General features: G+C 61.2%; 62 protein-coding genes (1 of these 62 cut by a window edge). 12 read left to right on the plus strand and 50 right to left on the minus strand.

The genetic code is table 11. The features are described from left to right. The 6 genes from C4N04_RS00005 to C4N04_RS00030 all read right to left on the minus strand — a co-directional run. A partial coding sequence (locus C4N04_RS00005; RefSeq protein WP_106795221.1) for a sugar ABC transporter permease occupies positions 1 to 844 on the minus strand: 844 nt, incomplete at its 3' end. 103 nt (positions 845 to 947) lie between these two features. Next, entirely contained in the window at positions 948 to 2210 is a 1263-nt protein-coding gene (locus C4N04_RS00010) for an ABC transporter substrate-binding protein (protein ID WP_086156203.1), read from the minus strand. 89 nt (positions 2211 to 2299) lie between these two features. After that, positions 2300 to 3820 (minus strand): aldehyde dehydrogenase family protein, encoded by a 1521-nt coding sequence (locus C4N04_RS00015; RefSeq protein ID WP_077991485.1) that lies wholly within the window; start codon positions 3818 to 3820, stop codon positions 2300 to 2302. Continuing rightward, on the minus strand, positions 3820 to 4599 hold the full coding sequence (locus tag C4N04_RS00020) for an enoyl-CoA hydratase/isomerase family protein (RefSeq protein WP_039619229.1): 780 nt from the start codon (positions 4597 to 4599) through the stop codon (positions 3820 to 3822). Before C4N04_RS00020 ends, C4N04_RS00015 begins: the two co-directional genes overlap by 1 nt. Continuing rightward, positions 4592 to 6205, minus strand: coding sequence for an acyl CoA:acetate/3-ketoacid CoA transferase (locus C4N04_RS00025; protein WP_096764922.1), 1614 nt, complete (start codon positions 6203 to 6205; stop codon positions 4592 to 4594). Before C4N04_RS00025 ends, C4N04_RS00020 begins: the two co-directional genes overlap by 8 nt. A gap of 28 nt (positions 6206 to 6233) precedes the next feature. After that, positions 6234 to 7259, minus strand: coding sequence for a LacI family DNA-binding transcriptional regulator (locus tag C4N04_RS00030; RefSeq protein WP_077991482.1), 1026 nt, complete (start codon positions 7257 to 7259; stop codon positions 6234 to 6236). 298 nt (positions 7260 to 7557) lie between these two features. Between C4N04_RS00030 and C4N04_RS00035 the strand changes: the two genes are divergently transcribed. The 3 genes from C4N04_RS00035 to C4N04_RS00045 all read left to right on the plus strand — a co-directional run bounded on the left by C4N04_RS00035 (position 7558) and on the right by C4N04_RS00045 (position 10347). Continuing rightward, a complete protein-coding gene (locus C4N04_RS00035; protein WP_245425517.1) occupies positions 7558 to 7971 on the plus strand; it encodes a hypothetical protein in 414 nt (137 codons plus the stop codon). Between the two features lie 109 nt (positions 7972 to 8080). After that, positions 8081 to 9631 carry a PAS-domain containing protein gene (locus tag C4N04_RS00040; RefSeq protein ID WP_086156202.1) on the plus strand — a complete coding sequence of 517 codons (1551 nt, stop codon included), beginning with the start codon at positions 8081 to 8083 and terminating at the stop codon, positions 9629 to 9631. Between the two features lie 92 nt (positions 9632 to 9723). Continuing rightward, positions 9724 to 10347: a peroxidase gene (locus C4N04_RS00045; protein WP_106795222.1), complete on the plus strand. Its 624-nt coding sequence runs from the start codon at positions 9724 to 9726 to the stop codon at positions 10345 to 10347. A gap of 12 nt (positions 10348 to 10359) precedes the next feature. On the opposite strand, the gene C4N04_RS00050 is transcribed toward C4N04_RS00045, so the two are convergent. Then, a complete protein-coding gene (locus tag C4N04_RS00050) occupies positions 10360 to 11334 on the minus strand; it encodes an alpha/beta hydrolase (RefSeq protein WP_179363939.1) in 975 nt (324 codons plus the stop codon). Positions 11335 to 11628: 294 nt separating this feature from the next. Here C4N04_RS00050 and C4N04_RS00055 point away from each other — a divergent pair, with 294 nt between their 5' ends. Further along, a complete protein-coding gene (locus tag C4N04_RS00055; RefSeq protein WP_009995885.1) occupies positions 11629 to 12192 on the plus strand; it encodes a nucleoside 2-deoxyribosyltransferase in 564 nt (187 codons plus the stop codon). Positions 12193 to 12205: 13 nt separating this feature from the next. Here the strand turns inward: C4N04_RS00055 and C4N04_RS00060 are convergent, their stop codons facing one another. After that, entirely contained in the window at positions 12206 to 13093 is an 888-nt protein-coding gene (locus C4N04_RS00060; RefSeq protein WP_077991479.1) for a LysR family transcriptional regulator, read from the minus strand. A gap of 128 nt (positions 13094 to 13221) precedes the next feature. Between C4N04_RS00060 and C4N04_RS00065 the strand changes: the two genes are divergently transcribed. Then, positions 13222 to 14073, plus strand: coding sequence for an oxidoreductase (locus C4N04_RS00065; RefSeq protein ID WP_106795223.1), 852 nt, complete (start codon positions 13222 to 13224; stop codon positions 14071 to 14073). A gap of 99 nt (positions 14074 to 14172) precedes the next feature. On the opposite strand, the gene C4N04_RS00070 is transcribed toward C4N04_RS00065, so the two are convergent. After that, positions 14173 to 15111, minus strand: a complete 939-nt coding sequence (locus C4N04_RS00070; RefSeq protein WP_096764927.1) for an alpha/beta fold hydrolase — start codon at positions 15109 to 15111, stop codon at positions 14173 to 14175. A 184-nt stretch (positions 15112 to 15295) separates the two neighbouring features. Here C4N04_RS00070 and C4N04_RS31500 point away from each other — a divergent pair, with 184 nt between their 5' ends. Together C4N04_RS31500 and C4N04_RS00075 are read left to right on the plus strand one after the other, a co-directional pair. After that, positions 15296 to 15454, plus strand: coding sequence for a hypothetical protein (locus C4N04_RS31500; protein WP_158775522.1), 159 nt, complete (start codon positions 15296 to 15298; stop codon positions 15452 to 15454). Between the two features lie 120 nt (positions 15455 to 15574). Further along, positions 15575 to 15886: a DUF1883 domain-containing protein gene (locus tag C4N04_RS00075; protein ID WP_038688313.1), complete on the plus strand. Its 312-nt coding sequence runs from the start codon at positions 15575 to 15577 to the stop codon at positions 15884 to 15886. A 12-nt stretch (positions 15887 to 15898) separates the two neighbouring features. On the opposite strand, the gene C4N04_RS00080 is transcribed toward C4N04_RS00075, so the two are convergent. Both C4N04_RS00080 and C4N04_RS00085 read right to left on the minus strand, forming a co-directional pair. Next, positions 15899 to 17215, minus strand: a complete 1317-nt coding sequence (locus C4N04_RS00080) for a replication-associated recombination protein A (RefSeq protein ID WP_106795224.1) — start codon at positions 17213 to 17215, stop codon at positions 15899 to 15901. Beyond that, complete coding sequence (locus C4N04_RS00085; protein ID WP_077991476.1) at positions 17212 to 18615, minus strand: DegQ family serine endoprotease; 1404 nt, start codon at positions 18613 to 18615, stop codon at positions 17212 to 17214. Before C4N04_RS00085 ends, C4N04_RS00080 begins: the two co-directional genes overlap by 4 nt. 259 nt (positions 18616 to 18874) lie before the next feature. Between C4N04_RS00085 and C4N04_RS00090 the strand changes: the two genes are divergently transcribed. Then, positions 18875 to 19255 (plus strand): DUF1232 domain-containing protein, encoded by a 381-nt coding sequence (locus C4N04_RS00090; protein WP_009996076.1) that lies wholly within the window; start codon positions 18875 to 18877, stop codon positions 19253 to 19255. A 23-nt stretch (positions 19256 to 19278) separates the two neighbouring features. Then, positions 19279 to 19632 (plus strand): lysozyme inhibitor LprI family protein, encoded by a 354-nt coding sequence (locus tag C4N04_RS00095; RefSeq protein WP_077991475.1) that lies wholly within the window; start codon positions 19279 to 19281, stop codon positions 19630 to 19632. Positions 19633 to 19660: 28 nt separating this feature from the next. On the opposite strand, the gene ilvD is transcribed toward C4N04_RS00095, so the two are convergent. Further along, positions 19661 to 21499, minus strand: coding sequence for a dihydroxy-acid dehydratase (ilvD, locus tag C4N04_RS00100; RefSeq protein ID WP_106795225.1), 1839 nt, complete (start codon positions 21497 to 21499; stop codon positions 19661 to 19663). A 334-nt stretch (positions 21500 to 21833) separates the two neighbouring features. Here ilvD and msrP point away from each other — a divergent pair, with 334 nt between their 5' ends. Beyond that, positions 21834 to 22781, plus strand: a complete 948-nt coding sequence (gene msrP, locus C4N04_RS00105) for a protein-methionine-sulfoxide reductase catalytic subunit MsrP (RefSeq protein ID WP_096764929.1) — start codon at positions 21834 to 21836, stop codon at positions 22779 to 22781. Continuing rightward, on the plus strand, positions 22781 to 23437 hold the full coding sequence (gene msrQ, locus C4N04_RS00110) for a protein-methionine-sulfoxide reductase heme-binding subunit MsrQ (RefSeq protein ID WP_106795226.1): 657 nt from the start codon (positions 22781 to 22783) through the stop codon (positions 23435 to 23437). The genes msrP and msrQ overlap by 1 nt, the downstream gene beginning before the upstream one ends. A 4-nt stretch (positions 23438 to 23441) precedes the next feature. Here msrQ and C4N04_RS00115 read toward each other — a convergent pair whose 3' ends face one another. The 32 genes from C4N04_RS00115 to rpsL form a co-directional block, all read right to left on the minus strand. Further along, complete coding sequence (locus C4N04_RS00115; protein ID WP_096764931.1) at positions 23442 to 23843, minus strand: DUF2809 domain-containing protein; 402 nt, start codon at positions 23841 to 23843, stop codon at positions 23442 to 23444. A gap of 172 nt (positions 23844 to 24015) precedes the next feature. Continuing rightward, a complete protein-coding gene (gene rplQ, locus C4N04_RS00120) occupies positions 24016 to 24438 on the minus strand; it encodes a 50S ribosomal protein L17 (protein WP_009995243.1) in 423 nt (140 codons plus the stop codon). A 124-nt stretch (positions 24439 to 24562) separates the two neighbouring features. Continuing rightward, positions 24563 to 25573: a DNA-directed RNA polymerase subunit alpha gene (locus tag C4N04_RS00125; protein WP_003547579.1), complete on the minus strand. Its 1011-nt coding sequence runs from the start codon at positions 25571 to 25573 to the stop codon at positions 24563 to 24565. Between the two features lie 97 nt (positions 25574 to 25670). Further along, a complete protein-coding gene (gene rpsK, locus C4N04_RS00130; protein WP_003547577.1) occupies positions 25671 to 26060 on the minus strand; it encodes a 30S ribosomal protein S11 in 390 nt (129 codons plus the stop codon). Positions 26061 to 26193: 133 nt separating this feature from the next. Continuing rightward, a complete protein-coding gene (gene rpsM, locus C4N04_RS00135) occupies positions 26194 to 26562 on the minus strand; it encodes a 30S ribosomal protein S13 (RefSeq protein ID WP_003573772.1) in 369 nt (122 codons plus the stop codon). Between the two features lie 222 nt (positions 26563 to 26784). Beyond that, positions 26785 to 27435 carry an adenylate kinase gene (locus C4N04_RS00140; RefSeq protein ID WP_038688295.1) on the minus strand — a complete coding sequence of 217 codons (651 nt, stop codon included), beginning with the start codon at positions 27433 to 27435 and terminating at the stop codon, positions 26785 to 26787. Beyond that, a complete protein-coding gene (gene secY, locus C4N04_RS00145; protein WP_038688293.1) occupies positions 27432 to 28772 on the minus strand; it encodes a preprotein translocase subunit SecY in 1341 nt (446 codons plus the stop codon). Before secY ends, C4N04_RS00140 begins: the two co-directional genes overlap by 4 nt. Positions 28773 to 29007: 235 nt before the next feature. Further along, the gene (rplO, locus tag C4N04_RS00150; RefSeq protein ID WP_038688291.1) at positions 29008 to 29484 is read right to left on the minus strand and encodes a 50S ribosomal protein L15; all 477 of its coding nucleotides are present in this window, start codon (positions 29482 to 29484) and stop codon (positions 29008 to 29010) included. Between the two features lie 16 nt (positions 29485 to 29500). Continuing rightward, entirely contained in the window at positions 29501 to 29710 is a 210-nt protein-coding gene (gene rpmD / locus C4N04_RS00155) for a 50S ribosomal protein L30 (protein ID WP_003547566.1), read from the minus strand. Between the two features lie 13 nt (positions 29711 to 29723). Next, a complete protein-coding gene (gene rpsE / locus C4N04_RS00160; RefSeq protein ID WP_003573784.1) occupies positions 29724 to 30293 on the minus strand; it encodes a 30S ribosomal protein S5 in 570 nt (189 codons plus the stop codon). A 130-nt stretch (positions 30294 to 30423) separates the two neighbouring features. Next, entirely contained in the window at positions 30424 to 30786 is a 363-nt protein-coding gene (rplR, locus tag C4N04_RS00165; RefSeq protein ID WP_038688288.1) for a 50S ribosomal protein L18, read from the minus strand. Between the two features lie 12 nt (positions 30787 to 30798). Then, positions 30799 to 31332, minus strand: a complete 534-nt coding sequence (gene rplF / locus C4N04_RS00170) for a 50S ribosomal protein L6 (protein ID WP_038688286.1) — start codon at positions 31330 to 31332, stop codon at positions 30799 to 30801. A gap of 42 nt (positions 31333 to 31374) precedes the next feature. After that, positions 31375 to 31773, minus strand: coding sequence for a 30S ribosomal protein S8 (gene rpsH / locus C4N04_RS00175; protein ID WP_003547562.1), 399 nt, complete (start codon positions 31771 to 31773; stop codon positions 31375 to 31377). 12 nt (positions 31774 to 31785) lie between these two features. After that, positions 31786 to 32091: a 30S ribosomal protein S14 gene (rpsN, locus tag C4N04_RS00180; protein ID WP_003573787.1), complete on the minus strand. Its 306-nt coding sequence runs from the start codon at positions 32089 to 32091 to the stop codon at positions 31786 to 31788. A gap of 32 nt (positions 32092 to 32123) precedes the next feature. Further along, positions 32124 to 32681 carry a 50S ribosomal protein L5 gene (rplE, locus tag C4N04_RS00185; RefSeq protein WP_003573788.1) on the minus strand — a complete coding sequence of 186 codons (558 nt, stop codon included), beginning with the start codon at positions 32679 to 32681 and terminating at the stop codon, positions 32124 to 32126. Then, the gene (gene rplX, locus C4N04_RS00190) at positions 32674 to 32982 is read right to left on the minus strand and encodes a 50S ribosomal protein L24 (protein WP_004674929.1); all 309 of its coding nucleotides are present in this window, start codon (positions 32980 to 32982) and stop codon (positions 32674 to 32676) included. The genes rplE and rplX overlap by 8 nt, the downstream gene beginning before the upstream one ends. 12 nt (positions 32983 to 32994) lie before the next feature. Continuing rightward, positions 32995 to 33363, minus strand: a complete 369-nt coding sequence (gene rplN / locus C4N04_RS00195) for a 50S ribosomal protein L14 (RefSeq protein WP_003573790.1) — start codon at positions 33361 to 33363, stop codon at positions 32995 to 32997. Between the two features lie 263 nt (positions 33364 to 33626). Further along, on the minus strand, positions 33627 to 33866 hold the full coding sequence (gene rpsQ, locus C4N04_RS00200; protein ID WP_096771963.1) for a 30S ribosomal protein S17: 240 nt from the start codon (positions 33864 to 33866) through the stop codon (positions 33627 to 33629). Positions 33867 to 33878: 12 nt separating this feature from the next. After that, on the minus strand, positions 33879 to 34079 hold the full coding sequence (gene rpmC, locus C4N04_RS00205; RefSeq protein ID WP_004674925.1) for a 50S ribosomal protein L29: 201 nt from the start codon (positions 34077 to 34079) through the stop codon (positions 33879 to 33881). Between the two features lie 11 nt (positions 34080 to 34090). Then, positions 34091 to 34504: a 50S ribosomal protein L16 gene (gene rplP / locus C4N04_RS00210; protein WP_003573792.1), complete on the minus strand. Its 414-nt coding sequence runs from the start codon at positions 34502 to 34504 to the stop codon at positions 34091 to 34093. 38 nt (positions 34505 to 34542) lie between these two features. Continuing rightward, complete coding sequence (rpsC, locus tag C4N04_RS00215; protein ID WP_003573793.1) at positions 34543 to 35277, minus strand: 30S ribosomal protein S3; 735 nt, start codon at positions 35275 to 35277, stop codon at positions 34543 to 34545. Further along, positions 35277 to 35666 carry a 50S ribosomal protein L22 gene (rplV, locus tag C4N04_RS00220; protein WP_004674922.1) on the minus strand — a complete coding sequence of 130 codons (390 nt, stop codon included), beginning with the start codon at positions 35664 to 35666 and terminating at the stop codon, positions 35277 to 35279. The genes rpsC and rplV overlap by 1 nt, the downstream gene beginning before the upstream one ends. Positions 35667 to 35668: 2 nt before the next feature. Further along, positions 35669 to 35947, minus strand: a complete 279-nt coding sequence (gene rpsS, locus C4N04_RS00225; RefSeq protein WP_003573797.1) for a 30S ribosomal protein S19 — start codon at positions 35945 to 35947, stop codon at positions 35669 to 35671. Between the two features lie 15 nt (positions 35948 to 35962). Next, positions 35963 to 36799, minus strand: coding sequence for a 50S ribosomal protein L2 (gene rplB, locus C4N04_RS00230; RefSeq protein ID WP_009986456.1), 837 nt, complete (start codon positions 36797 to 36799; stop codon positions 35963 to 35965). Positions 36800 to 36810: 11 nt separating this feature from the next. Continuing rightward, on the minus strand, positions 36811 to 37104 hold the full coding sequence (locus C4N04_RS00235; RefSeq protein WP_106795227.1) for a 50S ribosomal protein L23: 294 nt from the start codon (positions 37102 to 37104) through the stop codon (positions 36811 to 36813). Beyond that, positions 37101 to 37721 carry a 50S ribosomal protein L4 gene (rplD, locus tag C4N04_RS00240; protein WP_004674918.1) on the minus strand — a complete coding sequence of 207 codons (621 nt, stop codon included), beginning with the start codon at positions 37719 to 37721 and terminating at the stop codon, positions 37101 to 37103. Before rplD ends, C4N04_RS00235 begins: the two co-directional genes overlap by 4 nt. A gap of 13 nt (positions 37722 to 37734) precedes the next feature. After that, a complete protein-coding gene (gene rplC / locus C4N04_RS00245; protein ID WP_016734008.1) occupies positions 37735 to 38376 on the minus strand; it encodes a 50S ribosomal protein L3 in 642 nt (213 codons plus the stop codon). A gap of 33 nt (positions 38377 to 38409) precedes the next feature. Continuing rightward, complete coding sequence (gene rpsJ / locus C4N04_RS00250; protein WP_003547547.1) at positions 38410 to 38718, minus strand: 30S ribosomal protein S10; 309 nt, start codon at positions 38716 to 38718, stop codon at positions 38410 to 38412. Between the two features lie 304 nt (positions 38719 to 39022). Further along, positions 39023 to 40198, minus strand: coding sequence for an elongation factor Tu (tuf, locus tag C4N04_RS00255; RefSeq protein ID WP_009996414.1), 1176 nt, complete (start codon positions 40196 to 40198; stop codon positions 39023 to 39025). A 68-nt stretch (positions 40199 to 40266) separates the two neighbouring features. Continuing rightward, complete coding sequence (gene fusA / locus C4N04_RS00260) at positions 40267 to 42366, minus strand: elongation factor G (protein WP_038688280.1); 2100 nt, start codon at positions 42364 to 42366, stop codon at positions 40267 to 40269. A 29-nt stretch (positions 42367 to 42395) separates the two neighbouring features. Continuing rightward, positions 42396 to 42866 (minus strand): 30S ribosomal protein S7, encoded by a 471-nt coding sequence (rpsG, locus tag C4N04_RS00265; protein ID WP_004669085.1) that lies wholly within the window; start codon positions 42864 to 42866, stop codon positions 42396 to 42398. Between the two features lie 77 nt (positions 42867 to 42943). Beyond that, entirely contained in the window at positions 42944 to 43315 is a 372-nt protein-coding gene (gene rpsL, locus C4N04_RS00270) for a 30S ribosomal protein S12 (protein WP_003547537.1), read from the minus strand. Positions 43316 to 43814: 499 nt separating this feature from the next. Here rpsL and C4N04_RS00275 point away from each other — a divergent pair, with 499 nt between their 5' ends. After that, positions 43815 to 44108, plus strand: coding sequence for a hypothetical protein (locus tag C4N04_RS00275; RefSeq protein ID WP_009992164.1), 294 nt, complete (start codon positions 43815 to 43817; stop codon positions 44106 to 44108). 177 nt (positions 44109 to 44285) lie between these two features. Here C4N04_RS00275 and rpoC read toward each other — a convergent pair whose 3' ends face one another. The 6 genes from rpoC to rplK all read right to left on the minus strand — a co-directional run. Continuing rightward, a complete protein-coding gene (gene rpoC / locus C4N04_RS00280; RefSeq protein ID WP_097609140.1) occupies positions 44286 to 48494 on the minus strand; it encodes a DNA-directed RNA polymerase subunit beta' in 4209 nt (1402 codons plus the stop codon). Between the two features lie 188 nt (positions 48495 to 48682). Then, the gene (rpoB, locus tag C4N04_RS00285) at positions 48683 to 52822 is read right to left on the minus strand and encodes a DNA-directed RNA polymerase subunit beta (RefSeq protein WP_039619182.1); all 4140 of its coding nucleotides are present in this window, start codon (positions 52820 to 52822) and stop codon (positions 48683 to 48685) included. Between the two features lie 261 nt (positions 52823 to 53083). Then, positions 53084 to 53464 carry a 50S ribosomal protein L7/L12 gene (rplL, locus tag C4N04_RS00290; protein ID WP_009994538.1) on the minus strand — a complete coding sequence of 127 codons (381 nt, stop codon included), beginning with the start codon at positions 53462 to 53464 and terminating at the stop codon, positions 53084 to 53086. 58 nt (positions 53465 to 53522) lie between these two features. Then, complete coding sequence (gene rplJ, locus C4N04_RS00295) at positions 53523 to 54041, minus strand: 50S ribosomal protein L10 (RefSeq protein ID WP_009994537.1); 519 nt, start codon at positions 54039 to 54041, stop codon at positions 53523 to 53525. Between the two features lie 328 nt (positions 54042 to 54369). Then, positions 54370 to 55068: a 50S ribosomal protein L1 gene (gene rplA / locus C4N04_RS00300; protein WP_038688272.1), complete on the minus strand. Its 699-nt coding sequence runs from the start codon at positions 55066 to 55068 to the stop codon at positions 54370 to 54372. Between the two features lie 4 nt (positions 55069 to 55072). Then, positions 55073 to 55189, minus strand: the final stretch of a protein-coding gene (rplK, locus tag C4N04_RS00305) for a 50S ribosomal protein L11 (RefSeq protein WP_009985507.1). It continues 315 nt past the right edge of the window; the window shows 117 of its 432 coding nt (coding positions 316–432); its start codon lies beyond the right edge, outside the window; the stop codon is at positions 55073 to 55075.

Raw genomic sequence — 55189 nt, forward strand, 5'->3', positions numbered from 1 at the left:
TGAAGGTATATTCATACATGAAGTTCGACGGCAGCCAGGCCGAGCCGCCCGGCCCGCCCGAGGTCAGCGCCACCACCAGGTCGTAGGACTTGATCGCCATATGAGCGAGCACGATGAAGGCGGAGAGAAAGATCGGCCGCAGCAGCGGGATGACGATGCGGCGATAAAGCTGGAAGGGCGAGGCGCCGTCGATCTGCGCCGCCTTCATGATCTCGCCGTCTATGCCGCGAAGCCCGGCCAGAAACATCGCCATGACGAAGCCCGAGGCCTGCCAGACGCCGGCGATGACGACGGTGTAGATGACGAAGTCCTTGTTCTTGATCCAGTCGAAGTGGAAGCTCGTCCAGCCGAAGTGATGCAGCGTCTGCTCAAGCCCGAGGCCGGGATCGAGGAACCATTTCCAGGCCACCCCTGTCACAATGAAGGACAGCGCCATCGGATAGAGGAAGATGGGGCGCAATATGCCCTCGCCGCGGATCTTCTGGTCGAGCAGGATGGCAAGCAGCAGGCCGAGTGCCAGACAGATGCCGACATAGAGGAAGCCGAAGATCGCCATGTTGGTGATCGAGGTGTACCAGGAGGACGGCGGATCGCTCTCGAAGGTCCAGCGCCACAGCCGCTGATAGGCGCGTGGTCCCGTCAGGGCATAGGATGGGAAGGTCTTGGAATTGGTGAAGGAGAGATAGGCCGTCCAGACGATGAAGCCGTAGACGAAGACCAGGGTGATGACGAAGCTCGGCGCCAGCACGATCTTCGGCAGCGCATCCTGCAGCCGGCCCCTGAGCGAGATCGGCGTCGTCTGCCCGGGGGTCAGAACCGGATCGGTGGTGGCAACTGTGCTCATGGATATCATCTCCCTTCCCGCAGGATCGGCTCGGCATTTTTTCGCTGCGGAGCCTGAAGCTTCCCCGCGAGATCACGCGGGGAAGCATATTCATCGACGATCCTCAGCGGGCGTCGTCGATCGCCTGGACGAGCTGGGTGACGGCTTCGTCGGAGCTCTTGATCTGGCCGTGGACGAACTTCGAGACGACGTCCTTATAGGCATTGGCGATCGCCGGCGGCGCGCCATAACCCTGGGCCAGCGAACCGAACAGCGTGCCGCCCTCATTGGCGGCCTTCAGGTCGGCGATGCCCTTCTTGCCGCAGGCGTCGAAGTCGGTGTCGGGAACGTCGGTACGGGCCGGCACCGAACCCTTGACGACGTTGAAGGCCGACTGGAAGCTCTTCGACAGCGTTGCCGTCGCCAGCGCCACCTGCGCCGCCTTGCGGTCGTCGGGGACGTTGAACATGCCGAACATGTCGGAGTTGTAGATGACGCTGCCGTCGGTGCCGGGGAAGCGGTAGCAGAGGAAGTCGGTGTCCGGGGTCTTCTTGGCGGCGACGAATTCGCCCTTCGCCCAGTCACCCATCACCTGCACCAGCGCATCGCCCTTGATGACCATGGCGGTCGCCAGGTTCCAGTCGCGGCCGGAGAAGTTCGGATCGACATATTTGACGATCTTCGCCAGGTTGTCGAAGGACTTCTTCATCGTCTCCGACTTCAGCGATTCCTCGTCGAGGTCGTTCATCGCCTTCTTGTAGAACTCCGGGCCGCCGGTCGACAGCACGATGGAATCGAACATCGTCGCTTCCTGCCAGTTCTGGCCGCCGAGCGCCAAGGGGATCACACCTGCGGCCTTGGCCTTGTCGAGCAGCGCGATCAGGTCGTCGAAGGTCTTCGGCTCCGTGCCGCCGATCTTGTCCATCACTGCCTTGTTGATCCACAGCCAGTTGACCGAGTGGACGTTGACGGGGGCTGCCACCCACTTGCCGTCATAGACGGAGAACTTCTGCAGCGCCGCCGGCACCGACTTGTCCCAGCCTTCCTTCTTCGCCGTCTCGGTCAGATCGCCCATGACGCCGGCCTCGGCATAATCGAGCACGGTATAACCAAGCATCTGCGAGGCGGTCGGATAGGTGCCTGCCGCAACCATCGCCTTCAGCGCCGTCATCGCCGCATCACCGCCGCCGCCGGCAACCGGCACGTCCTTCCAGGCAAAACCTTCCTTCGACAGATCCTCCTTCAACACGTTCAAGGCAGCCGCCTCGCCGCCTGATGTCCACCAGTGCAGCATCTGCACTTCCTTTACGTCGGCGGCCTGGGCGGAGACATGAGCGCTGGCGAGAGCCAATGCGATCACCGCAGTCGTGGTCAGAAACCTATTCATCGAAGAACCTCCCAGTTCCCTCTTTAGAAGATGCGGGACTATTCCCACATCCGATCACCCGCCCTCCTCGGGCGCAGTTTGCTTGCCGGCTAAACCAGCTTTTCCGTCTGCGGCATCCACCAGTTGGTGCGCTTGCCGATGTGCATGTTGAGCGTCTTGGTCTCCGTGTAATCTTCGACCGCATGGCGGCCGAGCTCGCGGCCGAGGCCGCTCTGCTTGTAGCCGCCGAAGGGCAGCTCCGAGGCACCGTCCATGAAGGTGTTCATCCACACCGTGCCTGCCCTCACCGACCGGCCGATCGTCAGGCAGGTGTCGAAATCGCGGCTCCAGACACCGGCCGACAGGCCGTAGTCGATGGAATTGGCAATGCTCACCGCTTCGGCTGTTGTTTCGAACGTCAGAACCGACAGAACAGGACCAAACACTTCCTCGCGCGCCACCGCCATATCTGGGGTGACCGCTTCGAGGATCGTCGGCGACATGAACTGACCCATGCCGAGGTCGAGCGTCTCGCCGCCATGCGCGATGCGGGCGCCGCTGCTTCTGGCGCCGGCGACATAGCCCGAGATCTTCTCCAGATGCTGCGGCGTGATGATCGCGCCGACCTGCGTCGAGGGATCAAGGGGATCGCCGACCCGTACCCCCTTCGCCAGTTCGGCGACACGCCTGACGACGTCGGAAGCGATCGACTTGTGAAGGATCAACCGCGAGCCGGCATTGCAGCACTCGCCGGCATTGAAATAGGCGCCGAAGACCGCCGCATCGACGAAGGCATCGAGATCGGCATCCGGGAAGACGATCTGCGGGTTCTTGCCGCCGAGCTCCAGCGAGACCTTCTTCAGCGTCTGCGCCGCATTCGACATCGTCAGCTTACCGACACCGGTCGAGCCGGTGAAGGAGACCATGTCGACGTCTGGATGGGACGTCATGACCGCGCCGACCTCAGGTCCCGTGCCGGTGACAATGTTGACGACACCATCGGGAACGCCCGCCTGCTGCAGGATCTCGCCGAGCACGAGCGTCGATCCCGATGTCAGCTCCGAGGGCTTGACGACGGTGGTGCAGCCTGCGGCGAGCGCGAAGGGCAGCTTCTGGCCGACGATCAGGAACGGAAAGTTCCACGGCGTGATGATCGACACCACGCCGATCGCTTCGCGCAGGACGACGCCGAGCGTGCCGTCGCCGAGCGTGTTGTAGCTTTCACCATGGAGATCGCGAGCCAGAGCCGCCGCATAACGCCAGATGTCGACCGAGCCGGCAATTTCTCCCCGCACCTGGGTGATCGGCTTACCCGCCTCGATGGCGTCGAGAAACGCCAGTTCTTCCGCCCGCGCGGCGATCAGATCGGCCGCTCTGAGCAGGATGGCGGACCGTTCGGACGCGGTCATGCGCGGCCACGGCCCCTCGTCGAAGGCCTTGCGCGCGGCAGCGATGGCGCGCTCGGCTTCGGTCCGGCTGCCGGCTGGGAAGCGACTGACCACGACACCATGGCTTGGCGCGACGCGCTCGATCGGATCGGAGGCGCCCGCCTCCCATTTGCCGTCGATCAGCATCTTGAAATCGCGTGCCCTGTGGTCGCTGAGCGCAGTCGGGTTGACGAGGACCGTCATTACCATTCTCCCTTGAACGTTGCCGGGCGCTTCTCGCTGAATGATGCGACGCCCTCTTTCAGATCGCCGGTCTTGGCCGCGAGGATCGAGCCCAGGGCTTCGACCGCCGTTCCGTTGTCTTCGCCGTTCGCCGATGCGATCATCAGCTTGGCGATCTCGACCGCTGCCGGTCCCCTTGCGGCAATCCGCTGCGCATAGTCCCGGGCGGCAGTCAGCGAGTTTCCTGTCGAAACAACCGCGTCGACGATGCCGAGCAGGCGCGCCTCCTCGGCGGTGAAGATCTCCCCACCCAAGGCCATGCGGCGAACGGCCTGGGCGCCGAACCGGCGTACGAGACGCTGGGTGCCGGACCAGCCCGGCACCATTCCGAGGCCGGTCTCCGGCAGGCCGATCTTGATGTGTTCCTCGGCGATGCGAATGTCGGCAACGCCCGCCAGTTCGAGCCCGCCTCCGAGAGCGTGGCCGTTCAGCGCCGCGACCAGCGGCACCCGGAGCGTCGCCATTCTTTCGAAGATACGGTGACCGTGCCGAACCCAGGCATGGCCGAACTCCTGCGGCAGCATTCCGCCCCAGGCTTTGATATCGCCTCCGGCCGAAAAGCCCTTTCCTTCACCCGTCAGAACGGCAGCGCGCACATCCGGGACCGCCTCCACCGCATCGGCCGCCTCGGCCAAGGCTTTCAGCATATCGAGATCGAGCGCGTTCAACTTCTCCGGACGAGAAATCGTCAAGGTCGCGACATGTCCGTCGATATCGATTCTGACTGTTCCGCTAGCCATGGATGGCGCCCTCCAGTGTCCGTGCCCGTTTGGCAGGAAGCGACAAGCCGATGCCTGCTTCGCGGAAGAGTGCCGCATCCATGACCTTCAGGTCGGGCGCGACCATCAGCGGGAATTCAGACTGATCGAGGATCTGAGACTGAAGATCGACGCCAGGCGCGATCTCGGTGAGGACGATGCCTTCAGGCGTCAGCTTCATCACGCACCGCTCGGTGACATAGATGATCTCCTGCCCCTGCTCGATCGCCCGCCTGCCGCTGAAGGTGACGTGTTCGACCTCGTTCACCAGTTTCTTCAGTTTGCCTTCCCTCTCGATGACGAGAGCCCCACCGGCGATCGAAAGCTTCGCCCCGGCGTTGAACATCCCGGAGAAGACGATCTTCTTTGCCCGCGCCGTGATGTCGACGAAGCCGCCGGCGCCGGCCGTCACATGCGGCCGGAAGGAAAGCTTGGAAACGTTGACCGACCCGTCCTTGCCGATCTCGAGGAAGGACAGCAGCGACGCGTCGAAGCCCGCGCCCTGGAAATAGGTGAACTGATAGGGAGACGGCATGTAGGCGTCGGCATTGGAGGCGCAGCCGAAGGCGAAGTCGAGTAGCGGCACCCCACCGACCGCGCCTTGCTCGATCACCCAGGTGACGGCGCCGTGGAGCCCTTCTTCCAGCAGAATGCGCGGCACGTTGGCCGAGATGCCGAAGCCGAGATTAACGCAGCTTCCCGCCTGCAGTTCCTGGGCGACGCGGCGCGCGATGACCTTCTGAACATTGAATTCCGGAACGCTGAAGCTATCGAGCGGGCGGAAAATCTCACCGGATATCGCCGGATCGTACAACGTCTGCGTCGTCTGCCTCTGATCGGGATCGACGACGATATAGTCGACCAGCATTCCCGGCACCCGGACGTCATGCGGCTTCAGCGAGCCTTCCTTGGTGATCCGCTTGACCTGGGCGATGACGATGCCGCCATTGTTGCGCGCGGCAAGCGCCTGATCGAGGCCGCCGAGATAGGCGCCTTCATGTTCGTATGTCAGGTTGCCGCGCTCATCGGCCGTGGTGGCACGGATGATGGCGACCTGAGGGACGATCGAGGGGAAGAACAGCCAGTCGTCGCCCTCGAAGCTGACGCGCTTGACCACCTGTTGTTCCGAAGCCAGCTCATTCATCGCACAGCCCTGACGCCGAGGATCGACGAAAGTGTCGACGCCGACCTTGGTCAGAACGCCCGGCCGCTTGGCGGCGGCTTCGCGATGGATGTCGAACAGAATGCCGGAGGGAATGTTATAGGCCGGGATCTCGTTGTTGGTGATCATCTGCCAGATCAGCGGCGGCTCGGACGATGACGGCCCGGATGGATAGGAGCCACCGATGATGCACTTGAGCAGGCCTTTCCTGGCGATGTAATCGACGCCCTTGATGCCGCTCATATCGCCGGCAGCGATCGGATGCAGGGTCGTGATGCCTTGGGGGTGGCCGGTCGTCTCGAAACGCTCGCCAATCGCCTTCAGCATGAGGTCCGGGCAACCGAGACCGCTCGAAGACGATACCGTGACGACGGCGCCGTCCGGGATGAGCGCGGCCGCTTCGGCTGGGGTGAGATGCTTCTTCATGGGCGTCACTCGGTATCCTGTCTGGTTTTCACGCTCTTGCGGCGCCGCAGCTTTCGCGGACGACCAGCCGAACGGCCGTTGTCACCGTCTCCGCCTCGGCCTTGCCCGCATTGATCTGCTTGAGAAGCATTTGCGCTCCGCGCCGCCCTATGCCCTGCGGATCGACCGAGACGGTCGTCAGTGCCGGAACCGCCGCCTGCGCCTCGATAACATCGTCGAAACCGACGACGGCGAAATCGGCGCCGGGCTCCAGACGGCGCGCGCGCAGTCCGTCGCAAACACCGAAGGCGACGGCGTCGTTGAAGCAGACGGCCGCCGTCGGCCTGTCGGCAAGAGCAATCGCCTTTGCGATCGCCTCAACCCCACCGGCCCGCGAAGGCGCGGACGAGACGACGAGCTCCCCCCGATAGCCGAGCCCGGCCGCTTCTATGCCACTTCGGTAGCCGGCAAGGCGGTCGTCGAAGACTGCTGTGTCGGGAAAGCCGCCGAGAAAGGCGATGCGCCTGTGACCCAGCCCCGCCAGGTGTTGGACCGCCGACATCATGCCAGCCTGATTGTCCGAGACGATGGAAGAGACCTTCGCCCCGGGCAGGTTTCGAACGACGACCACAACCGGTATGCCCGCCGCAACGAGCGGCTTGAAATCTGCGGCATCGGTAGCGCGCGCCGGTGATACGATAAGCCCCGAAATGCCGTGCTCGCGCATCGATGCGACAACCTCGCGCTGCCGGTCGATGCTCTCGCCGGTATTCGACAGGAACTGCACGAAGCCGGCCGACTGGACGACCATGTCGACGCCTACCGCTAGCTCGGCAAAGAAGCTGTTCGTCAGATCGTTGACGACGACGCCGATGATCCTCGATTTAGCCCCGGCCTGGCGCAGGTTCGCCGCGCCGCGATTATAGACATAGCCGAGCTCCCGCATCACGGCATTGACCTTCGAGCGCGTCCCCTCGTTGACCAGAGAAGAACCCTGAAGCACCAGCGACACCGTCGACTTCGAAACGCCGGCGGCCTTCGCAATGTCGATGACGGTTACCCGCGTCTTTGTCATGCCTCTCTCCGGTGGCGCCGTTTAACTCCTAATATTTGGAACGTTCCAATTATGTCAAGAGGAATTTAATGAATTCACCATTTTCGGCGGTACTTCACGCTATTCGTGGTGATGATTCCAAAGCAGCACGTTTGGATCGATCTAAATTTCCGCCCATCCGGACCTGAAATTCCGCCTTCCACAGGCGAGCGGATCGATCCAAATTGTCGGAGAGGCGGGCCCTTCTGCGCCGCCATCGAAGTCAGGAAGGCCGTCAATATGTTGGTGGCTTTGTTGCACCCCGTTGGAGATCGAAGACATGAACCTGCGTACCGAACTCACCGCCCTGCCGCCCCGCAAACAGGCCCGGCGCTTGGCGGCCGTCGCGGCGTTTCTTCTCGCGCACATCGCAAAGAGCGAGATCGATGCGACGGAAGCGGAGGCCGCCTTGGCGGCAATCCGCGGCTGGGGCGATGGCGCGGATCTGACCGGCCGCTATTTCTCCGATCTGATCTACAGCGAGGATGAGCGCGGGACGCTTCGCCGGCTCTCCGAGGCCGCCGGAAAACCAGCGAAGACGGCTGGAATGCGCTCACCACGACAACAATGTACGTCGCCTGGCTTGTCTTTCAGGAAACCGGCGAACCGATGCCAAGCGATGTCAACGAGGTCGGAGAGGACAGCCTTGATCTTCTGGACGAGCAACTGGCCGAACTCGGCTGAACCGCGGTAAAGGGCCTGATCTTCGTCGAGGAGCACCCATCGACGGACATTAGCGAAACTTTATTGTTTCTGGCCAATGCTACGGATGCGCGCAACGCGCCAGATCTGAGCAGGGCCGGATGATGCCGCATTCGTTCGAATCCATTCTGGAAAACCTGCCGCAGGGCATTGTTCTGCTTGATTCTGCCAATACGGTCACGGCTTTCAATTCCCGCGCGCTGGAAGTTCTCGGCCTTGCGGAGGGCGTCCTCCGTAAGGGAATGAGCATCGACGGATTGCCGGGCACCTCGGCCTGTCATGCTGCGGCATGTTCGCGTTCGCCGACCGGCAAGCCGCACGCCTCGCAGTTTGCATTGCCTGACGGACGGATGATCTCGCTGACCTGCGCGCCCTCGAGCGAGGGAAGCTGGATCCTGAGCTATGAAGATATCTCGACGCTCATTCGCGTCGAAGACAGTCTGGCCGAGCAACATCACCGGTTCGACGCAGCCCTTAGCAATATGCCGCATGGGTTGTGCATGTTCGATTCAGCCAAGAACCTGATATTGTGCAATGCATCATACGCGCGGATGTACAATCTGCCGGATCGACTGACACAACCGGGAACACCGCTCGCAGATATCCTGGCCTATCGAGCCGAGGAGAGAAACGGTCCGGCCGACACCGCCACCTATTTCGACGTCGTCTTCGAAGCGACGGCGCTCGGCGCGCCGGCCAGCCAGAACATCGCGCTCACCGACGGCCGCATCGTCAAGATCACTCACAATCCGATGCAGAACGGTGGATATGTGGCGACCCATGAGGACGTCACCAAGACCGTGCGGCTCGCCGAAGAGCTGCGCCGCCACCACGATCAGCTCGAGGTGACGGTGCGGAACCGCACGGCTGAGGTCGAGCGGCAGGCGCGTGAACTGGAGCGAATGCTCGCGCAGGAAAGAAACATCAACGAATTGCAGCGGCAGTTCGTGGCGATGGCATCGCATGAGTTCCGCACTCCGCTCGCAATCATCGACGCTGCCGCCCAGCGGCTGCTGCGAAAAGCAGGCGCGGTCGAGCCCGAATTTCTGAGCGACAAAGTCGAACAGATCCGTGCATCGGTAAGCCGCATCGTCGATCTCATGGAGAGTATCCTGTCAGCCGGACGCCTCGATACCGGCACGATCGATATCAGCTACGGCGCCTGCGCGCTCAGATCATTGATCCGAAGCTGCTGCGAGCGGCAGTCGTCGATCTCGAAGACGCATAGCTTCGTGCTTGACGTAGACGGGCTGCCTGAGTTCATCGATGCCGATCCCCCCAGCTTGGCCCAGGTCTTCACCAACCTGCTCTCCAATGCCGTCAAATACGCGCCGGGAACGTCCGAAATTCGCATTGCGGCCTGGGAGGAGACCGGCAACGTCAAGATCTCGGTCAGCGACGACGGGGTGGGGATCGATGCCGAAGACGTGCCCCGGCTGTTTCAGCGCTATTTCCGCGCTCGCACTTCGACCGGGATTGCCGGAACCGGTATCGGCCTCAACCTGGTGAAGCAGATCGTCGAGCTGCACCAGGGCTCGATAGAGGTGCAAAGCGCAAGAGGGTGTGGATCGACATTCACCGTTACCCTTCCGGTCAAAAGACATGGTGACGTTCCGGCAAACAATGATTGCGCGATCACTCAGGCCTCTTAAGCAGGGCTGACGGCTCGCGCTCGAACCGACGGCGCAGGATTGCTGTCCGGCATATCTACCCTATCCTTCTCGCAATAGAGGAGGACCATGCCATGGCTTTCATTCACACCCCCAATGCATTCGCCAGCGAGAAGACGACCTCGATGTATGCCTCGGCCGAGGCCAATTATGGTTATCTGCCGAACATGTATCGTGCCTTCGGCCACCGGCCGGAGGTAATGGAGTGCTGGGCAGCACTGCTTGCGAGCATTCGCGGCCATATGAGCCTCAGGCGCTACGAACTGGCGACACTGGCGGCGGCCAAGGAACTGAAATCCTCTTATTGCATGCTCGCGCACGGCTCCGTGCTGCTGCGCGAGGGTTTTACCAGCGACGGGCTGACGGCTGTCGTCAACGAGACCGAGAAGGCGCCGATCGACGCCGGCGAACGGGCGATCATGGCCTTTGCCGCCAAGGTGGCGCGCGACGCCACGTTGGTGACGCAGCAGGATATAGACGGGCTGAAGAAACATGGGCTGAGCGATGCCGAGGTCTTCGACGTCACGGCCGCGGCGGCGGCCCGGTGCTTCTTCTCGAAAATGCTGGATGCGTTGGGTGCCGCACCCGACCACGCCTATATCGAGCGGCTGGAGCCGAATGTGCGCAAGGCGCTCAGCGTCGGCCGGGAGGTCGAGAGGCCTCTTGCGCCTTCCCCATCGCGCGGCACAGCGCAATGATGGCGTAGCCCCCTACTCCTGCGGCTTGTCGGCAAAATGCCGGATTGCAAACTCGGCGATATTCTGGCTCGACCGATCAGCATCGTCGAGCAGCGAAGGAAACAACTGCCACTGGTGCGGCATGCCCGGCCAGACCTCGGTCGTGACGTCGACGCCCGCCTGGCGCGCCTTGTCGGCGAGCCGCAGCGTATCATCAAGCAGGACTTCGCCGGAACCGACCTGCAGCAGCAGCGGCGGAAAGCCCGTCAGGTCGGCATAAAGCGGCGATGCCTGGGGATCGGTCGGAGACTTTCGGCCGAGATAGGCCTTGCGTAAAGTCTCGATCCAGTCTTTGCCGACCAGCGGATCGTTTTCGGCATTCGATGTCATCGATCCGCCCGTCGCGGCAAGATCGGTGATGGGGCTGAGCGCAATGACGGCGGCCGGCAGCGCCTTTCCGGCCTGCATCTGCCGCAGCACGGTCTCGATCGCGATGTTGCCGCCGGCACCGTCGCCTGCCACCACGACATTGTCGTTGCGATAGCCGTTGTCGAGAAGCCAGCGGTAGGCCGTCAGCGCATCGTTGATCTGGGCGGGATAGCCATGTTCCGGCATCAGCCGATAATTGATCAGCAGCACGTCGCTGGATGCGGCCTTAGCGAGCGAGCCGGCGAACAGGCTGTGCGTGCGGATGGAGCCGCCGGAAAAGCCGCCGCCATGAATAAAGAGGATCACCCTCTCACCGATCGGGTGATGAAGCCGGGCCGGCCACATCAGTTCGGCATCGACGCCATCGGCATCGACCTGCCGGACCTGGATGCGCGTCGGTCCCGGCATTGTCTGCATCAGCCGCTCGAACGCTGTCCGCCGCTGCTGCAGGCTGTCGGCGCCGGCAAAATGCTCCTTCCAGAGACCGAGGAGTTTTTCGACTTGCACGCGCGAGCCCTCGCTTTGCGGCCCGATTTCCTGTCCCGGCGCTGCCGACACCGATAGCAGCAGCGCCGCGATGGCGGGAAACAGATATCCGAGCCGCTTGGACGCTCTTCGATTTGGCAAAGTCCCACCCTTCATCAACCTCTCCCGATGCTGGCGATGCGGTATCTTTGGCCGCTTCGCCCACCGGAGTCAAAAGGGTGTTGGGCAAGAACCTCGCGCTTTGTCATGCGCCCGCCTTAACCGAAGGCCGAAAAGAAAAAACGATAATCCGTCCCGGCGCAGCTTGCCAATTGCCGCGCTTCCGTCGGAAATAGGCTGCCTGCCCCAACCCCGGCGCTTCGGCTCGCGCTGGCATGAAGGATACCGATGACCACGATTTATCTTGCCGGCCCGGAAGTCTTTCTTCCCGATGCCATGCCCATCATGGCCGAAAAACGCCGATTGGCGCGCCAGTTCGGTTTCGAACCGACCGGTCCCGGCAGCGACGAAAATCAGACGCCAGTGAAGCGAACGGCCGCAGAGATCTACGCACGCAACGACGACGCGATGCGCCGGGCCGATATCTGCCTTGCCAACATCACGCCGTTTCGAGGCATCAGCGCCGACCCGGGCACGGTCTACGAAATCGGCTTCATGATCGCGCTGGGGAAATCGGTTTTCGCCTATACCAACCACCCCGACGACTATGGCCTGCGTGTTCGTTCGATCTGGTATGCGGGGCTGGAGATCGATGTGGCGAGCGGACGCCCGCGCGGACCGGACGGCATCGCGATCGAAAATCACGGCATGGCCGATAACCTGATGATCGACGGGGGCATCGAGGCAACGGGAGGCAAGGTATTCCGAGCGGCAGAGCTGCCGGAGGATCCCGCCCGCGACCTGACGATTTATTTTGAGGCGCTTCAGACGATCGCCAGCATGCGCGGATAGGAATTGAGCGTCTTTACCCCGCCCTGATCGCGTCGATGACCGCCCTGAAGCCCGCCGACATGTGGCGGCGGCTCGGATAGTAGAGATAGAGCGGTTCCTCCGGCTGGCACCAGTCGTCGAGCACCTGGATCAGCTCGCCGCCGGCAACCGCTCTTTCGACACGGGGCTCCCAGATATAGGCAAGACCGACGCCGTCGAGCGCTGCCTGCATCATCAGTTCGTGATCATCGAGCGACAACGGTCCGGTCGGCTGAAAGCTCACCGTCTGGCCGTCCTTCTCGAACTCCCAGGCATACCGCGCACCTGATGGAAACATGTTCTGGATGCAGAGATGGCGCTTTAGCTCGTGGGGCGTCGCCGGCTTCGGCCGGGTCTCGAAATAGGCGGGCGAACCGACCACGACCAGGCGGATCCGGGGCTTCATACGTAGCGCGATCATGCCCTCGGTGACGCGCTCGCCGAAACGGATGCCGGCATCGAAACCCTCCTCGACGATATCGACCAGCCTGTCGGTCGCGTTGATCTCCAGCTGCAAATTCGGATTGCGCTGGAGCAAAGGTGCAATGATGCGGCCGATGACGATGGGACCGATCGAATTCGGCACGTTGATCCTCACCTTGCCGAAGGGCGTGTCGCGATAACGGTTCAACGCATCGAGCGCCGCCGCCATTTCCCCGAAGGCCGGATCGAGATGGGAGATCAGGAGTTCGCCGGCTTCGGTCAACGAAACGCTGCGTGTCGTGCGGTTGAGCAGACGGATGCCGATCCGGTCCTCGAGATTGAGCACGGCATGGCTGACGGCAGAGGCAGTGACGCCCCGCTCCTCCCCCGCTTTGCGGAAGCTCTTGTGCCGCGCCACAGCCGCGAAGGCCGCAAGTTCGGAGAGTTCGGTCGCGCGCATTGCTGAATTTCACTCATCATAGTTTCAGGAATAACAAATCTTATACATCAGCAGTTTTTCGGTCAAATTCAGTCCGTCAGCACAGAGGCACGACGCCAACACAATCAATCAGCACAAAGGAATCCGTCATGAAAATCTGGTTCATCACTGGTGCATCCCGCGGCTTCGGCGCGCTTATGACCAAGGAAGCGCTGGCAGCCGGCGATGGCGTCATCGCCACCGCCCGCAATCCAAAGACAGTGACCGAGCAGTTCGGCGATCATCCGAACCTCATTGCCGTCGCCCTCGACGTTACCAATGAGGCGCAGGCGAAAGAGGCTGCGGCTGCCGGCATCGCCCGCTTCGGCCGCATCGATGTTCTCGCCAACAATGCCGGCTACGGACTGCTCGGCGCCGTCGAGGAAGCCACGGCCGAAGAGATCGAAAAGCTCTATGCCACGAATGTCTTTGGTCTCCTGAAGGTGACACGCGCCGTACTGCCCTACATGCGCCGCCAGCGCTCCGGCCATGTCCTGAACTTCTCCTCCATTGGCGGTTATTTCGGCTATCCCGGCTGGGGTGTCTACGGCTCGACGAAGTTCGCCGTCGAGGGGCTGTCGGAATCGATGGCCGCCGAGCTCGAACCCTTCGGCATCAAGGTGACGATCGTCGAACCCGGCTTCTTCCGGACGGACTTTCTTTCCGACACGTCGCTGGCGGTAAGCCCGGCCACCATTGCCGACTACGAAGGCACGCCGGCGGGCAACATGCGCAATTTCGCCGCCGACGCCAACCATGCCCAGCCCGGCAACCCTGCCAAGCTCGCTGCCGGCATCATGACGATGGTCAGCTCGGCCAACCCGCCGCTGCGCATGCCGTTCGGCAGCGATACCGTGGCGATGATCGAGGCGCAGCATGCGAGCGTCGAAAAGGAACTGGCCGCCTGGCGGGAGCTCGCTGTCTCGACGGATTTTCCCAGCGAGGCAACAAGCGCAGCCTGAAGACAGACATGAGTGCCGCCGCCACATTTCCGGTCTCGGAAGTGTGGCGGCGGCGCTGTTACGACGGCGGGAAGACGGCCGGGAAAGCGGCCGCCTCGCCTATTTTCCGACCTGCTCGGCCCAGTTCGGCGCCTTGCCGCCACCGTCGAGGAAGGTCATCGCCATGGTCGCCATCAGGGGCGAGGCGAAGGTCTCGTAATGGGTGAGATCGGGCAGGATCGCCAGGCGGTTCTTCGACATGTTTTCCCGCATCCAGCCCGCATCGCGCAGGCCGCCGCCGAGCTTGTGATAGAAGTCGATCATGTGTTCGGGGCGGATCATGTCGGCATCGCCGTACATCAGCATGACAGGCATGGTGAGCTTGGCGACGGCATCGCTGTAATCGATGGGCTTGCGCATCAGCGCTCCCATGGCGTCGAGCAGCTTCGGAAATTCCGACACGTCGGGCGCCACCGCCTTATAAGAGAGGAACATCGGCGTGTCCTTCATCATCTCGGCCATGCCGGCGCCGACGGCTGCCTGCTGCGGCAGCATCTCCGGGAAGAAGCCGTTCTGCGCATAGGGCGCAGAGAGGATCACCAGCCGGCGGACGCGATCTGGCGCATTCGCTGCCATATTCAGCGCCACGCCGCCACCGAAAGAATAGCCGAAGACGTCGACCTTGTCGTAGCCGAGCTGCTTCACCAGGACCGCGAGATCGGCACCGATATCAGGAAGCTCGATAGGCCGATTGCCGAGCGGCGTGCGGCCATGGCCCTGGAGACCGACGGCGATCACCTGCCGGTGATCGGTGAAAACAGGCATGACGGGCGTAAACATCTCGATCTGCCCGAGGCCGCCGTGCAGCAGCAGCAGCGGTTCTCCCTCGCCGCGGATCTCGTAATAATAATCGATGCCGTTGACCGGCACGCTTCCCTTCCTGACGATCGGCGCTGCTGCCTTGTCCTCGATAGAAGCCGCGCCGGCGCCTGCCATATCGGGCGCGGCCAGGAAGGCGGCCGCCGCTGCGATTATCGATATCAGTCTCGTCTTCGACATGTTCCTTGCTCCCGGTTTGGATCGATACCGCAAGGACGGCAGTGGCCATCATTTTCCGACACTCTGTTTCGAAATTTGTGCAAACCGCCTTTATGCCATTTCTATATTTTCGCCCCTCGCCCCGAATGGATTTCCTATCGCGGCCGGCAGTAGACTCGCGGCATCATTGCAAGGGTCAAATGCCATGCGAAATATTCCGTCCTTCGCCTTCCACCCTCTCCGTCCACGCAGGATCAGGCGCGGCAGCCGGCAGATGCGTGAAAAGCGCACCGCCTGGGTGCTGATCGTCTTCAGCGTTCTGCTCGCCGGCGTCGAACTTTACATCGTCTACGCTGCGCTCTGAGCCCTTCCGCACGGTTCCGCGCAGGCAACACGCCGATTGGCGGAATGGCCGATTTCCAACTTTTCTTTAACCGGCGTGCTGGTAAAATCTCGCGCAGAGACTTCAGATGCCGCGAGACCGATGCCGAAACCGAATTTCCGCTTCACCCATTACGATCTTAAGGAACAACGCGCCGGAACGATCGTCGAGGTGTCGTTGAATGCGGTAAACAATGTGCGGCTGATGACGGCGCCGAATTTCCAGCGCTTCACCGAAGTTCTCGATTTCAAATATATCGGCGGCGTCGCACGCAAATCGCCGGTCAAGATCGCCGTCCCGGAAAGCGGCCACTGGCATGTCGTCGTCGACATGGAAGGTCATCACGGGTTGGCGGAATCCGCCGTCAAGGTGATCGCCGCGCCAGCCAATCAGAAGACGCCGCGCCCTTCGTGAGATTGAGGCGGCTCAGCGCGGATTGCGCTCCTTGCGAAGCTTCGCCCACCATTCCAGCCGCTTGCGAATCTCACGTTCAAACCCGCGCTCCGGCGGGTCGTAGAAGGTCTGCCGGCCCATTTTTTCCGGAAAATAGTCCTGGCCGGAAAAAGCGTCCGGCTCGTCATGGTCGTAGCGATATCCTTCGCCGTAACCTTCGCCCTTCATCAGCTTGGTCGGCGCATTGAGGATGTGCTTCGGCGGCAGCAGCGAGCCGTTCTGCTTGGCGGCTTGGCTTGCCGCCTTGAAGGCGGTATAGACGGCATTGGATTTCGGCGCGGTGGCGAGATAGACGCAGGCCTGAGCGAGCGCCAGCTCCCCTTCCGGAGAGCCTAGATAGTCATAGGCATCCTTGGCGGCGTTGCAGATCACCAGCGCCTGCGGATCGGCAAGGCCGATATCCTCGACCGCCATACGAACCAGCCGCCGGCCGAGATAGAGCGGATCCTCGCCGGCATCGAACATGCGGGCGAGATAATAGAGCGCGGCATCGGGATCCGAGCCGCGAACGGATTTATGCAGTGCCGAGATCAGATTGTAATGGCCGTCCTGCGCCTTGTCATAGACCGGGGCGCGGCGCTGGACGATGCGCGTCAGGCCTTCGGTATCGAAACTCTCGCCCTCGCGGGCGGCGCGCCAGACCTCTTCAGCGAGCGTCAGCACCGCGCGGCCATCGCCGTCGGCCATGCGGATCAGGCTGGCACGTGCCTCTTCCACCAGCGGCAGCGGCTTCTGCTCGATCGCCTCGGCGCGCTTCAGCAATTCCTCCAGGCTCTCCTCGTCATGCGATTTGAAGGTCAGGACGCGGGCGCGCGACAAAAGAGCGGCGTTGAGCTCAAAGGACGGGTTTTCGGTGGTGGCGCCGACGAGGATGACGGTGCCGTCCTCCATAACAGGCAGGAAACTGTCCTGCTGGGCGCGGTTGAACCGATGGATCTCGTCGACGAAGAGCAGCGTCTGGCGGCCGTCCATGCGGCGCATGCGGGCCGCCTCGAACACCTTCTTCAGATCGGCGACACCGGAAAAGATCGCCGATATCTGCTCGAAGGCCAGCCCGGCCTCACCCGAAAGCAGACGCGCCACCGTCGTCTTGCCGGTGCCGGGCGGGCCCCAGAAGATCATAGAGCCGAGCGAACCGCTCTCGATCATTCGTTTCAGTACGCCATCCTCACCGGTCAGATGGTCCTGACCGGTGACATCGGCGAGCGTCTTCGGCCGCAGCCGGTCGGAAAGCGGCCGCCTGGCGGCGACCTCCTCCGGAACACGCGGCGCGAAGAGATCATTGCTCATCGGAAGAACTGCCGTATGCGCTGACCATCACGCTCGATCTCCACCCGCCAGAGCCCGGGGTCGCTCTCAGCGATCTCGGAAAGTTCGCTGGTGGTATTCACATCGGTGCCGTTGATCGAGACGATGATGTCCTTCGGCTCGAAACCGAGACGGGCGGCGGGCGACCCCTCCTTCACGTCGGAGACCACGACACCGGCCGACTCGGGCGGCATGCGCAGCTCGTCGGCCACCCGCGGCGACAGGTTCTCGACGACAGCGCCGCTGAAGGGGGTACGCCCGCCGATCGTGCGCTGATCTCGCGGCGAGGTTTCCGGGGCGCGATCGAGCGTCAGCGACAGTTGTTGCTCGCGGCCATTCTCGACGACGGTGAGTTTGACCGACTTGCCGAGACCGGCCGTGGTCAGCCGGTAGAGCAGCGCATCCGGATGTTCGACGGAAATCCCGTCGACGGCGGTGACAATTTCGCCGGCCTTCAGCCCGGCCTTGGCGGCCGGGCCGCCTTCCGAGACCTTCACGACGAGCGCACCGCGCGCCTTGTTGAGCCCCAGCGCCTCAGCCACTTCCGAGGTCACGGCATCGAAGCTCGCGCCGACATAGGGCCGCTCGAATGATTTGACGCCGGCATCGGCCGAGGCGAGGAAGACCTTGACGAGATTGGCGGGGATGGCGAAGCCGATGCCGTTCGAGCCGCCGCCGCGCGAGAAGATCGCCGTGTTGATGCCGATCAGCTCGCCTTTCATGTTCATCAGCGCGCCGCCGGAATTGCCGGGATTGATCGAGGCATCGGTCTGGATGAAGAAGCCGAACTCATTCCTGACCACCTGGTTGCGGGCAAGCGCCGAGACAATGCCGTTCGTCACCGTTTGGCCGACGCCGAAGGGATTGCCGATCGCCAGCACGAGATCACCGACCTCGACCGCGTCGGAATTACCGATCGGCAGCGCCGGGAAGCTCTCCTTGCTGTCGATCTTCAGCACGGCGAGATCGACGCGGTCGTCACGCAGCACCACCTTGCAAGGGAATTCGCGGCCATCCGGCAGCGCCACCTTGATATCATCGGCGCCTTCGACGACGTGATTGTTGGTGACGACGGTGCCGTTCGCCTCGACGATGACGCCCGAGCCGAGCGAGGACTGCTTTTCCGAGCGGTTCGGCATCTGCTGGCCGAAAAACTGCTCGAAGAAGGGATCACCGGCAAAGGGCGACTGACGCTGGATGGTCTTTTCCGCATAGACATTGACGACAGCGCCCGATGTCTGCTTGACGAGCGGCGCGAAGGAGAGCTGCATCTGCATCTGGCTCTCGGGCACCGTCTTTGCCGTCTGTGCGTAAGCCGCGGCTGGCAGAAACAGCGTCAGAGCGAGCAGCGAAACGGAGGCGTGTTTGAACGGGCCTTGCATGATTATCCCTTTTGAATCCTTTTGAGCAACGTTTTAGAGCATGATGCCGAAAAGTGTGAGCGGTTTTCAAACGACATCATGCTCTAACTATTCAATTGCGAACAGGGTTCAGATTTTAGGCGGAACCGGCCTGAAATCGCCCTGTTTTGCGACCCGACGCTAAAAAGGAAAGAGGGCGGAAGCATGGAAGAATAAGGCAGTCGGGGCCTCAGGAGATTTTGCTTCAGGCCTTTGAGAATACGATTCAGGAAGACTGGCCATGCAACTGATATCCAAAGCCAAAATCTGGTCGAAGTCACTGAAGCGTGACATCGTCGCCCTGTGGCTTGCTGCGCGCGATGCCAGGGTGCCGTGGTATGCGAAGGCGGTTGCGGGCGCCGTTGCGGCCTATGCGCTGTCGCCGGTCGATCTCATCCCCGATTTCATTCCCGTGCTCGGCTATCTCGACGATCTCGTCATCGTGCCGCTCGGCATCCTGCTGGCGATACGGCTTGTTCCGGCTGATGTGATGAGCGAGCTGCGTGTGGAAGCGTCAAGGCGCCTCGAGCGTCCCTCCGGGCGAGGCGGGTTGATCTTCATGCTTGCCGTCTGGCTCGCCTGCATCATCTTCCTGGCTCTGGCATTGCGCCAGCTGGCCTGATGGGCGGCAACAGGAACATAGGAATGATGGCAAAAAAAGCGATGACGATGGCCCTTGGCCTGGCGATCCTCACTTCGGGATCGGAGATGGCCAAGGCGGCGAGCTTCGATTGCGATGCGAAAGAATTGAAGCCGGACGAAAAAGCAATCTGTGACAACCGGGCACTCAACGATGCCGATGTCAGGATGGTCACGACCTTCGAGCTGCTCTCCGGGCTGATGGCCATGGGCTCGCGCGGAACATTGCAGGACGAACAGACGGCCTGGCTGAAGAAGCGGCAGGAATGCGGGGCAGATGCGGCCTGTATCAAGGCGGCCTATGACGAGCGGATGAAGCAGCTCGGCGAGAGTTATAAAAACATCAACCGGCCGCTTTGAAGCGGCCGGTCGGCAGAGCAGCTGGCTCTTAGCGGGCGTTCAGGTCGCGCACGGCGCCGCGGTCGGCGCTTGTTGCGAAAGCGGCATAGGCCTTGAGCGCCGTGGTGACATTGCGCTTGCGGACTTCTGTGGGATGCCAGCCCTTGCCGTCCTGCTCGGCGCGGCGGGCGGCAAGTTCGGCCTCGCCGACGCGCAGGCTGATGGTGCGGTTCGGGATGTCGATGTCGATCATGTCGCCCTCGCGGACCAGGCCGATCGTGCCGCCATTCGCCGCTTCCGGCGAGACATGGCCGATCGAAAGGCCGGAGGTGCCGCCGGAAAAGCGGCCGTCGGTGATCAGCGCGCAGGCCTTGCCGAGGCCCTTCGACTTCAGATAGCTCGTCGGATAGAGCATTTCCTGCATGCCGGGGCCGCCCTTCGGGCCCTCATAGCGGATGACGACGACATCGCCGGCCTTCACCTCGTTGGCGAGGATCGCCTTGACGGAGGCGTCCTGGCTTTCGAAAACGCGGGCGGGGCCGGAGAATTTCAGGATCGATTCATCGACGCCGGCCGTCTTGACGATGCAGCCGTCGATCGCAAGATTGCCCCTAAGCACGGCAAGACCGCCGTCTTTCGAGAAAGGATGCTCGACCGAACGGATGACGCCGTTCTGGCGATCCGTGTCGAGATCGTCCCAGCGGGCTTCCTGGCTGAAAGCGACCTGGGTCGGGATGCCGCCCGGAGCTGCGCGATAGAAATTGCGGACGGTGTCGCTGTTGGTGCGGGTAATGTCCCAGCGGTCGATTGCGTCGCCCAGCGTCTCGGCATGGACGGTCGGGCAATCGCGGTTCAGCAGGCCGCCCTTGTCGAGCTCTCCGAGGATCGACATGATGCCGCCGGCGCGGTGCACGTCTTCCATATGCACGTCGCTCTTGGCGGGCGCGACCTTCGAAAGGCACGGCACGCGGCGCGACAGCGCGTCGATATCGGCCATGGTGAAATCGACCTCGCCTTCATGGGCGGCGGCCAGGATGTGCAGGACGGTGTTGGTCGAACCGCCCATGGCGATATCGAGCGCCATGGCGTTCTCGAAAGCCTGCTTGGAGGCGATGGTGCGCGGCAGCGCCTTGACGTCGTCCTGCTCATAATAACGGCGGGCGAGATCGACGATAAGATGGCCGGCCTCGACGAAGAGGCGCTTGCGGTCGGCATGGGTGGCGAGCGTCGAGCCGTTGCCGGGCAGCGACAGGCCGAGCGCTTCCGTCAGGCAGTTCATCGAATTGGCGGTGAACATGCCGGAGCAGGAACCGCAGGTCGGACAGGCCGAGCGTTCGATGGTCTGGACATCCTCGTCGCTGATCTTGTCGTCGGCGGCGGCGACCATGGCATCGACGAGATCGAGCGCGTGGGTCTTGCCGTGCAGCACAACCTTGCCCGCTTCCATCGGACCGCCGGAGACGAAGACGGTCGGGATATTGAGGCGCAGTGACGCCATCAGCATGCCGGGGGTGATCTTGTCGCAGTTGGAAATGCAGACCATTGCGTCGGCGCAATGGGCATTGACCATGTATTCGACGCTATCGGCGATCAGTTCGCGCGACGGCAGCGAATAGAGCATGCCGTCATGGCCCATGGCGATGCCGTCGTCCACGGCGATCGTGTTGAATTCCTTGGCGACACCGCCGGCCGCCTCGATTTCGCGGGCGACGAGCTGGCCGAGGTCCTTCAGGTGCACGTGGCCGGGCACGAACTGGGTGAAGGAATTCACCACCGCGATGATCGGCTTGCCGAAATCCGAATCCTTCATGCCCGTGGCGCGCCAAAGGCCGCGCGCGCCTGCCATGTTGCGGCCGTGGGTCGTGGTTCTGGAACGGTAAGCTGGCATCGGTGTCTTCCTCGACGTGTCGGAAATGGTCAGGCGAAGCGAAGCGGCATGAAGCCTGCGGGCCGGGCGAACGCTGCCTTTTGGAATTGTCCTAATCCAATCGACCGGGGCTGTCACTACCGGCAAGGTCAAATCCGGTACGCTGCCGGGAAGGCACCTCGAGCGCCATCGATGATATACGGTTCGGCGCGAGCTTTTGGTTACAGCCTATTCCATCACAGCCGAACACAAAAAATTGGCTTCCCGTCGGCGAGATTCAAGGCATAGCTAATCCGAACATGCGGGCGGTTCGTTTAAGAACTATATTCAAGAAATCCGCCCTGGAGGTTTCGACATGCCAAGCTATCGCCCCCCGAAGATCGCGTCGTCGGAGATCACGCCGCGCCAGATCTATATGCGCCGGCGGGAATTCCTCGGTGCTGCAGCGCTCGGCGCCATGGCGCTTTACGGCGCCGGCAAGGCGAGTGCGGCCGCCCTTTCTGCCGTCGAGAGCAAGTATAAGGTCGACGAGAAGCCGACGCCGATCAAGGACGTCACCACCTACAACAATTTCTATGAGTTCGGCCTCGACAAGGGTGACCCTGCGGCAAATTCCGGCGATTTCAAGCCGCTGCCCTGGACGGTCAAGGTCGACGGCATGGTCAACAAGCCTGGCACCTTCGACTTCGAGGCACTGATCAAGGAATTCCCGATCGAGGAACGCACCTATCGGATGCGCTGCGTCGAAGCCTGGTCGATGGTCATTCCCTGGGACGGCTTTCCGCTGGCATCGCTGCTCGACAAAGTCGAGCCGCTCGGCAGCGCCAAATATGTCGCCTTCGAAACCGTCGTCCGTCCGGAAGAGATGCCGGGGCAGAAGGGTTTCTTCCAGTCGCTTGACTGGCCTTATGTCGAGGGCCTGCGGCTCGACGAAGCGCGCCATCCGCTGACGCTGCTTGCCGTCGGGCTCTATGGCGAAACGCTGCCGAACCAGAACGGCGCGCCGATCCGCCTCGTCGTGCCGTGGAAATACGGCTTCAAGGGCATCAAGTCGATCGTCAGAATCACCCTTACCGACCAGCAGCCGAAGAATACCTGGCAGGTGACCAATCCGCAGGAATACGGCTTCTACGCCAACGTCAACCCTGCCGTCGACCATCCGCGCTGGAGCCAGGCAAGCGAGAGGCGCATCGGCGAAAGCGGCTTCTTCGGCGCCAGCCGCCGCCCCACCCTGCCCTTCAACGGCTATGCCGACGAGGTGGCGAGCCTTTACGCAGGCATGGACCTGAAGGCGAATTTCTGATGGCGGAATTGTCGCTCGCCATCCCGAAACGCTGGCAACCCGCCTCGGTCTGGCTGCTTTATGCCGTCGGTCTCCTGCCGGCCGCCTGGACCTTCTATCTCGGCGCGACCGATCAGCTCGGCGCCGATCCGGTCAAGACCTTCGAGCTCTTCCTCGGCATCTGGACGATCCGGTTCCTGATCGCAACACTTGCCGTCTCGCCTGTCCGCGAGCTTCTCGGCTGGAACTATCTGCGCTACCGCCGCGCGCTGGGGCTTTTGACCTTCTACTACGCGCTGATGCATTTCACCGTCTACATGGTGCTCGACCAGGCGATGGATATCCAAGCGGTCATCAACGACGTGCTGAAGCGCCCTTTCATCATGTTCGGCATGGCGGCGCTGGCGATGCTTATTCCGCTGGCGGCGACGTCCAACAATTTCTCGATCCGCCGCCTTGGCGCGGACTGGAACTGGCTGCATCGTCTGGTCTACATCATCGCCGCCAGCGGGGCGCTGCACTTCGCGCTTTCGACCAAGATCCTCGATCTCGAGCAATATATCTATGTCGGGCTGATCACCGCCCTTATCCTCTACCGCTCCTGGCGGCCGATCGCCCGCAGCCGGAAAAAGGCCCAGGGCCGGACGCGCAATCGCGCTGTGGCGTCGGCTTCATAAGGGATCACCGGCGTGCGGGATCGAACAGGTACGCTGCCGCTATGCCAACCGCGTAGGCCAGAATGTTCCACGGGGAAAAGATGCGGCCGAGCAGCAGCGCGCCTGCTGTGGTCAGTCGAAACGCGTCGAGCCAGGGCGTGTGGTAGAGCCGGAATAATTCCACCGAGATCGCGATGAACAGCGCCATGACGGCAATGACAGCCGGTCCTGGCCTGGCGACAATCAGCGCCACCAGCAGATCGACCATTGCGCCCCAGAGCGCCGACCCACCATATTTGACAAGGACGAAGGGCAGACCGGCCGCATAGCCAAAGCGCCTGAGCGCCAGCCCGAGTGCGATCACCACAAGGACGGCGGCGAGACGACGGACCTGTAGGCGAGAGCTGATTTGAACGATTTCAGACAAATGAACCTGTCCTGTCTCAAGCCCAGCCGCCGCTGCGGCTGAAGTGCCAATTTCCAATGATCGAACGAGGCGTTACCTGCCCGGACCGACGCCCCCCTCCTCGCATCGTCCGCACCAACGAAAACAGCCGGGCTTTGCAGCCCGGCTGTTTCGTTTCCGCAGGAGCGGAAGATTAAGCTGCGACGGCCTGCTCTTCGGCAGCGACGCGGGCCTTGTCAGCGGCGCCCTTGGCGTAGGTGTCGCGGTCAACGAATTCGATGACGGCCATGGCGGCGTTGTCGCCCTGGCGGAAGCCGGCCTTCATAATGCGCAGGTAGCCGCCATTGCGGGTGGCGTAACGCGTTGCAATCGTGTCGAACAGCTTCGAAACGACGGCGGCGTCGCGGATCTGCGAGATCGCCTGACGGCGAGCGTGCAGGTCGCCGCGCTTGCCGAGCGTGACGAGCTTCTCGACGATCGGACGGATTTCCTTGGCCTTCGGCAGAGTCGTGACGATCTGCTCGTGGGTGATCAGCGAAGCCGCCATGTTGGCGAACATCGCCTTGCGGTGGCTTGCGGTTCTGTTCAGCTTGCGGCCGGCCTTTGCGTGGCGCATTGCTATTCTCCTTTAATGCAGTGCCCTTACTTCGTTACCGGGCCTGCCGTTTCCTGGCACATGCAGGCGATATGCCTGCTGTTTGACGGGGAAAGGCAGCCGATAGAGCCTGCCTTTTGTTTTCTCAGTATTGGTCTTCGTAACGCTTGGCGAGATCTTCGATGTTCTCGGGTGGCCATGCCGGCACTTCCATGCCGAGGTGCAGGCCCATGGAAGCGAGAACTTCCTTGATTTCGTTCAGCGACTTGCGACCAAAATTCGGTGTGCGGAGCATTTCTGCTTCGGTCTTCTGAATGAGGTCGCCGATGTAGACGATGTTGTCGTTCTTCAGGCAGTTTGCCGAACGGACCGACAGCTCGAGTTCGTCCACCTTCTTGAGGAGAGCCGGGTTGAAAGCGAGTTCGGTGACTGCTTCCTCTTCGGTTTCCTTCTGCGGCTCGTCAAAGTTGACGAAGACGCCAAGCTGATCCTGGAGGATGCGCGCCGCAAAAGCGACGGCGTCTTCGCCGGTGATCGAGCCATCGGTTTCGATGGTCATGTTCAGCTTGTCGTAGTCGAGAACCTGTCCTTCGCGGGTATTTTCAACCTTGTAGGACACCTTCTTGACCGGCGAATAAAGGCTGTCGACCGGGATGAGACCGATCGGAGCATCTTCCGCACGATTGCGTTCGGCCGGAACGTAGCCCTTGCCGTTGTTGACGGTGAATTCCATGCGGATTTCGGCACCCTCGTCGAGCGTGCAGATCACATGCTCGGGGTTGAGGATTTCGATATCGCCGACCGTCTGGATGTCGCCAGCCGTAACAACGCCCGGGCCCTGCTTGCGCACGACCATGCGCTTTGCGTCGTCGCCATCCATCTTGATGGCGATTTCCTTGATGTTGAGCACGATGTCCGTGACGTCTTCGCGGACGCCCGGGATCGAGGAGAATTCATGCAGCACGCCGTCGATCTGCACCGCCGTGACGGCGGCACCGCGCAGCGAGGAGAGCAGAACGCGACGCAGCGCGTTGCCGAGGGTGAGGCCGAAGCCGCGCTCCAGCGGTTCGGCAACGAGCGTCGCCCTGGTGCGCGAGCTCGAAGAGAACTCCACCTTGTTCGGCTTGATCAGTTCCTGCCAGTTCTTCTGAATCATGAGTTTGCCTTCCGTTCGTTGCCACCATCCAATCGTGGCAACCGAGCTTGAAAACCACCGGGAGCGCGAAGGCGCTCACCGGTGACGATAGCGATGATCAGACGCGGCGCTTCTTGCGCGGACGGCAGCCATTGTGCGGGATCGGGGTCACGTCGCGGATGGACGTGATCATGAAACCCGCAGCCTGGAGCGCGCGCAGAGCCGATTCACGACCCGAACCCGGGCCGCAGACTTCGACTTCCAGCGACTTCATGCCGTGCTCCTGGGCCTTCTTGGCGCAGTCTTCGGCAGCGATCTGGGCGGCGAACGGGGTCGACTTGCGCGAGCCCTTGAAGCCCTTGGCGCCGGCCGACGACCAGGCGATCGCATTGCCCTGCGCATCGGTGATGGTGATCATCGTGTTGTTGAAGGTCGAGTTGACGTGAGCGACACCCGACGAGATATTCTTGCGCTCGCGACGGCGAACGCGGACGGCTTCCTTAGCCATGCTATTCCTTTCGTTGATCTCTTCACCGCCGTAATGCCAGCGGCTACACCGGAACGGCGCCTATATGGTCCCGCTCCAAACTCAAAAGAGGCCGGCGCAGCCCGCCAGCCCCCTCATCCCGGTTTCCCGGAAATTACTTCTTCTTGCCAGCGATTGCCTTTGCCGGCCCCTTGCGGGTGCGGGCATTGGTGTGCGTGCGCTGACCGCGGACCGGAAGGCCGCGGCGATGACGCAGGCCGCGGTAGCAGCCGAGATCCATCAGGCGCTTGATGTTCATCGCGGTATCGCGACGAAGATCACCCTCGACCTGATAGTCGCGGTCGATGGCTTCGCGGATCTGAAGGACTTCAGCGTCCGTCAGCTGATGCACACGACGTTCAGCCGGAATACCGACCTTCTCGACGATTTCCTGTGCGAATTTCGGACCGATCCCGTGAATGTAGGTCAGCGCGATGACGACGCGCTTTGCAGTCGGGATGTTGACGCCAGCGATACGTGCCACGCCTGTTCTCCTTGCATTCCAGTTGCCATCCGGCAAGTGGGCTTCGTTATGCGGTCTTTGGAACCGCCCGTTCAAATTTAGGTCCGCAACATGTCAAAACGACCGAACCCGGACTTCCCTGGGAAATCCGCGCCGATCGCATGGAATGTCGCGAGTTGGCGCGGTGTTTAGCGGAATCACTGCTGAAAAGCAACCGTTCCGCCAAGTTTTATTTTCAAAGCCTTAAAGCTTGGAAAGAATGGCTTCGACCTCGGCGGTTACCTGATCGATCTCCGCCATGCCGTCGACGGACCTGAGCTTGCCCTTGGCATGGTAGTAGCCGATCAGCGGTGAGGTTTCCTTGTAGTAGACCTGCAGCCGCGCCGTCATGGTTTCCGGAGTGTCGTCCGGACGGCGCTTGAAGTGGGTTGAACCGCACTTGTCGCAAACGCCTTCATTGGCCGGAACCTTGTCGGTGTCGTGATAGACGCTACCGCACTGCGCGCAGGAGTAGCGACCGGCAACGCGACGGACCAGTTCGGCATCATCGACTCGGAATTCGACCACGACAGAGAGAGCGAGACCCTTCGCCTTCAGCATCGCCTCAGTGGCATCAGCCTGGACCAGCGTCCGGGGGAAGCCGTCGAGAATGAAGCCGTTGGCGCAATCGGGCTGGTCGATTCGCTCCGAAACGATGGCAATCACGATCTCATCCGAGACCAGCTTGCCCGCGTCCATCACCGCCTTGGCGCGCTTGCCGACTTCCGTGCCGGCATTGACCGCCGCACGCAGCATATCACCCGTGGAAAGCTGCGGAATGCCGTGCTTTTCCACGATCCGCTGGGCCTGGGTTCCCTTGCCCGCGCCCGGCGGCCCCAAAAGGATAAGTCTCATCGCCCCCTCTTTCCTCCACGCAACTTCGATTTCTTGATCAGGCCTTCGTATTGCTGCGCGATCAGGTGACCCTGGATCTGTGCAACCGTATCAAGAGTTACGCTAACCACGATCAAAAGCGAAGTCCCACCAAGGGCTAACGGAATGCCGGTTTGCGACACCAGAATCTCGGGAAGGATGCAGACGAAGACGAGATAGATCGCGCCGATGACCGTGATACGGGTCAGCACGTAGTCGATGTATTCGGCGGTGCGCTCACCCGGGCGAATGCCAGGAATGAAGCCGCCGTGCTTCTTCAGATTGTCGGCCGTGTCCTTCGGATTGAAGACGATGGCGGTGTAGAAGAAGGCGAAGAAGGCGATCAGTGCCGCATAGAGCACCATGTAGAGCGGCTGACCATGGCCGAGCGCCGCAACGATCGAGGTCGCCCAGGCCGGCATCGCTGTGGTGCTGGCAAAGCCGGCGATCGTTGCCGGCAGCAGGAGCAGCGACGACGCGAAAATCGCCGGGATGACGCCCGAGGTGTTGAGCTTCAGCGGCAGATGCGAGGTGTCGCCCTGGAACATGCGGTTGCCGACCTGGCGCTTCGGATACTGGATCAGCAGCCGGCGTTGCGCACGTTCGACGAAGACGATGACGCCTATGACGCCGATCGCGACGATAATGACGAGCAGGATGAGCGGGGTCGACAGCGCACCGGTGCGGCCGAGTTCGAGCGTGCCTGCAAGGGCCGTGGGAAGACCGGCGGCGATGCCGGCGAAGATGATCAGCGAGATGCCGTTGCCGATGCCGCGCGAGGTGATCTGCTCGCCGAGCCACATCAGGAACATCGTGCCGCCCAGCAGCGTCAGTACGGTGGAAACGCGGAAGAACCAGCCCGGATCGACGACGAGCCCCTGGCCGCTCTCAAGACCGGCAGCAATGCCGTAGGCCTGCAGTGCGCCGAGAATCACCGTGCCGTAACGGGTGTACTGGTTGATGATCTTACGACCCTGTTCGCCTTCCTTCTTCAGGTTTTCGAGCGCCGGCACGACCGAGGTCATCAGCTGCACGATGATCGAGGCGGAGATATAAGGCATGATGCCGAGCGCGAAGATCGCCATGCGCTCGACGGCGCCGCCCGAGAACATGTTGAAAAGGCCGAGGATGCCGCCTGCCTGGCCGCGGAAAGCCTGGGCATAGGCTTCGGGGTTGAGACCCGGAAGCGGAATATGGGTACCGAGCCTGTAGACGAGGAGAGCTGCCAGTGTGAACCACAAGCGCTTCTTCAAATCCTCGGCTTTGGCAAAGGTCGAAAAATTGAGGTTGGATGCCAATTGTTCCGCTGCAGAAGCCATGCGATTCTCCGCGCTACCAATTCCGACCGTCTCTGGGGGACAGGCCGGCCCCGGAATCAGTATGAAAATTATTCAAAACCGGGCTTGGAACGGATTGCAGCGCAACCCCATGCCTCACCCTTGTTTCCAGTCTTATCGGCATGACGCGGGCGCGCCAGCCAACATTTTGTGAGGCCCACATATGGGAGCAAAATCGCCCGGTGTGAAGCACCCCGGGCGACATATCATCAGATTATTATTCGGCTGCAGCAGGAGCCGAAAGCAGGGTCACGCTGCCGCCGGCCTTTTCGATCTTCTCGACGGCAGGCTTGGAAGCGCCTGCGACGACGATGGTGATCTTGGCCTTGAGCTCGCCGTCGGCGAGAACGCGGACGCCGTCCTTGGCGCGGCGGATGACGCCGGCAGCCTTGAGGGAGGCTGCGTCAACGGTGGCCTTCGCATCGAGCTTGCCGGCGTCGATCGCAGCCTGGATACGGGCGAGCGACACGACGACGAAGTCGGAAGCGAAGATGTTGTTGAAGCCGCGCTTCGGCAGGCGACGATAGATCGGCATCTGGCCGCCTTCGAAGCCGTTGATGGCGACGCCGGAACGGGACTTCTGACCCTTCACACCGCGACCACCGGTCTTGCCCGAGCCCGAGCCGATACCGCGGCCGAGGCGCTTGCGGCTGTGGGTCGAGCCTTCGTTGTCCTTGATTTCATTGAGTTTCATGAGCGTTTCCTCCGTCTCACTTCTCGTCGACGACGCGAACGAGATGCTGGACAGCACGGATCATGCCACGAACCGAAGGGGTATCCTCCAGCGTGCGGCGACGGTGCATCTTGTTCAGTCCGAGACCGATCAGCGTGCGCTGCTGGACGTCCGGACGGCGAATCGGGCTGCCGATCTGTTCGATCGTGACAGTCTTCGCTTCAGCCTTCTTGGTAGCCTTGGCCATTGGTCAGCTCCTCTTATTCTTCAGAGGCGTTGCCGGAGGCGCTACGACGAGCCTGCAGCGTTGCATACTTGATGCCGCGCTGAGCTGCGATGTCCTTCGGGTGAACCTGGTGCTTCAGAGCGTCGAAGGTGGCGCGAACCATGTTGTAGGGGTTCGACGAACCGGTCGACTTGGCGACGACGTCATGCATGCCGAGGGTTTCGAAAACGGCGCGCATCGGACCGCCGGCGATGATGCCGGTACCGACCTTGGCCGAGCGCAGCAGAACCTTGCCGGCGCCATGGCGGCCATGAACGTCGTGATGCAGCGTACGGCCGTCACGCAGCGGTACGAAGATCAGTTCGCGCTTGGCGGCTTCGGTTGCCTTGCGGATGGCTTCCGGCACTTCGCGTGCCTTGCCATGGCCGAAGCCGACGCGGCCCTTCTGGTCGCCAACGACGACGAGTGCTGCGAAACCAAAACGACGGCCGCCCTTGACGACCTTGGCGACGCGGTTGATCGCGACAAGCTTGTCGACGAATTCGCTATCGCGCTCTTCACGGCTCTGGCGGTCTTCCCGCTGCGGCCTTCTTTCCTGTGCCATTGTCCTCTTCCTTTTTCTTTTCCGGGTGCAATCGGCAAACAAATGTGGACCGCATCAGCCTCCCTTCTTGGGGAGTGCCTTGCGATCCGGCGAAAATCCGGCCGGCGCAAAGCGTCCGGCCGGAAACTGATCAGAATGTGAGACCGCCTTCGCGGGCGGCATCGGCGAGCGCCTTGATGCGGCCGTGATAGATGAAGGCGCCGCGGTCGAACACGACCTCGGTGACGCCCGCCTTCGAAGCGCGCTCTGCAACGAGCTTGCCGACGAGGGCAGCTGCTGCGGTATCAGCACCGGTCTTCAGAGAACCACGCAGATCCTTGTCGAGGGTGGAGGCGGACGCAAGCGTCTTGCCGGCCACATCATCGATGATCTGGGCATAGATGTTCTTCGAGGAGCGATGAACCGACAGGCGCGGACGGCCATTGGCCACCGACTTGATATGACGGCGCACGCGGTTGGCACGACGTGCAAGTGCTTCTTTCCTGCTAGCCATTTCGCGTGATCCTTACTTCTTCTTGCCTTCTTTGCGGACGATCCGCTCGTCGGCATACTTGACGCCCTTGCCCTTGTAGGGCTCGGGACCGCGATATTCGCGGATTTCGGCGGCAACCTGGCCGACCTGCTGCTTGTTGATACCGCTGACGACGATTTCCGTCGGCTTCGGAACAGCGATCGTGATGCCGACCGGCGGTTCATAGACCACGTCGTGGCTGAAACCGAGAGCCAGCTGCAGGTTCTTGCCCTGCATGGCGGCGCGGTAACCGACGCCGTTGATTTCAAGCTTGCGCTCGAAACCGTCCTTGACGCCCTTGAAGATACCTTCGATCATCGTGCGGGACATGCCCCACTTCGACCGTGCATCCTTGGTCTGGTTCACGGGCGTCACGACGACCGCATTATCTTCGAGCTTGAGGCTGATTTCGTCGTTAGCGACGAAAAACAGCTCGCCCTTCGGGCCCTTTGCAGTAACCTTCTGGCCATCGACCGTAGCCGTGATCCCAGCAGGCACCTGAACGGGCTTTTTACCGATACGAGACATGTTTCAATCCTGTCTGTTCGCTATGGAGATCCCTGCCCGATCTTAGAAGACCGAGCAAAGAACCTCGCCACCAACGTTCTGTTCGCGAGCCTGGTGATCGGCCATCACGCCCTTCGGAGTCGAAAGGATGGTGATGCCGAGACCGTTCGCGACCTGCGGAATGGACTTGACCGAGACATAAACCCGGCGGCCCGGCTTGGACACACGGCCGATCTCACGGATCACCGATGCGCCTTCATAATATTTCAACTCGATGCTGAGTTCCGACTTGCCGTTGCCGAAATCGACAACGGAGTAGCCACGGATGTAGCCTTCGGACTGCAGGACATCGAGAACACGTGCACGGAGCTTGGACGCAGGCGTCGAGACCGACGACTTGCGGCGGGAAGCGCCGTTACGGATACGGGTGAGCATATCGCCCAACGGATCAGTCATTGTCATCTAACCTGCTCCTTACCAGCTCGACTTGACGATGCCCGGCACCTTGCCGAGATTGCCCAGTTCACGCAGCGCAATACGCGACATACGCAGTTTGCGGTAATATGCGCGCGGACGCCCCGAGACTTCGCAACGGTTGCGAATGCGGGTCTTCGATCCATCACGCGGCAGGGATGCCAGCTTGATCGAGGCCTTGAACCGCTCTTCGATCGGAAGAGCCTGGTTCATGATGATCGCCTTCAACGCAGCCCGCTTAGCGGCCTGGTTGGCGACCGTAGTACGGCGGCGCTTGTTCTTTTCAACTGCGCTTGTCTTCGCCATGTCAGGTTCCTTTTCTACGCTCGTCGTTACGGTTATTGACGGAACGGGAAGCTGAACTCTTTCAGAAGAGCCCGTGCTTCGTCGTCGGTCGTCGCCGTCGTGCAAACGATGATGTCCATGCCCCACATCTGATCAACCTTGTCGTAGTTGATCTCAGGGAACACAATGTGCTCCTTGATGCCCATGGCGAAGTTGCCACGGCCGTCAAAGCTCTTCGGGTTCAGGCCGCGGAAGTCGCGAACGCGCGGGAGCGCGATGTTGACCAGACGGTCCAGGAACTCGTACATGCGGGCGCCGCGCAGGGTGACCTTGGCGCCGATCGGCATCTGTTCGCGGACCTTGAAGCCTGCGATAGAGTTGCGTGCACGGGTGATGACCGGCTTCTGGCCGGCGATCGCTGCGAGGTCGGCGGCAGCAACCGTCGGCTTCTTCGAGTCAGCGGTCGCTTCGCCGACACCCATGTTGATCACGATCTTGTCGAGCTTTGGGATCATCATCTCGTTGGCGTAGGAGAACTGCTCCTGCATCGCCTTGCGGATGCGCTCGACATATTCCTTCTTGAGCCGCGGCTCGTATTTTGCCTCAGCCATCGATCACTTCTCCAGAACGCTTGGCCACACGGACCTTCTTGCCGTCAACGACCTTGAAACCGACGCGGGTCGGCTTGCCGTCCTTGTCGACGATTGCAATGTTGGACAGGTGAACCGGGGCTTCCTTGTTGATGATGCCGGCTTCCTGGGTCTGCGTCTGGCGCTGGTGGCGCTTGACGACGTTGACGCCACGAACAACGGCACGATCTTCCTTCGGCATGACCTGAACGACTTCGCCGGTACGGCCCTTGTCCTTGCCAGCGAGCATGACGACCTTGTCGCCCTTACGAATCTTCTGCATCGCTTCCGCTCCTTACAGTACTTCGGGAGCCAGCGAGATGATCTTCATGTGGTTCTTGGCGCGAAGTTCGCGCGGAACCGGTCCGAAGATACGGGTGCCGATCGGCTCTTTCTTGTTGTCGATGAGGACTGCTGCGTTGGTGTCGAAGCGGATGACCGAGCCATCCGGACGACGGATGTCCTTGGCGGTGCGAACGACAACCGCCTTCATCACGTCACCCTTCTTCACGCGGCCGCGCGGGATCGCTTCCTTGATCGAAACGACGATGACGTCGCCGATCGAGGCATACTTGCGCTTCGAGCCGCCCAGCACCTTGATGCACATGACACGACGTGCGCCGGAATTATCCGCGACGTCGAGGTTTGTTTGCATCTGAATCATATCAGGTCGCCTTCTTGGTTTACCGGAATGGTTGGGCCTGGGCCCCCTACTCCGGCTTATGAAAATGTTCGCCGACCAACCTGCCATTAAGGCAAGCAGGAACGCGGCAATAGCTGAATAGCGCGGGGTCGATCGTGCCAGGGTGGTTTCCCGAACGGGACCTTCCGTGCGCTCAAAGCAAAAGAACGCCCGGCATTCGAGCGTTCTGACGCTGCTTCATACAGATATTTCGGCGAGACGCAAGGCCTCGCGCAAAATTCTGTTTACCTGCCCTGGGCGGCGATCACCGTCCAGCGCTTGTCCTTGGAGATCGGCGCGCATTCCTCGATGGATACGGTATCGCCGATCTTGTACTGGTTGTTTTCGTCGTGGGCCTTGTACTTCTTGGAACGACGAACGGTCTTCTGGAGCAGCGGGTGAGCGAAACGACGCTCGACGCGAACCACTACCGTCTTCTCGTTCTTGTCGCCAACGACGACGCCCTGCAGGATGCGCTTCGGCATATTTTTCTTCCTTTAGGCCTTAACTTCTGCCGCCTTCTGGCGGGCAATGGTTTTGACGCGGGCGATGTCCTTGCGGACTTCGTTGATGCGCGAGGACTTTTCGAGCTGGCCGGTCGCCTTCTGGAAGCGCAGGTTGAACTGCTCCTTCTTCAGCTTGGCAAGCTCGTCCTTGAGTTGGTCGGCGGTCAACGCGCGAACATCTGAGGCTTTCATGAGCTCAATCCTTACTCTGCAATGCGCTGTACGAAGCGCGTCTTGACCGAGAGCTTGGCAGAGCCGAGACGAAGCGCCTCACGGGCGATCTCTTCGCTGACGCCGTCGATCTCGAACATCATACGACCGGGCTTGACCTTGCATGCCCAGTACTCAACGGAGCCCTTACCCTTACCCATGCGGACTTCGGTCGGCTTTGCGGTTACCGGAACGTCCGGGAACACGCGGATCCATACACGGCCGGCGCGCTTCATGTAACGCGTGATCGCGCGGCGTGCCGCTTCGATTTCACGTGCGTTAACGCGGTTCGGCTCCTGAGCCTTCAGGCCGAATTCGCCGAAGGCAAGGTCGGAACCGCCCTTGGCGACGCCCTTGATGCGGCCCTTGAACTGCTTGCGGTACTTAGTACGCTTTGGCTGCAACATTTTCTTACTTCTCCGAGCTTATCTTTCGCCAGCGCTAATTACGCGTTGTCGCGTTCGCGGCGACGATCGCCACGGTCGCGTTCGCGGCTTGCCGGACCCTGTGCGTCGCCTTCCAGCGCGCGACGTTCGGAAGCCATCGGATCGTGCTCAAGGATTTCGCCCTTGAAGATCCATACCTTGATGCCGCAGATACCGAATGCGGTTTCGGCTTCAGCCGTGCCGTAGTCGATGTCGGCGCGCAGCGTGTGCAGCGGCACACGGCCTTCGCGGTACCATTCCGTACGAGCGATTTCCGCACCGCCGAGACGGCCGGCGCAGGTGATCTTGATGCCTTCGGCGCCAAGACGCATCGCGGACTGAACGGCGCGCTTCATGGCGCGGCGGAAAGCCACGCGGCGCTCGAGCTGCTGGGCGATCGACTGAGCGACCAGCGTTGCGTCCACCTCGGGCTTGCGCACTTCGACGATGTTGAGGTGCGTTTCCGAGTTGGTCATATCGGACAGCTTCTTGCGGAGCTTGTCGATGTCGGCGCCCTTGCGGCCGATGATCAGGCCCGGACGGGCCGAGTGGATCGTGACGCGGCACTTCTTGTGCGGACGTTCGATGACCACCTTGGAGATCCCGGCCTGCTTCAGTTCGCTCATGACGAACTTGCGCATTTTCAGGTCTTCGTGCAGCAGCTGACCGTACTCGGCATTGTCCGCGAACCAGCGGCTATCCCAGGTACGGTTGATGCCGAGACGGAAACCGATCGGATTGATTTTCTGACCCATTATGCGGCCTCCTCTGCTGCCTGCACTTCACGAACGACGATCGTCAGGTGCGCGAAGGGCTTTTCGATGCGCGACGCGCGACCGCGGCCACGAGCGTGGAAGCGCTTCATGACGATCGACTTGCCGACATAAGCCTCGGCGACGACGAGTGCGTCGACGTCGAGATCGTGGTTGTTCTCGGCGTTGGCGATCGCGGATTCGAGCGTCTTCTTGACGGCGCCCGCGATGCGCTTGCGGGAGAACTCCAGCTCAGCGAGTGCACGCTCGACCTTCTTGCCGCGGATGGCCGCAGCAACCAGGTTGAGCTTCTGGGGGCTGACGCGGAGCGTGCGGGCGACTGCTTGCGCCTCGTTGTCCTTCAGCCGGCGTTCGGCTTTTGCCTTGCCCATTGTTACTTCCTCTTCGCCTTCTTGTCCGCGCCGTGACCGTAGTAGGTGCGGGTCGGAGAGAATTCACCGAATTTGTGGCCGACCATGTCTTCATTGACGCTGACCGGGATATGCTTGCTGCCGTTGTAGACGCCGAAGGTAAGACCGACGAACTGCGGCAGGATCGTGGAGCGACGGCTCCAGATCTTGATCACTTCTGCACGTCCGCCTTCACGAACCTTCTCAGCCTTCTTGAGAAGATAGCCGTCAACGAACGGACCTTTCCATACTGAACGAGCCATTGGAGACTTCCTCTCTTACTTCTTACGCTGATGACGCGAGCGCATGATCATCTTGTCGGTCGACTTGTTCGACCGGGTGCGCTTGCCCTTGGTCGGCTTTCCCCATGGTGTCACCGGATGGCGACCACCAGAGGTGCGGCCCTCACCACCGCCGTGCGGATGGTCGACCGGGTTCATGACAACACCGCGGTTATGCGGACGCTTGCCGCGCCAAACGGTACGACCGGCCTTGCCGTCGTTGATGTTGGCGTGGTCCGGGTTCGAGACGGCGCCGATCGAAGCGAGGCAGATGCCGCTGACCAGACGCTGTTCACCGGAGTTCAGGCGAAGGATCGCCATGCCCTGGTCACGACCGACGAGCTGCGCGTAGGAACCGGCGGAACGGGCGATCTGACCGCCCTTGCCCGGCTTCATTTCCACGTTGTGGATGATGGAGCCGACCGGGATGTACTGCAGCGGCATGGTGTTGCCGGGCTTGACGTCAACGGCCTTTTCCGAAGCGATGACCTTGTCGCCGGCAGCAAGACGCTGCGGAGCGATGATGTAGGCCTGCTCGCCGTCGGCATAGCTCACCAGCGCGATGAAAGCCGTACGGTTCGGGTCGTATTCGATACGCTCGACGGTGCCTTCGACATCGAACTTGCGACGCTTGAAGTCGACCAGACGGTAGCTACGCTTGTGACCGCCGCCGATGAAGCGGGCAGTGATGCGGCCGAGGTTGTTACGACCGCCGCTCTTGCTCAGACCTTCCGTCAGCGCCTTGACCGGCTTGCCCTTGTAGAGCGAGGAGCGGTCCACGATGACCAGCTGACGCTGGCTCGGGGTCGTCGGATTGAATGTTTTCAATGCCATTTTCTTGTTCCTCAGAGACTGGTGGAGACGTCGATCGTCTGGCCTTCAGCCAACGTCACGACAGCCTTCTTCACGTCCTTCTGCTTGCCGACAAAACCGCGGAACCGCTTGGTCTTGCCCTTGCGCAGCAGAGTGTTGACGGCCGTGACCTTGACGCCGAAGAGCGCCTCGACCGCAGCCTTGATTTCCGGCTTCGTCGCCTGCTTGGCGACATTGAAAACAACCTGGTTGTTCTCGGATACCAGCGTGGACTTTTCGGTGATCGCCGGGGAGACGATCACATCGTAGTGGCGGAGATCGGTCACTTGAATCGCTCCTCTAGCGCTTCAACCGCAGCCTTGGAAAGCACAAGCTTGCCGCGGCGCACGATGTCGTAAACATTGATGCCCTGGATCGGCAGAACATCGATGTTCGGGATGTTCTGAGCTGCGAGCTTGAAGTTGCCGTCAAGCTCTGCGCCGCCGATGAAGAGGGCGTTGGTCAGGCCGAGCGTCTCGAAAGCGGACGCGAGAGCCTTGGTCTTGGCTTCGGCAGCAACCAGGTTGTCGATGACGATGACGTCATCGGCCTTGATCTTGGCCGAAAGGGCGTGGCGAAGGCCAAGCGCGCGAACCTTCTTCGGAAGGTCGTGCTCGTGGCTGCGGACGACCGGGCCGTGGGCCTTGCCGCCGCCGCGGAACTGCGGAGCGCGAGCCGAATGGTGACGGGCGCGGCCCGTACCCTTCTGCTTGTACATCTTGGCGCCGGTGCGCGAAACTTCAGCGCGGCCCTTTGCCTTGTGCGTGCCCTGCTGCTTCTTGGCAAGCTGCCAGCGGATGACGCGGGCGAGAATGTCTTCGCGGGGCTCGAGGCCGAAAATTTCGTCCGAAAGGGAAACCTTCCCGGCGTCTTTTCCCTCGAGGGTCTTGACGTTCAATTCCATTGATCTGGCTCCCTTACTTCGCGGCCGACTTGACGGCGTCGCGCACGATGATCCAGGCACCCTTGGAACCGGGAACAGCACCCTTGATCAGGATCAGACCACGATCTTCGTCGGTCGAAACCACTTCCAGGTTCTGCGTCGTGACGCGCGTCTGGCCCATGTGACCAGCCATCTTCTTGTTCTTGAAAACCTTGCCCGGATCCTGGCGCGAGCCGGTCGAACCGTGCGAGCGGTGCGAAACCGACACACCGTGCGTGGCACGCAGACCGCCGAAACCGTGGCGCTTCATGGCGCCGGCAAAACCCTTACCGATCGTCGTGCCCGTCACGTCGACGAGCTGACCGGCGGCAAAGTGACCCGCCTTGATCTCGGTGCCGATCTCGAGCAGATTGTCTTCCGAGACGCGGAATTCTGCGAGCTTGGCCTTCGGCTCGACGTTGGCGACAGCAAAGTTGCCGCGCATCGCCTTCGACGTGTTCTTCACCTTCGCCTGGCCTGCACCGAGCTGAACCGCGGTATAGCCATTCTTTTCGACAGTGCGCGTGGCAACGACCTGGCAGCCGTCCATACGCAGTACCGTTACCGGGACATGCTCGCCGGCGTCGTTGTAGACGCGGGTCATTCCCACCTTCTGTGCAATCACACCTGAACGCATCGGTTCAATCCTTCCAACTCAGCTCGAGCAAGCTCAGAGCTTGATCTCAACATCGACACCGGCGGCGAGATCGAGCTTCATCAGCGCGTCCACCGTCTGCGGGGTCGGGTCTACGATGTCGAGAAGGCGCTTATGCGTGCGCATCTCGAACTGTTCGCGGCTCTTCTTGTCGATGTGCGGGGACCGGTTGACCGTAAACTTCTCGATGCGGGTCGGAAGCGGAACGGGGCCCCGGACGCTTGCACCGGTGCGCTTCGCCGTCGACACGATCTCGCGCGTAGAAGCATCGAGAATCCGGTGATCGAACGCCTTCAGGCGAATGCGGATATTTTGGCCGTTCATTCGACGTTATCCTTGTGTTTGTTTCCCACATGTCTCTGGACAAGACACGGGTTGTTCTTTCTTCCTAAGGCGGACCACCGGTTTCAAAGATCGAGAGGGCGCCGAAACGGAACCCTATCCAGTCTTCAGGGCCTTCTAGCCCACCTTAATTGGTTGTTTAGTCACCGCTTCGTTATCCAAAGCAGTACGCAAATCGCGCTCGCGCGCCATTTGCTATATTTCTGTGTAATAAGCAAGCGGCTTCCGCCGCCTGCTTCATAATAATGTCATCGAATCGGCCACTCCGCCGGAGCGGCCGAAGGAATTACTCGACGATCGAAGCGACGATACCGGCGCCGACGGTGCGGCCGCCTTCGCGGATGGCGAAGCGCAGCTTTTCTTCCATCGCGATCGGAACGATCAGCTCGACGGCAACCGTGACGTTGTCGCCCGGCATGACCATTTCCGTGCCTTCCGGCAGCGTGACGATGCCGGTCACGTCGGTCGTGCGGAAGTAGAACTGCGGACGGTAGTTGGTGAAGAACGGCGTATGACGGCCGCCCTCTTCCTTCGTCAGGATGTAGGCTTCAGCCATGAACTTCTTGTGCGGCTTGACCGAACCCGGCTTGCACAGGATCTGGCCACGCTCGACGCCGTCACGGTTCACACCGCGAACCAGCGCGCCGATGTTGTCGCCGGCCTGGCCCTGGTCGAGCAGCTTGCGGAACATTTCAACGCCGGTGACCGTCGTCTTCGAGGTCGGACGGATGCCGACGATCTCGACTTCTTCGCCAACCTTGACAATGCCACGCTCGACGCGGCCGGTTACGACAGTGCCGCGGCCGGAGATCGAGAACACGTCTTCGATCGGCATCAGGAACGGCTGGTCGATCGGACGCTCAGGCGTCGGGATGTAAGAGTCGACCGCTGCCATCAGCTCGCGGATCGCGTCTTCGCCGATCTTCTTGTCGCTATCTTCAAGAGCGGCAAGCGCCGAACCCTTGACGACCGGGATGTCGTCGCCCGGGAAGTCGTAGGACGACAGCAGTTCGCGAACTTCGAGCTCAACCAGTTCGAGCAGCTCGGCGTCGTCAACCTGGTCGACCTTGTTCAGGAACACCACGATCGCCGGAACGCCAACCTGGCGGGCCAGCAGAATGTGTTCGCGCGTCTGCGGCATCGGGCCGTCAGCAGCCGAGCACACCAGGATCGCGCCGTCCATCTGGGCAGCACCGGTGATCATGTTCTTGACGTAGTCGGCATGGCCGGGGCAGTCGACGTGCGCGTAGTGGCGGGCCGGCGTCTCATATTCGACGTGCGCCGTCGAAATCGTGATGCCGCGCGCCTTCTCTTCCGGAGCCGCGTCGATCTGGTCGTACGCCTTGAACTCACCGAAGTACTTCGTGATTGCTGCCGTCAGAGACGTCTTGCCGTGGTCAACGTGGCCGATCGTGCCAATGTTGACGTGCGGCTTGTTGCGCTCAAACTTACTCTTTGCCATTTTCGGCTCTCCGCTTTGCTAGTCCCCGAGGGGAGCTAATTCTTGTTATCGGTCAATTGGTATTCCGGTCACTTCTGACCGGAATACTTTGCCTGGATTTCGGTTGCGACGTTCGACGGGACCGGCGAGTAATGATCGAAGGTCATCGTGTACTGAGCACGGCCCTGCGACATGGAGCGCAGATTATCGACGTACTTGAACATGTTCGCCAGCGGGACGTTGGCGTTTATGACAACGGCCACACCCCGGCTTTCCTGACCCTGGATCTGACCACGGCGGGAGTTGAGGTCGCCGATAACGTCGCCGACGTAATCTTCCGGGGTAACGACTTCGACCTTCATCATCGGCTCGAGCAGCTGAGCGCCGGCCTTCTTCGCAGCTTCACGGAAGCAGGCGCGGGAAGCGATTTCGAACGCCAGAACCGAGGAGTCAACGTCGTGGAAGGCGCCGTCGATGAGGGTCGCCTTGACGCCGAGCATCGGGAAGCCAGCGAGCGGACCCGAAGACAGAACGCTCTCGATACCCTTCTGAACGCCCGGGATGTATTCCTTCGGAACAGCACCACCGACGATCTTGGATTCGAACTTGAAGTCATCGCCTTCAGGGTTCGGTTCGAAGACAATCTTGACGCGCGCGAACTGGCCGGTACCACCGGACTGCTTCTTGTGCGTGTAGTCTTCTTCGTGCTGGCGCGTGATGGTTTCGCGGTAAGCAACCTGCGGCGCGCCGACGTTTGCTTCAACCTTGAACTCGCGGCGCATGCGGTCGACGATGATGTCGAGGTGCAGTTCGCCCATGCCGGCAATGATCGTCTGGCCGGATTCCTGATCCGTCTTCACGCGGAAGGACGGATCTTCGGCAGCCAGGCGGTTGAGCGCGAGGCCCATCTTTTCCTGGTCGCCCTTGGACTTCGGCTCGATAGCGATCTGGATGACCGGCTCCGGGAATTCCATGCGCTCGAGGATAACCGGCTTCAGCGGGTCGCAGAGCGTATCGCCAGTGGTGGTTTCCTTGAGGCCGGCGAGAGCAACGATGTCGCCGGCAAAGGCTTCTTCGATGTCTTCACGCGAGTTGGAGTGCATCTGCAGCATGCGGCCGACACGCTCGCGCTTGTCCTTGACCGTGTTCATGACCGACGAACCCTTTTCGAGCTTGCCGGAGTAGATACGGGCGAAGGTGAGCGAACCGACGAAGGGGTCGTTCATGATCTTGAATGCGAGCATGGAAAGCGGCTCGGCGTCGTCTGCATGCCGCTCGATTTCAGCTTCCGTCTTGAAGTCGATGCCCTTGATCGCCGGAATGTCGAGCGGCGACGGCAGGTAATCGACAACGGCGTCGAGCAGTGGCTGCACGCCCTTGTTCTTGAAAGCGGTGCCGCAGAACATCGGATGGAACTTCACGTCGATCGTGCCGCGACGAACGAGTTCGCGGATCTTGTCGTTGTCGGGCATGTTGCCTTCGAGGTAGGCTTCCATCGCCGCTTCGTCGATCTCGACAACCGTCTCGATCAGCTTTTCGCGATATTCTTCTGCCTTGGCCTTCATGTCTTCCGGAATTTCGACGACGTCCCACTGGGCGCCGAGAGATTCGTCGCGCCAGATCAGAGCGTTCATCTCGACCAGGTCGATAACGCCCTTGAAATCGCTTTCAGCGCCGATCGGCAGCTGCATGACGACAGCGATCGCACCCAGACGGGTCTTGATCATCTCGACCGAACGGTAGAAGTCCGCACCGGTCTTGTCCATCTTGTTGCAGAAGATCATGCGCGGAACATTGTACTTCTCAGCCTGACGCCAGACGGTTTCCGTCTGCGGCTCTACGCCGGCGTTGGCATCGAGAAGAGCAATCGCACCGTCGAGAACGCGCAACGAACGTTCGACTTCGATGGTGAAGTCGACGTGGCCGGGAGTGTCGATGATGTTGAAGCGGCGCATCTTGCCGTCACGGCCCTTCCAGAAGGTCGTGGTGGCAGCGGACGTGATCGTGATGCCACGCTCCTGCTCCTGCTCCATCCAGTCCATGGTGGCTGCGCCGTCGTGGACTTCGCCGATCTTGTGCGACTTGCCGGTGTAATAAAGGATACGCTCGGTAGTCGTGGTCTTGCCGGCGTCGATATGCGCCATGATACCGAAATTACGGTAGTCTTCGATCTTATATTCGCGAGCCATTGTGGACTGCCTTTCGATACCGTTCGGAATTACCAGCGATAGTGCGAGAACGCGCGGTTGGCGTCAGCCATCTTGTGCGTGTCTTCGCGCTTCTTGACGGCGGAGCCGCGGTTGTTGGACGCATCGAGCAGTTCGCCGGAAAGACGATCGATCATGGTCGTTTCGTTGCGCTTGCGGGCAGCGGCGATCAGCCAGCGAATGGCGAGGGCCTGGCGGCGCTCCGGACGAACGTCGACCGGAACCTGATAGGTCGCACCACCGACGCGGCGCGAGCGGACCTCAACGTGCGGGGCAATGTTGTCGAGCGCAGAATGGAAAACCGAAAGCGGCTCCTGCTTGGACTTACCCTGAACGGCGTCGAACGCACCGTAGACGATGTTTTCAGCAACGGACTTCTTACCATCGAGCATGATGGCATTCATGAACTTGGTGACAACGAGATCGCCGAACTTCGGATCCGGATTGATCTCGCGCTTTTCTGCTTTATGACGTCTGGACATACTTTTCGTCTCTTCAACCGTTAAGGCGCTTCATCACGCGGAGGACCTCGCGCAGCGCCGGACTATTCAAAACCGAATTACTTCGGACGCTTCGCGCCGTACTTGGAGCGGCGCTGCTTGCGGTTCTTGACACCCTGGGTATCGAGAACGCCGCGGATGATGTGGTAACGGACACCCGGAAGGTCCTTGACGCGGCCGCCGCGGATCATCACGACGGAGTGTTCCTGAAGGTTGTGGCCTTCACCGGGGATGTAACCAATGACTTCGAAGCCGTTGGTCAGGCGGATCTTGGCGACCTTACGCAGAGCCGAGTTCGGCTTCTTCGGCGTCGTCGTGTAGACGCGCGTGCAAACGCCGCGCTTCTGCGGGTTCTCCTGGAGAGCGGGAACCTTATTACGCTTTACGTTCGCCTGGCGAGGCTTGCGGATCAGCTGGTTTACGGTAGGCATTCAACCATCCCTTACGTTTATCTCGGTACCCTTGCGGGCTTGAACTCGCGCCGTCTCCGGCAATGACGCATGCTTTCGGTTCAATGCGCAAAATATGGCCCGATCCGCTTCCGCAGATGGACCACAAGGAGCAGAGGACGCATGAAATTATGCGTCATGCGTGCAGCATCATGACTTCAACGTGCGTTTAGAACCTTGTTTGAGGTGAACTTCAGGGCGCGTCGCCCCGAACAGCCAAGCCTCACATGGGATCTGATGGGCGGGGTACTACTGGTTTCCACCCCTCCCGTCAAGGCCGGTTAAGAAATAAACTCGCCGCATCGCCTTGATATGCGGGCCAGACGCCCTGTTTTCGTCCTCCTAGACGAATTCCCGGCCATGCGCCAAGATAAAAACTTGGGCATGGCAGCAAAAGCAGTTAAGGAATCAGCAATTGCGGCGTTAAGCCCTCATAGCAGGATTCGAGCGATCGAATCGACACTAAGCCGAAGGACAGGCGATGATTACGACACCGGATAACGACAACAATTTCGACGGGCCGATGATCTTCATCATCATCGGCAAAGGCTATGAGTCCGACTCCAGCGAAGGCATCGACCTGCATATCATGCTGAAGGCGCCCGACGACGATACAGCCGTGCGCGAAGCCTTGAATGCCCTTGCCGAGGAAGGTTTCATCGAGGCCGATCTCGACCAGATCGGCATGCTGACCGAAGTTCCGGCCGAAGAGCCGCATGCCTCGGCCTATCAGGGCGCGGTCGACGGCGAGGTCGCGATCATCCGGTTCAACTGACCGGAGCGGCCGGCGGCGAAACCGCAGGGGCGAGCACAGCGCCCACCTGCAGGGCCGGCCAGACACGTAGTTCCCCCTCCCCCCAGATCGACCAGAGCACAGAAAAATGAGAAACCGCCCGGATCGCTCCGGGCGGTTTTTCAATTCGTATCTTGAATTCCGGGACTTCAGCCGCGGTTATTCCGCGGCCGGGGCCTTTTCAGCCATGTCCTGCAGCATCGGAGTGGCAACGGCTGCACCGGTGCCCTTGCGACGTTCTTCGAGGATCAGCTCGTCGCGCGAGGTGGCGATACGGCGGATCTGGGTCATGGTGCCGCCGGTACCTGCCGGGATGAGCCGGCCGACGATGACGTTTTCCTTCAGACCCTGCAGGCCGTCGGTCTTGCCGGCGATTGCCGCTTCCGTCAGCACCTTGGTCGTTTCCTGGAAAGATGCGGCCGAGATGAAGGACGGGGTCTGCAGCGACGCCTTGGTGATGCCGAGCAGAACCGGGTCGCCGTGGGCGGGCTTCTTGCCCTGCTCGATCAGGTGGTCGTTGACGTCCTCGAGCTCGATCCGGTCGACGTTGTCGCCGACGATATAGGTCGAGTCGCCGGCGTCGGTGATTTCCACCTTCTGCAGCATCTGACGGACGATCACCTCGATGTGCTTGTCGTTGATGACAACGCCCTGCAGACGATAGACTTCCTGGATTTCGTTGACGAGGTAGGAAGCAAGTGCCTCCACGCCCTTGATCGCCAGGATGTCGTGCGGAGCCGGGTTACCGTCGAGGATGTAGTCACCCTTTTCGATATAGTCGCCGTCCTGAAGGTGGAAGGGCTTGCCCTTCGGGATCAGGTATTCGACAGGCTCGACACCGTCTTCCGCCGGCTCGATGATGACGCGACGCTTGTTCTTGTAGTCGCGGCCGAGGCGGATCGTACCATCGATCTCAGCGATGATGGCGTGATCCTTCGGACGGCGCGCTTCGAACAGTTCGGCAACACGCGGCAGACCACCGGTGATGTCCTTGGTCTTGGCGCTTTCGAGCGGCGAACGGGCGAGAACGTCACCCTGGGAGACCTTCGTGCCCGGCTCGACCGACAGAATGGCGTCGACCGAGAGCAGGAAGCGAGCGTCACCGCCACGCGACAGCTTGGCGACATTGCCGCTGGCGTCCTTGATGACGATCGCCGGCTTGAGGTCCGAACCGCGCGGGGTCGAACGCCAGTCGATGACCTGGCGCTTGGTGATGCCGGTGGATTCGTCGGTCGCTTCGAGAACGGAGAGACCGTCGACGAGATCCTCGAACTGAACCGTACCGGCCACTTCCGTCATCATCGGGCGGGTATAGGGGTCCCACTCCGCCAGACGCTGGCCGCGCTTGACCTTGTCGCCTTCGTCGACATGCAGCTTCGAACCGTAGGCGACACGCTGCGAGGAGCGCTCGACACCACGCTCGTCCAGGATCTGGACGGTCATGTTGCGGCCCATGGCAACGAGGCTGCCTTCGGAGTTGCGCAGGACGTTGCGGTTCTTGATCTGCACCGTACCTTCGTAAGAGGCTTCCAGGAACGACTGGTCGACCACGGTCGCCGTACCGCCAAGGTGGAAGGTACGCATGGTGAGCTGGGTTCCCGGCTCGCCGATCGACTGAGCGGCGATGACGCCGACGGCTTCGCCCATGTTGACAGGCGTGCCGCGCGCGAGGTCGCGGCCGTAGCAGACCGAGCAGACACCCGTCTGGATTTCGCAGGTCAGCGCCGAGCGGATGCGGATCGACTGGATACCGGCCTTCTCGATTTCGATGACATCGGGCTCGAGGATCATCTTACCGGCATCGACGATACGCTCGCCGGTGACCGGATGATCGATGTCGTCGAGCGCCGTGCGGCCGAGGATACGGGCGCCGAGCGAGGCGACGACCTGGCCGGCGTCGACGATCGCCGTCATCGTCAGACCGGTTTCGGTTCCGCAATCGACATGCGTGACGATGCAATCCTGCGCGACGTCGACGAGACGACGGGTCAGGTAACCGGAGTTGGCGGTCTTCAGCGCCGTGTCTGCCAGACCCTTGCGGGCGCCGTGCGTCGAGTTGAAGTACTCGTTGACAGTCAGGCCTTCCTTGAAGTTCGAGATGATCGGCGTCTCGATGATTTCGCCCGACGGCTTGGCCATCAGGCCACGCATGCCGCCCAGCTGGCGCATCTGGTTCGGAGAACCGCGGGCGCCGGAATGGCTCATCATGTAGATCGAGTTCATCGGCTTCTGACGGCCGGTGTTCTCATCGAATTCGACCGCCTTAATGCGGGCCATCATCTCTTCGGCGACCTTTTCGGTGGCCTTGCCCCAGGCGTCGACAACCTTGTTGTACTTCTCGCCCTGGGTGATCAGACCGTCATTGTACTGCTGCTCGTATTCCTTCACCAGGCTTTCGGTGTCGGCAACGATCTTCGCCTTGGCATCCGGAATGACCATGTCGTCCTTGCCGAACGAAATGCCGGCGCGGCAGGCATGGGAGAAGCCGAGCTGCATGATGCGGTCGCAGAAGATGACCGTGTCCTTCTGGCCGCAATGGCGGTAGACCGTGTCGATCATCTTGGAGATGTTCTTCTTGGTCATTTCCTGGTTGCAGATGTCGAAGGGCACCTTGCCGTTCTTCGGCAGCAGTTCGCCGATGAGCAGACGGCCAGGCGTCGTCTCATAGATCTTCGAGTAGGGCTTGCCATCCTCGTCGACCGACTTGAAGCGGCCGCGGATCTTGGTGTGCAGCGTCACGACCTTGCTCTCGAGGGCGTGATGGAGTTCGCCGAGATCAGAGAAGGCCATGCCTTCGCCTGGCTCGTTCTGATTGAGGATCGACAGATAATAGAGGCCGAGAACCATGTCCTGCGAGGGAACGATGATCGGCGCGCCGTTGGCCGGATGCAGGATGTTGTTGGTCGACATCATCAGCACGCGGGCTTCGAGCTGGGCTTCGAGCGACAGCGGCACGTGAACGGCCATCTGGTCACCGTCGAAGTCGGCGTTGAAGGCCGTGCAGACGAGCGGGTGCAACTGGATCGCCTTGCCTTCGACCAGGGTGGGTTCGAAGGCCTGGATGCCCAGGCGGTGCAGCGTCGGCGCGCGGTTCAGGAGAACCGGATGCTCGCGGATGACCTCGTCGAGGATATCCCAGACTTCGGGCTTTTCCTTCTCGACCAGCTTCTTCGCCTGCTTGACGGTCGAGGAGTAACCCTTGGCGTCGAGGCGGGCGTAGATGAAGGGCTTGAACAGTTCGAGCGCCATCTTCTTCGGCAGGCCGCACTGGTGCAGCTTCAGTTCCGGACCGGTGACGATGACCGAACGGCCGGAATAGTCGACGCGCTTGCCGAGCAGGTTCTGGCGGAAGCGGCCCTGCTTGCCCTTCAGCATGTCGGACAGCGACTTCAGCGGACGCTTGTTGGCGCCGGTGATGACGCGGCCGCGGCGGCCGTTGTCGAACAGCGCGTCAACCGATTCCTGCAGCATGCGCTTTTCGTTGCGGATGATGATGCCCGGCGCGCGAAGCTCGATCAGGCGCTTCAGGCGGTTGTTACGGTTGATGACGCGGCGGTAGAGATCGTTCAGATCCGATGTCGCGAAACGGCCGCCGTCGAGCGGAACGAGCGGACGCAGATCCGGCGGAATGACCGGGACGACCTTCATGATCATCCATTCCGGACGGTTGCCCGACTCCATGAAGTTCTCGACGATCTTCAGGCGCTTCATCAGCTTCTTCTGCTTGAGATCCGACGTCGTGTCGGCAAGCTCGGAGCGCAGGTCGCCGGCGATCTTCTCGAGGTTCATCGAGGCCAGCATTTCGTAGATCGCCTCGGCGCCGATCATCGCGGTGAACTGGTCTTCGCCGTATTCGTCGACGGCGAGCATGTATTCTTCTTCCGAAAGAAGCTGGTGCTCCTTCAGCGCCGTCAGGCCCGGCTCGGTGACGATGTAGTTTTCGAAATAGAGGACGCGCTCGACATCCTTCAGCGTCATGTCGAGGAGGGTCGAAATGCGTGACGGCAGCGACTTCAGGAACCAGATGTGGGCGACGGGAGCGGCGAGCTCGATATGGCCCATGCGCTCACGGCGAACGCGCGACAGCGTGACTTCGACGCCGCACTTTTCGCAGATGATGCCCTTGTACTTCATGCGCTTGTACTTGCCGCACAGGCATTCGTAGTCCTTGATCGGCCCGAAGATGCGCGCGCAGAACAGACCGTCGCGTTCCGGCTTGAACGTGCGGTAGTTGATGGTTTCCGGCTTCTTGATCTCACCGTAGGACCAGGAGAGGATCTTCTCCGGAGACGCGATCGAAATCCGAATGGAATCGAAATTCTGTGCAGGCACCTGCGGATTGAAAAGATTCATGACCTCTTGGTTCATGCCTGTCTCCTTCATGGGCTAAAGCGCCCTCAAAATGCGATGGTCAGCGGCAATTTCCCGGGAGCCGCCTCCCTCGCTTAAACGAGAATAACCGCAAGATGCGGCGAAACTTCCCTTCCGGGCCGACATGGATGCGGCGTCCGGCGGGACCGGCGTGCGCCGCATGGCAGCGCACGCCCTATCAATGCTTACTCGGCCGCGTCGGGCAGCTGGTTTGCCTGCGCCTCATCAAGCTTAGTGTTCTCAAGCTCGACGCTGAGGCCCAGCGAGCGCATTTCCTTGACGAGAACGTTGAAGCTTTCCGGAATACCGGCTTCGAACGTGTCGTCTCCGCGGACGATGGCTTCGTAGACCTTGGTGCGGCCGGCGACGTCGTCCGACTTCACCGTCAGCATTTCCTGCAGCGTGTAGGCCGCGCCGTAAGCTTCGAGCGCCCAGACTTCCATTTCGCCGAAGCGCTGACCGCCGAACTGCGCCTTGCCGCCCAACGGCTGCTGGGTGACGAGCGAGTAAGGACCGATCGAGCGGGCATGGATCTTGTCGTCGACCAGGTGGTTGAGCTTCAGCATATAGATGTAGCCCACCGTGACCTGACGGTCGAACTGCTCGCCGGTACGGCCGTCATAGAGCGTCGACTGGCCGGTGTCCTTGAGACCCGCCAGACGCAGCATGTCGTTGACGTCGCCTTCGTTGGCACCGTCGAAGACAGGCGTTGCAATCGAAACGCCGCGCTTCCACTGGTCGGCGAGACGCAGAACCGAGTCATCGTCGAATTCGTGCACCTGCTCGGCCTTCGGGCCGGCACCGACGACATCGCCGATGGTCTTGCGCAGCGGCTCGATGTTGCCGTTCGCCTTGTAGGCTTCGATCAATTCGCCGATCTGGCGACCCATGCCGGCACAAGCCCAGCCGAGATGCGTTTCCAGGATCTGGCCGACGTTCATGCGCGAAGGAACGCCGAGCGGGTTCAGAACGACGTCGACATGCGTGCCGTCTTCAAGGAACGGCATATCCTCGACAGGCACAATGCGTGAGACCACGCCCTTGTTCCCGTGACGGCCGGCCATCTTGTCGCCCGGCTGGATCTTACGCTTCACGGCGACGAAGACCTTGACCATCTTCATGACGCCAGGAGGCATTTCATCGCCGCGCTGGACCTTCTCGACCTTGTCCATGAAGCGCTGCTCAAGGCGCGACTTGGATTCGTCGTACTGGCCGCGGAGTGCTTCGAGCTCGCTCTGAACCTTCTCGTCCTCGACCGCGAACATCCACCACTGCGAGCGGGGATATTCGGAGACGACGGCGTTCGAAAGCTCGGTGCCCTTCTTGAAGCCCTTCGGGCCGGCAATCGAGACCTGGCCGCGCAGCATGTCGATCAGACGGCCGTAGACGTTACGGTCGAGGATCGCCTGCTCGTCGTCGCGGTCCTTGGCAAGACGCTCGATCTCTTCGCGCTCGATCGCCATCGCGCGCTCGTCCTTCTCGACGCCATGGCGGTTGAAGACGCGAACTTCGACGATCGTGCCGTAGGTTCCGGGCGGCATGCGCATGGAGGTGTCGCGCACGTCGGAGGCCTTTTCGCCGAAGATGGCGCGCAGCAGCTTTTCTTCCGGCGTCATCGGGCTTTCGCCCTTCGGCGTGATCTTGCCGACGAGGATATCGCCCGGCTGAACTTCGGCGCCGATATAGACGATACCGGCTTCGTCGAGGTTCTTCAGCGCTTCTTCCGAAACGTTCGGAATGTCGCGGGTGATTTCCTCAGGACCGAGCTTGGTGTCGCGCGCCATCACTTCGAATTCCTCGATGTGGATGGAGGTGAACACGTCGTCGGCAACGATGCGCTCGGAGAGCAGGATCGAGTCTTCGTAGTTGTAGCCGTTCCAGGGCATGAACGCGACGAGCGCGTTGCGGCCGAGCGCCAGGTCGCCGAGATCAGTCGACGGGCCGTCGGCGAGAATGTCGCCGCGGTTGACGACGTCACCGACGGTGACCAGCGGACGCTGGTTGACGCAGGTGTTCTGGTTCGAACGCTGGAACTTCTGCAGGCGGTAGATATCGACGCCGGATTTGCCGGCTTCGAGGTCTTCCGTGGCGCGGATAACGATACGCGTCGCGTCGACCTGGTCGACCACGCCGCCGCGGCGCGCGCCGATGGCGGCGCCGGAGTCACGGGCGACGACCGGCTCCATGCCGGTGCCGACGAACGGGGCTTCGGCGCGCAGCAGCGGCACGGCCTGACGCTGCATGTTCGAGCCCATGAGGGCGCGGTTGGCGTCGTCGTTTTCCAGGAACGGGATGAGTGCCGCAGCAACCGAAACGACCTGCTTCGGCGAAACGTCCATCAGGTTCATGCTGTCGCGCGGGGCGAGCATAACTTCGCCGGCGTGACGGCAGACGACGAATTCGTCGACGAAGGAGCCGTCCGGGTTCATTTCGGCGTTGGCCTGGGCGACATAGTACTTCGCCTCTTCCATGGCGGAGAGGTAGAGCACGTCATTCGTCACCTTGCCGTCGACGATGCGGCGGTACGGGCTTTCGATGAAGCCGTACTTGTTGACGCGGGCAAAGGTTGCAAGCGAGTTGATCAGACCGATGTTCGGGCCTTCCGGCGTTTCGATCGGGCAGATGCGGCCGTAGTGGGTCGGATGCACGTCGCGGACTTCGAAGCCGGCGCGCTCGCGGGTCAGACCACCCGGGCCAAGAGCCGAAAGACGGCGCTTGTGGGTGATTTCCGAGAGCGGATTGACCTGGTCCATGAACTGCGAGAGCTGCGAGGAACCGAAGAATTCGCGCACAGCTGCGGCAGCCGGCTTGGCGTTGATCAGATCCTGCGGCATGACCGTATCGATCTCGATCGAGGACATGCGTTCCTTGATCGCGCGCTCCATGCGCAGCAGGCCGAGACGGTACTGGTTCTCCATCAGCTCGCCGACCGAGCGGACGCGGCGGTTGCCGAGGTTGTCGATGTCGTCGATCTCGCCCTTGCCGTCGCGCAGTTCGACGAGCATCTTGACCACGGCCAGGATGTCGTCCTTGCGCAGGATGCGGACGGTGTCTTCGACGGTCAGGTCGAGACGCATGTTCATCTTGACGCGGCCGACGGCGGAGAGGTCGTAACGCTCCGCATCGAAGAACAGCGAGTTGAACATGGCTTCGGCCGATTCCATGGTCGGCGGTTCACCCGGACGCATGACGCGGTAGATGTCGAACAGAGCGTCCTGACGGTTCTCGTTCTTGTCGGCCGACAGCGTGTTGCGGATATAGGCGCCGACATTGATGTGGTCGATGCCGAGAACCGGGATCTCGTCGAAACCGTTCGCCAGGATGACGCCGAGCGTCTTCTCATCGATCTCGTCGCCGGCTTCGAGATAGATTTCACCTGTGGAGTAGTTGACGATGTCCTCGGCGAGGTAATTGCCGTAGAGGTCGTCGTCGCCGGCCTTCAGCGCCTTCAGGCCCTTGTCCGACAGCTGGCGCAACAGGCGCGGGGTCAGCTTCTTGCCGGCTTCGACGACGACTTCGCCGGTATCGGCGTCGACCATCTCGGTGATCGCCTTGGCGCCCTTCAGCGTTTCCGGCTTGAAGGGAATGCGCCAGCCTTCGCCGTCGCGCTTGTAAAGCGACTTCGTGTAGAAGGTGTCGAGGATTTCTTCGCCGTCCATGCCGAGCGCCATCAGCAGCGAGGTCACCGGAATCTTGCGGCGGCGGTCGATACGGGCGTAGACGATGTCCTTGGCGTCAAATTCGATATCGAGCCAGGAGCCGCGATAGGGAATAACGCGGGCAGCAAAGAGCAGCTTGCCGGAAGAATGGCTCTTGCCCTTGTCATGGTCGAAGAAGACGCCCGGCGAACGGTGCATCTGGGAGACGATGACGCGCTCGGTGCCATTAACGATGAACGTGCCGTTGTTGGTCATGAGCGGCATATCGCCCATGTAGACGGACTGTTCCTTAATGTCCTTGATCGACTTCGCGCCGGTATCCTCGTCGATATCGAACACGATGAGGCGCAGCGTCACCTTCAGCGGCGCGGCATAGGTCAGGTCGCGCTGGCGGCATTCGTCGACGTCGAACTTCGGCGGCTCGAACTCGTAGGATACGAATTCCAGCATCGAGGCGCCGGAGAAATCAGTGATCGGGAAAACCGACTTGAAGACGGCCTGAAGACCCTCGTCGGGCCGGCCGCCCTTCGGCTCTTCCACCATCAGAAACTGGTCGTAGGACGCCTTCTGAACCTCAATGAGGTTCGGCATTTCTGCGACTTCGGGGATCTTACCAAAAAACTTGCGTACGCGCCTGCGACCGTTGAACGAAAGGGTCTGAGCCATCGTCGCTCCTTCAAAATCTTGCACCCGGGCCTGCAACGGACGGGAACCGATGGCCAGTCGACCCCGTCAATCAATGGGTAGTTCAATCTCGTCCGACTCCCGAAAACGCCCAGCTCGGATTGCTGTGCTGCCCTCGGTGCGAGACTATCCTTTTGAAGAACCCATTACCCAAAAGCCGTTTTGACGCGGCTTTTGGGTAATTCGTTCAGAAAAACGGCAAATGGGAGGCAGCAAAGGCCACCTCCCAAAAGCAGTACAAGCTTACTTGACGTCGGCCTTGGCGCCGGCGTCTTCGAGCTTCTTCTTGATGTCAGCGGCTTCAGCCTTGGAAACGCCTTCCTTGACAGCCTTCGGAGCGCCTTCGACGAGGTCCTTGGCTTCCTTGAGGCCGAGACCGGTGATGGCGCGGACTTCCTTGATGACGTTGATCTTGTTGGCGCCGGCATCCGTGAGGATGACGTCGAACTCGGTCTTTTCTTCTTCGACCGGAGCAGCAGCGCCAGCACCGCCAGCAGCGGCAGCAACAGCTACCGGAGCAGCAGCGGATACGCCCCACTTTTCTTCGAGAAGCTTCGACAGTTCTGCAGCTTCCAGAACGGTCAGCGAGGAGAGGTCGTCAACGATCTTTGCGAGATCAGCCATTTTACTAGTTCCTTTTGTTCGGTTCGAACCGGTTGTTTATAAACAGCGAAAAACCGCCTTAAGCGGCTTCGTCCTTCTTGGCGTAGGCCGCAAACACGCGGGCAAGCTGGCTTGCCGGTGCTGCAACAACCCCAGCGATGCGGGTAGCCGGTGTCTGGATCATGCCCAGCAGCTTCGCACGCAGCTCATCGAGCGAAGGCAGGGTCGCAAGCGACTTGACTGCATCGGCGTTGAGCGTGGTTGTTCCCATGGCGCCGCCCAGGACAACGATCTTGTCGTTGGTCTTGGCGAAATCCATGACGACCTTCGGAGCGGTGATCGGATCGGTGCTGTATGCAATCAGCGTCTGACCCTTGAAGAGATTCGACATCCCTTCCGCTTCCGTACCCTGAAGGGCAATTTTGGCCAGGCGGTTCTTCGCGACTTTGACGGTACCGCCAGCTGCACGCATCTTCGAACGAAAATCGTTCATCTGCGCGACTGTGGCACCAGCATAGTGGGCCACGACAACCGAGCCCGAAGCCTTAAAGACTTCGTTCAGTTCCGTGACGAATTCGCGTTTTTCCGCTCTTTCCACTGCCTATCTCCAGTTGGCGGGACCGAAAACGGGCCCGCCGGGTTGCCTTTTGCCTCCCGGGATCATGCGAGATCCCAAGCGACGCTTGAGGATCCTGTCCCCCCGCGCTTCCGCGCCAATCAAGGCTAAGAAGGCACAAGGCATCCAAGGCTCGAACCGAGTTTCTAGAAGCGAACTTCATGAATTCGGGTCTTACCCGTCTCATGCAGGCAACGTGATTAAGGGAAAACCACCTGCAATCTCGGACAGGATTCCGGATTTCTCCGGAATATTCCGGCCCCTTGCGAGGCCGGAAATTCAGTGACCGGACCGAGGTCCGGCAATCAACTTATGCAGTCGGTGCGGTGACCGAGCCGACTTCGATCTTGACGCCCGGGCCCATGGTCGAGGAAATCGCCACGCGTTTGACGTAGTTGCCCTTGGCGCCGGCCGGCTTCGCCTTGATGACGGCGTCGGCGAAGGCGCGGATGTTTTCTTCCAGAGCCTTGGCGTCGAAAGAGGCCTTGCCGATGCCGGCATGGACGATACCAGCCTTCTCGACGCGGAACTCGACAGCGCCGCCCTTGGAAGCCTTGACGGCTCCGGCGACATCCATGGTGACGGTGCCGACCTTCGGGTTCGGCATCATGCCGCGCGGGCCGAGAACCTTACCGAGACGGCCGACGAGCGGCATCATGTCGGGGGTGGCGATACAGCGATCGAATTCGATCTTGCCGCCCTGGACGATCTCGACGAGGTCTTCGGCGCCGACGACATCGGCACCGGCAGCCTTGGCTTCGTCAGCCTTGGCGCCACGAGCGAAGACGGCGACGCGAACCGTGCGGCCCGTGCCGTTCGGCAGGTTGACGACGCCGCGAACCATCTGGTCGGCATGGCGCGGGTCAACACCGAGGTTCATCGAGACTTCGATGGTTTCGTCGAACTTGGCGACAGCCCGTTCCTTGACCATGCCGATGGCCTGGGTCAGAGCGTAGAGCTTGGTGGGATCAACACCTTCGTTGATCTTGCGAGTGCGCTTGCCAGCCATGATCTTAACCCACCACTTCCAGGCCCATGGCGCGGGCAGAGCCCTCGATCATCGCCATTGCACCTTCGATATCCGCTGCGTTCAGGTCCTTCATCTTGGCTTCGGCGATCGTCTTGATCTG

It is taken from the genome of Rhizobium sp. H4 (assembly GCF_003013335.1).
Classification (GTDB): Bacteria; Pseudomonadota; Alphaproteobacteria; order Rhizobiales; family Rhizobiaceae; genus Rhizobium; species Rhizobium sophoriradicis.

Bases quoted from the DNA above. Each gene is read 5' to 3' on its own strand.
- msrP (WP_096764929.1), top strand. From the start codon at position 21,834: ATGCCAAGCTATCGCCCCCCGAAGATCGCGTCGTCGGAGATCACGCCG.
- rplN (WP_003573790.1), bottom strand. From the start codon at position 33,363: ATGATTCAGATGCAAACAAACCTCGACGTCGCGGATAATTCCGGCGCA.
- C4N04_RS31500 (WP_158775522.1), top strand. From the start codon at position 15,296: ATGCGAAATATTCCGTCCTTCGCCTTCCACCCTCTCCGTCCACGCAGG.
- C4N04_RS00040 (WP_086156202.1), top strand. From the start codon at position 8,081: ATGATGCCGCATTCGTTCGAATCCATTCTGGAAAACCTGCCGCAGGGC.
- rpsG (WP_004669085.1), bottom strand. From the start codon at position 42,866: ATGTCCAGACGTCATAAAGCAGAAAAGCGCGAGATCAATCCGGATCCG.
- rpsJ (WP_003547547.1), bottom strand. From the start codon at position 38,718: ATGAACGGCCAAAATATCCGCATTCGCCTGAAGGCGTTCGATCACCGG.
- rpsH (WP_003547562.1), bottom strand. From the start codon at position 31,773: ATGACAATGACTGATCCGTTGGGCGATATGCTCACCCGTATCCGTAAC.
- C4N04_RS00020 (WP_039619229.1), bottom strand. From the start codon at position 4,599: ATGGCTAGCGGAACAGTCAGAATCGATATCGACGGACATGTCGCGACC.
- C4N04_RS00035 (WP_245425517.1), top strand. From the start codon at position 7,558: ATGAACCTGCGTACCGAACTCACCGCCCTGCCGCCCCGCAAACAGGCC.
- ilvD (WP_106795225.1), bottom strand. From the start codon at position 21,499: ATGCCAGCTTACCGTTCCAGAACCACGACCCACGGCCGCAACATGGCA.
- fusA (WP_038688280.1), bottom strand. From the start codon at position 42,366: ATGGCTCGCGAATATAAGATCGAAGACTACCGTAATTTCGGTATCATG.
- rplA (WP_038688272.1), bottom strand. From the start codon at position 55,068: ATGGCTGGCAAGCGCACTCGCAAGATCAACGAAGGTGTTGATCCCACC.
- rpoB (WP_039619182.1), bottom strand. From the start codon at position 52,822: ATGGCTCAGACCCTTTCGTTCAACGGTCGCAGGCGCGTACGCAAGTTT.
- rplE (WP_003573788.1), bottom strand. From the start codon at position 32,681: ATGGCTGAGGCAAAATACGAGCCGCGGCTCAAGAAGGAATATGTCGAG.
- tuf (WP_009996414.1), bottom strand. From the start codon at position 40,198: ATGGCAAAGAGTAAGTTTGAGCGCAACAAGCCGCACGTCAACATTGGC.
- C4N04_RS00080 (WP_106795224.1), bottom strand. From the start codon at position 17,215: ATGAGCAATGATCTCTTCGCGCCGCGTGTTCCGGAGGAGGTCGCCGCC.
- rplD (WP_004674918.1), bottom strand. From the start codon at position 37,721: ATGGAATTGAACGTCAAGACCCTCGAGGGAAAAGACGCCGGGAAGGTT.
- rplO (WP_038688291.1), bottom strand. From the start codon at position 29,484: ATGAAACTCAATGAAATCAAGGACAACGAAGGCTCGACCCACAGCCGC.
- C4N04_RS00125 (WP_003547579.1), bottom strand. From the start codon at position 25,573: ATGATTCAGAAGAACTGGCAGGAACTGATCAAGCCGAACAAGGTGGAG.
- C4N04_RS00275 (WP_009992164.1), top strand. From the start codon at position 43,815: ATGATTACGACACCGGATAACGACAACAATTTCGACGGGCCGATGATC.
- rpsQ (WP_096771963.1), bottom strand. From the start codon at position 33,866: ATGCCGAAGCGCATCCTGCAGGGCGTCGTCGTTGGCGACAAGAACGAG.
- rpsS (WP_003573797.1), bottom strand. From the start codon at position 35,947: ATGGCTCGTTCAGTATGGAAAGGTCCGTTCGTTGACGGCTATCTTCTC.
- C4N04_RS00055 (WP_009995885.1), top strand. From the start codon at position 11,629: ATGACCACGATTTATCTTGCCGGCCCGGAAGTCTTTCTTCCCGATGCC.
- C4N04_RS00015 (WP_077991485.1), bottom strand. From the start codon at position 3,820: ATGACGGTCCTCGTCAACCCGACTGCGCTCAGCGACCACAGGGCACGC.
- rpmC (WP_004674925.1), bottom strand. From the start codon at position 34,079: ATGAAAGCCTCAGATGTTCGCGCGTTGACCGCCGACCAACTCAAGGAC.
- rplB (WP_009986456.1), bottom strand. From the start codon at position 36,799: ATGGCATTGAAAACATTCAATCCGACGACCCCGAGCCAGCGTCAGCTG.
- C4N04_RS00010 (WP_086156203.1), bottom strand. From the start codon at position 2,210: ATGAATAGGTTTCTGACCACGACTGCGGTGATCGCATTGGCTCTCGCC.
- msrQ (WP_106795226.1), top strand. From the start codon at position 22,781: ATGGCGGAATTGTCGCTCGCCATCCCGAAACGCTGGCAACCCGCCTCG.
- C4N04_RS00085 (WP_077991476.1), bottom strand. From the start codon at position 18,615: ATGCAAGGCCCGTTCAAACACGCCTCCGTTTCGCTGCTCGCTCTGACG.
- rplQ (WP_009995243.1), bottom strand. From the start codon at position 24,438: ATGCGCCACGCAAAGGCCGGCCGCAAGCTGAACAGAACCGCAAGCCAC.
- rplF (WP_038688286.1), bottom strand. From the start codon at position 31,332: ATGTCTCGTATCGGTAAAAAGCCCGTTCAGGTGCCTGCTGGGATCACG.
- C4N04_RS00030 (WP_077991482.1), bottom strand. From the start codon at position 7,259: ATGACAAAGACGCGGGTAACCGTCATCGACATTGCGAAGGCCGCCGGC.
- rpsC (WP_003573793.1), bottom strand. From the start codon at position 35,277: ATGGGTCAGAAAATCAATCCGATCGGTTTCCGTCTCGGCATCAACCGT.
- C4N04_RS00060 (WP_077991479.1), bottom strand. From the start codon at position 13,093: ATGCGCGCGACCGAACTCTCCGAACTTGCGGCCTTCGCGGCTGTGGCG.
- C4N04_RS00075 (WP_038688313.1), top strand. From the start codon at position 15,575: ATGCCGAAACCGAATTTCCGCTTCACCCATTACGATCTTAAGGAACAA.
- rplR (WP_038688288.1), bottom strand. From the start codon at position 30,786: ATGGCTAGCAGGAAAGAAGCACTTGCACGTCGTGCCAACCGCGTGCGC.
- rpmD (WP_003547566.1), bottom strand. From the start codon at position 29,710: ATGGCCAAGGCTACCAAGAAGGCTGAAGCGAAGACTGTCACGATCGAA.
- C4N04_RS00090 (WP_009996076.1), top strand. From the start codon at position 18,875: ATGCAACTGATATCCAAAGCCAAAATCTGGTCGAAGTCACTGAAGCGT.
- rplX (WP_004674929.1), bottom strand. From the start codon at position 32,982: ATGCAGAAGATTCGTAAGGGCGACAAGGTCGTCATGCTCGCTGGCAAG.
- rpsE (WP_003573784.1), bottom strand. From the start codon at position 30,293: ATGGCACAGGAAAGAAGGCCGCAGCGGGAAGACCGCCAGAGCCGTGAA.
- rplP (WP_003573792.1), bottom strand. From the start codon at position 34,504: ATGTTGCAGCCAAAGCGTACTAAGTACCGCAAGCAGTTCAAGGGCCGC.
- rplC (WP_016734008.1), bottom strand. From the start codon at position 38,376: ATGCGTTCAGGTGTGATTGCACAGAAGGTGGGAATGACCCGCGTCTAC.
- C4N04_RS00140 (WP_038688295.1), bottom strand. From the start codon at position 27,435: ATGAGACTTATCCTTTTGGGGCCGCCGGGCGCGGGCAAGGGAACCCAG.
- rpsL (WP_003547537.1), bottom strand. From the start codon at position 43,315: ATGCCTACCGTAAACCAGCTGATCCGCAAGCCTCGCCAGGCGAACGTA.
- rplV (WP_004674922.1), bottom strand. From the start codon at position 35,666: ATGGGCAAGGCAAAAGCCGAACGCCGGCTGAAGGACAACGAGGCGCAA.
- secY (WP_038688293.1), bottom strand. From the start codon at position 28,772: ATGGCTTCTGCAGCGGAACAATTGGCATCCAACCTCAATTTTTCGACC.
- rpsK (WP_003547577.1), bottom strand. From the start codon at position 26,060: ATGGCTAAGGAAGCCGTCCGCGTTCGCCGTCGCGAGCGCAAGAATATC.
- C4N04_RS00070 (WP_096764927.1), bottom strand. From the start codon at position 15,111: ATGTCGAAGACGAGACTGATATCGATAATCGCAGCGGCGGCCGCCTTC.
- rpoC (WP_097609140.1), bottom strand. From the start codon at position 48,494: ATGAACCAAGAGGTCATGAATCTTTTCAATCCGCAGGTGCCTGCACAG.
- rplL (WP_009994538.1), bottom strand. From the start codon at position 53,464: ATGGCTGATCTCGCAAAGATCGTTGACGACCTCTCCTCGCTGACCGTT.
- C4N04_RS00095 (WP_077991475.1), top strand. From the start codon at position 19,279: ATGATGGCAAAAAAAGCGATGACGATGGCCCTTGGCCTGGCGATCCTC.
- C4N04_RS00065 (WP_106795223.1), top strand. From the start codon at position 13,222: ATGAAAATCTGGTTCATCACTGGTGCATCCCGCGGCTTCGGCGCGCTT.
- C4N04_RS00045 (WP_106795222.1), top strand. From the start codon at position 9,724: ATGGCTTTCATTCACACCCCCAATGCATTCGCCAGCGAGAAGACGACC.
- rpsN (WP_003573787.1), bottom strand. From the start codon at position 32,091: ATGGCGAAGACAAGCGCAGTTGAAAAGAACAAGCGCCGCCGTACTACG.
- C4N04_RS00025 (WP_096764922.1), bottom strand. From the start codon at position 6,205: ATGAAGAAGCATCTCACCCCAGCCGAAGCGGCCGCGCTCATCCCGGAC.